The 57671-nt window shown below is 63.9% G+C and carries 53 protein-coding genes (2 of these 53 cut by a window edge); 41 read left to right on the plus strand and 12 right to left on the minus strand.

Translation table 11 applies throughout. The annotated features are described in order from the left end of the window. From hemL to KUV74_RS10260, 4 genes are all read right to left on the minus strand, one after another. Positions 1-516 carry the beginning of a glutamate-1-semialdehyde 2,1-aminomutase gene (gene hemL / locus KUV74_RS10240; protein ID WP_045992727.1) on the minus strand. Its footprint begins 777 nt before the window's first position, so only the first 516 of its 1293 coding nucleotides appear in the window; the start codon lies at positions 514-516; its stop codon lies off the left edge, out of view. A 174-nt stretch (positions 517-690) separates the two neighbouring features. Next, on the minus strand, positions 691-1503 hold the full coding sequence (locus KUV74_RS10245; protein WP_108449583.1) for a hydroxymethylpyrimidine/phosphomethylpyrimidine kinase: 813 nt from the start codon (positions 1501-1503) through the stop codon (positions 691-693). Positions 1504-1538: 35 nt separating this feature from the next. Further along, entirely contained in the window at positions 1539-1970 is a 432-nt protein-coding gene (hemJ, locus tag KUV74_RS10250) for a protoporphyrinogen oxidase HemJ (RefSeq protein WP_045992725.1), read from the minus strand. Between the two features lie 9 nt (positions 1971-1979). Continuing rightward, positions 1980-3926, minus strand: coding sequence for a chloride channel protein (locus tag KUV74_RS10260; protein ID WP_261395295.1), 1947 nt, complete (start codon positions 3924-3926; stop codon positions 1980-1982). A gap of 263 nt (positions 3927-4189) precedes the next feature. Here KUV74_RS10260 and argC point away from each other — a divergent pair, with 263 nt between their 5' ends. The 27 genes from argC to KUV74_RS10395 all read left to right on the plus strand — a co-directional run bounded on the left by argC (position 4190) and on the right by KUV74_RS10395 (position 34899). Then, the gene (argC, locus tag KUV74_RS10265; protein WP_045992723.1) at positions 4190-5224 is read left to right on the plus strand and encodes an N-acetyl-gamma-glutamyl-phosphate reductase; all 1035 of its coding nucleotides are present in this window, start codon (positions 4190-4192) and stop codon (positions 5222-5224) included. Positions 5225-5393: 169 nt separating this feature from the next. Continuing rightward, positions 5394-5747: an iron-sulfur cluster insertion protein ErpA gene (gene erpA / locus KUV74_RS10270; protein ID WP_222516265.1), complete on the plus strand. Its 354-nt coding sequence runs from the start codon at positions 5394-5396 to the stop codon at positions 5745-5747. A gap of 221 nt (positions 5748-5968) precedes the next feature. Beyond that, positions 5969-6724 (plus strand): transporter substrate-binding domain-containing protein, encoded by a 756-nt coding sequence (locus tag KUV74_RS10275; RefSeq protein WP_045992721.1) that lies wholly within the window; start codon positions 5969-5971, stop codon positions 6722-6724. Positions 6725-6888: 164 nt separating this feature from the next. Continuing rightward, positions 6889-7560: an amino acid ABC transporter permease gene (locus KUV74_RS10280; protein ID WP_045992720.1), complete on the plus strand. Its 672-nt coding sequence runs from the start codon at positions 6889-6891 to the stop codon at positions 7558-7560. 28 nt (positions 7561-7588) lie between these two features. Next, the gene (locus tag KUV74_RS10285) at positions 7589-8359 is read left to right on the plus strand and encodes an amino acid ABC transporter ATP-binding protein (RefSeq protein ID WP_045992719.1); all 771 of its coding nucleotides are present in this window, start codon (positions 7589-7591) and stop codon (positions 8357-8359) included. Between the two features lie 540 nt (positions 8360-8899). Further along, positions 8900-10795, plus strand: a complete 1896-nt coding sequence (gene mnmG / locus KUV74_RS10290; RefSeq protein ID WP_222516266.1) for a tRNA uridine-5-carboxymethylaminomethyl(34) synthesis enzyme MnmG — start codon at positions 8900-8902, stop codon at positions 10793-10795. Next, positions 10792-11460, plus strand: coding sequence for a 16S rRNA (guanine(527)-N(7))-methyltransferase RsmG (gene rsmG / locus KUV74_RS10295; RefSeq protein WP_124804534.1), 669 nt, complete (start codon positions 10792-10794; stop codon positions 11458-11460). The genes mnmG and rsmG overlap by 4 nt, the downstream gene beginning before the upstream one ends. A gap of 75 nt (positions 11461-11535) precedes the next feature. After that, complete coding sequence (locus KUV74_RS10300) at positions 11536-12306, plus strand: ParA family protein (RefSeq protein WP_045992716.1); 771 nt, start codon at positions 11536-11538, stop codon at positions 12304-12306. Between the two features lie 66 nt (positions 12307-12372). Further along, positions 12373-13296 carry a ParB/RepB/Spo0J family partition protein gene (locus KUV74_RS10305; protein WP_045992715.1) on the plus strand — a complete coding sequence of 308 codons (924 nt, stop codon included), beginning with the start codon at positions 12373-12375 and terminating at the stop codon, positions 13294-13296. Positions 13297-13574: 278 nt separating this feature from the next. Further along, on the plus strand, positions 13575-13934 hold the full coding sequence (locus KUV74_RS10310) for an ATP synthase subunit I (RefSeq protein ID WP_231498561.1): 360 nt from the start codon (positions 13575-13577) through the stop codon (positions 13932-13934). 13 nt (positions 13935-13947) lie between these two features. Further along, the gene (gene atpB / locus KUV74_RS10315; RefSeq protein WP_045992713.1) at positions 13948-14811 is read left to right on the plus strand and encodes a F0F1 ATP synthase subunit A; all 864 of its coding nucleotides are present in this window, start codon (positions 13948-13950) and stop codon (positions 14809-14811) included. Between the two features lie 79 nt (positions 14812-14890). Beyond that, positions 14891-15139 (plus strand): F0F1 ATP synthase subunit C, encoded by a 249-nt coding sequence (gene atpE / locus KUV74_RS10320; protein ID WP_045992712.1) that lies wholly within the window; start codon positions 14891-14893, stop codon positions 15137-15139. A gap of 66 nt (positions 15140-15205) precedes the next feature. After that, positions 15206-15676: a F0F1 ATP synthase subunit B gene (locus KUV74_RS10325; protein WP_045992711.1), complete on the plus strand. Its 471-nt coding sequence runs from the start codon at positions 15206-15208 to the stop codon at positions 15674-15676. Positions 15677-15687: 11 nt separating this feature from the next. After that, positions 15688-16227 (plus strand): F0F1 ATP synthase subunit delta, encoded by a 540-nt coding sequence (locus tag KUV74_RS10330; protein ID WP_045992710.1) that lies wholly within the window; start codon positions 15688-15690, stop codon positions 16225-16227. A 16-nt stretch (positions 16228-16243) separates the two neighbouring features. After that, on the plus strand, positions 16244-17788 hold the full coding sequence (gene atpA / locus KUV74_RS10335) for a F0F1 ATP synthase subunit alpha (RefSeq protein WP_045992709.1): 1545 nt from the start codon (positions 16244-16246) through the stop codon (positions 17786-17788). A gap of 77 nt (positions 17789-17865) precedes the next feature. Further along, a complete protein-coding gene (gene atpG, locus KUV74_RS10340; RefSeq protein ID WP_045992708.1) occupies positions 17866-18747 on the plus strand; it encodes a F0F1 ATP synthase subunit gamma in 882 nt (293 codons plus the stop codon). 41 nt (positions 18748-18788) lie between these two features. Continuing rightward, on the plus strand, positions 18789-20165 hold the full coding sequence (atpD, locus tag KUV74_RS10345) for a F0F1 ATP synthase subunit beta (protein WP_045992707.1): 1377 nt from the start codon (positions 18789-18791) through the stop codon (positions 20163-20165). Positions 20166-20189: 24 nt separating this feature from the next. Next, a complete protein-coding gene (locus KUV74_RS10350; protein ID WP_045992706.1) occupies positions 20190-20615 on the plus strand; it encodes a F0F1 ATP synthase subunit epsilon in 426 nt (141 codons plus the stop codon). 233 nt (positions 20616-20848) lie between these two features. Then, positions 20849-22222 (plus strand): magnesium transporter, encoded by a 1374-nt coding sequence (mgtE, locus tag KUV74_RS10355; protein ID WP_108131960.1) that lies wholly within the window; start codon positions 20849-20851, stop codon positions 22220-22222. A gap of 110 nt (positions 22223-22332) precedes the next feature. Next, positions 22333-23130 carry an undecaprenyl-diphosphate phosphatase gene (locus KUV74_RS10360; RefSeq protein WP_222516267.1) on the plus strand — a complete coding sequence of 266 codons (798 nt, stop codon included), beginning with the start codon at positions 22333-22335 and terminating at the stop codon, positions 23128-23130. Between the two features lie 20 nt (positions 23131-23150). Next, positions 23151-24260: an FAD:protein FMN transferase gene (locus KUV74_RS10365; protein ID WP_222516268.1), complete on the plus strand. Its 1110-nt coding sequence runs from the start codon at positions 23151-23153 to the stop codon at positions 24258-24260. 97 nt (positions 24261-24357) lie between these two features. Continuing rightward, positions 24358-25722, plus strand: coding sequence for a bifunctional UDP-N-acetylglucosamine diphosphorylase/glucosamine-1-phosphate N-acetyltransferase GlmU (gene glmU / locus KUV74_RS10370; protein ID WP_222516269.1), 1365 nt, complete (start codon positions 24358-24360; stop codon positions 25720-25722). Positions 25723-25812: 90 nt separating this feature from the next. Further along, entirely contained in the window at positions 25813-27651 is a 1839-nt protein-coding gene (glmS, locus tag KUV74_RS10375) for a glutamine--fructose-6-phosphate transaminase (isomerizing) (RefSeq protein WP_222516270.1), read from the plus strand. 555 nt (positions 27652-28206) lie between these two features. Continuing rightward, complete coding sequence (locus KUV74_RS10380; RefSeq protein ID WP_108131965.1) at positions 28207-29856, plus strand: BCCT family transporter; 1650 nt, start codon at positions 28207-28209, stop codon at positions 29854-29856. A 1048-nt stretch (positions 29857-30904) separates the two neighbouring features. Further along, complete coding sequence (locus KUV74_RS10385; protein ID WP_222516271.1) at positions 30905-32209, plus strand: DcaP family trimeric outer membrane transporter; 1305 nt, start codon at positions 30905-30907, stop codon at positions 32207-32209. 194 nt (positions 32210-32403) lie between these two features. Next, positions 32404-33252 carry a DUF72 domain-containing protein gene (locus tag KUV74_RS10390; RefSeq protein ID WP_108131967.1) on the plus strand — a complete coding sequence of 283 codons (849 nt, stop codon included), beginning with the start codon at positions 32404-32406 and terminating at the stop codon, positions 33250-33252. A 306-nt stretch (positions 33253-33558) separates the two neighbouring features. Then, on the plus strand, positions 33559-34899 hold the full coding sequence (locus KUV74_RS10395; protein WP_124804538.1) for a sodium-dependent transporter: 1341 nt from the start codon (positions 33559-33561) through the stop codon (positions 34897-34899). A gap of 446 nt (positions 34900-35345) precedes the next feature. Here KUV74_RS10395 and KUV74_RS10400 read toward each other — a convergent pair whose 3' ends face one another. Beyond that, positions 35346-35558 (minus strand): PA3496 family putative envelope integrity protein, encoded by a 213-nt coding sequence (locus tag KUV74_RS10400; protein WP_045994480.1) that lies wholly within the window; start codon positions 35556-35558, stop codon positions 35346-35348. 298 nt (positions 35559-35856) lie between these two features. Between KUV74_RS10400 and hexR the strand changes: the two genes are divergently transcribed. The 4 genes from hexR to KUV74_RS10420 all read left to right on the plus strand — a co-directional run bounded on the left by hexR (position 35857) and on the right by KUV74_RS10420 (position 40552). Then, on the plus strand, positions 35857-36717 hold the full coding sequence (hexR, locus tag KUV74_RS10405) for a transcriptional regulator HexR (protein ID WP_045994481.1): 861 nt from the start codon (positions 35857-35859) through the stop codon (positions 36715-36717). Between the two features lie 84 nt (positions 36718-36801). Continuing rightward, positions 36802-39006 carry a DNA helicase II gene (uvrD, locus tag KUV74_RS10410; protein WP_124804539.1) on the plus strand — a complete coding sequence of 735 codons (2205 nt, stop codon included), beginning with the start codon at positions 36802-36804 and terminating at the stop codon, positions 39004-39006. Positions 39007-39045: 39 nt separating this feature from the next. After that, positions 39046-39261: an aquaporin gene (locus KUV74_RS10415; protein WP_261395299.1), complete on the plus strand. Its 216-nt coding sequence runs from the start codon at positions 39046-39048 to the stop codon at positions 39259-39261. A 190-nt stretch (positions 39262-39451) separates the two neighbouring features. Further along, positions 39452-40552: a TRAP transporter substrate-binding protein gene (locus KUV74_RS10420; RefSeq protein WP_045994484.1), complete on the plus strand. Its 1101-nt coding sequence runs from the start codon at positions 39452-39454 to the stop codon at positions 40550-40552. Between the two features lie 208 nt (positions 40553-40760). Here KUV74_RS10420 and KUV74_RS10425 read toward each other — a convergent pair whose 3' ends face one another. Continuing rightward, entirely contained in the window at positions 40761-41168 is a 408-nt protein-coding gene (locus KUV74_RS10425; protein ID WP_124804648.1) for an acyl-CoA thioesterase, read from the minus strand. Between the two features lie 184 nt (positions 41169-41352). On the opposite strand from KUV74_RS10425, the gene KUV74_RS10430 reads away from it, so the two are divergent. From KUV74_RS10430 to KUV74_RS10460, 7 genes are all read left to right on the plus strand, one after another. Beyond that, positions 41353-42306 (plus strand): PstS family phosphate ABC transporter substrate-binding protein, encoded by a 954-nt coding sequence (locus tag KUV74_RS10430; protein WP_260425358.1) that lies wholly within the window; start codon positions 41353-41355, stop codon positions 42304-42306. Between the two features lie 84 nt (positions 42307-42390). Beyond that, on the plus strand, positions 42391-43599 hold the full coding sequence (locus KUV74_RS10435) for an ABC transporter permease subunit (RefSeq protein ID WP_222516272.1): 1209 nt from the start codon (positions 42391-42393) through the stop codon (positions 43597-43599). A 26-nt stretch (positions 43600-43625) separates the two neighbouring features. After that, entirely contained in the window at positions 43626-45161 is a 1536-nt protein-coding gene (gene pstA, locus KUV74_RS10440; RefSeq protein WP_222516420.1) for a phosphate ABC transporter permease PstA, read from the plus strand. Positions 45162-45247: 86 nt separating this feature from the next. Continuing rightward, positions 45248-46021, plus strand: a complete 774-nt coding sequence (gene pstB, locus KUV74_RS10445; RefSeq protein ID WP_045994491.1) for a phosphate ABC transporter ATP-binding protein PstB — start codon at positions 45248-45250, stop codon at positions 46019-46021. 32 nt (positions 46022-46053) lie between these two features. After that, on the plus strand, positions 46054-46788 hold the full coding sequence (gene phoU, locus KUV74_RS10450) for a phosphate signaling complex protein PhoU (RefSeq protein WP_045994487.1): 735 nt from the start codon (positions 46054-46056) through the stop codon (positions 46786-46788). A 139-nt stretch (positions 46789-46927) separates the two neighbouring features. Continuing rightward, positions 46928-47656: a sulfate transporter CysZ gene (gene cysZ / locus KUV74_RS10455; RefSeq protein WP_108449564.1), complete on the plus strand. Its 729-nt coding sequence runs from the start codon at positions 46928-46930 to the stop codon at positions 47654-47656. A gap of 73 nt (positions 47657-47729) precedes the next feature. Further along, positions 47730-48065, plus strand: a complete 336-nt coding sequence (locus KUV74_RS10460) for a YnfA family protein (protein ID WP_205254714.1) — start codon at positions 47730-47732, stop codon at positions 48063-48065. Between the two features lie 174 nt (positions 48066-48239). On the opposite strand, the gene phoR is transcribed toward KUV74_RS10460, so the two are convergent. From phoR to KUV74_RS10480, 4 genes are all read right to left on the minus strand, one after another. Beyond that, positions 48240-49568 (minus strand): phosphate regulon sensor histidine kinase PhoR, encoded by a 1329-nt coding sequence (phoR, locus tag KUV74_RS10465; RefSeq protein ID WP_222516273.1) that lies wholly within the window; start codon positions 49566-49568, stop codon positions 48240-48242. Positions 49569-49628: 60 nt separating this feature from the next. Then, the gene (gene phoB / locus KUV74_RS10470) at positions 49629-50318 is read right to left on the minus strand and encodes a phosphate regulon transcriptional regulator PhoB (RefSeq protein ID WP_045991649.1); all 690 of its coding nucleotides are present in this window, start codon (positions 50316-50318) and stop codon (positions 49629-49631) included. 114 nt (positions 50319-50432) lie between these two features. Beyond that, positions 50433-51326 (minus strand): 4-hydroxybenzoate octaprenyltransferase, encoded by an 894-nt coding sequence (gene ubiA, locus KUV74_RS10475; protein WP_108131975.1) that lies wholly within the window; start codon positions 51324-51326, stop codon positions 50433-50435. A 263-nt stretch (positions 51327-51589) separates the two neighbouring features. Then, the gene (locus KUV74_RS10480) at positions 51590-52228 is read right to left on the minus strand and encodes a chorismate--pyruvate lyase family protein (protein ID WP_222516274.1); all 639 of its coding nucleotides are present in this window, start codon (positions 52226-52228) and stop codon (positions 51590-51592) included. A 160-nt stretch (positions 52229-52388) separates the two neighbouring features. Here KUV74_RS10480 and KUV74_RS10485 point away from each other — a divergent pair, with 160 nt between their 5' ends. From KUV74_RS10485 to KUV74_RS10495, 3 genes are all read left to right on the plus strand, one after another. Then, complete coding sequence (locus KUV74_RS10485) at positions 52389-53549, plus strand: FAD-dependent oxidoreductase (RefSeq protein WP_222516275.1); 1161 nt, start codon at positions 52389-52391, stop codon at positions 53547-53549. 342 nt (positions 53550-53891) lie between these two features. Beyond that, entirely contained in the window at positions 53892-54167 is a 276-nt protein-coding gene (locus tag KUV74_RS10490) for an HU family DNA-binding protein (RefSeq protein WP_045991652.1), read from the plus strand. A 91-nt stretch (positions 54168-54258) separates the two neighbouring features. After that, positions 54259-54615 (plus strand): hypothetical protein, encoded by a 357-nt coding sequence (locus KUV74_RS10495; protein ID WP_045991653.1) that lies wholly within the window; start codon positions 54259-54261, stop codon positions 54613-54615. 67 nt (positions 54616-54682) lie between these two features. Here the strand turns inward: KUV74_RS10495 and recG are convergent, their stop codons facing one another. Together recG and KUV74_RS10505 are read right to left on the minus strand one after the other, a co-directional pair. Continuing rightward, positions 54683-56764, minus strand: a complete 2082-nt coding sequence (gene recG, locus KUV74_RS10500; RefSeq protein WP_222516276.1) for an ATP-dependent DNA helicase RecG — start codon at positions 56762-56764, stop codon at positions 54683-54685. Beyond that, positions 56761-57671 carry the 3' portion of a hydrogen peroxide-inducible genes activator gene (locus KUV74_RS10505; RefSeq protein WP_108132191.1) on the minus strand. Its footprint extends 7 nt past the window's final position, so the window shows 911 of its 918 coding nt (coding positions 8-918); its start codon lies beyond the right edge, outside the window — the gene reads right to left on this strand; the stop codon is at positions 56761-56763. Before KUV74_RS10505 ends, recG begins: the two co-directional genes overlap by 4 nt.

The raw sequence follows: 57671 nt of genomic DNA on the forward strand, positions 1-57671 counted from the left end.
CAGAGCGGCAGGCACCCCGGGAGAACTGGGCTCACCGTGAGTCAGCGCGCCGGACCCCGCCTTGACCAGCAGCGAATCGCTGTGACCATGGTAGTTGCCCTCGAACTTGACGATCTTGTCCCGCCCGGTGAAGCCACGGGCCAGGCGAATCGCCGACATGGTCGCCTCGGTGCCCGAGTTGGTCATGCGCACCATCTCGATGCTCGGGATGATCTCGCAGATCAGCTCCGCCATGGTGGTCTCGACCGCGGTCGGGGTACCGAAGGACAGGCCCTTGTCGAGGCGCTCGCGCACCGCGCCCAGCACGTCGGGATCGGCATGGCCGGTGATCATCGGTCCCCAGGAGCCCACGTAGTCGACGTAGCGCTTGCCTTCGACATCGAAAAGGTAGGCGCCCTTTGCGCTCTCCATGAACACCGGCGGACGATGCAGCCCCTTGAACGCGCGCACCGGTGAGTTGACGCCACCGGGAATGTGCCGACAGGCCTGTTCGAAGAGCTCAGCGGATGTGGTCATGGCAACCTCTTTGCCCAAAAGTGAAATTCAATCATCGATGCCACAGACATCGATTCAGCGCGACACCGCCTGTGGATAACCCTGTGGAGGGCATGGGATAACCCGGTGAATTGGGCGCCAATACCTTCCAACAGGGGCTGATCGGGGTCTCTCATGCCGACTGCCGTGTCGCCATCATACCTTGACCTCGTCCGGCGAAAAGCGCGGCGTCGGCATTTTCCACAGCCGGCGAGGCAACGACTGCCCCTGGCCGGGCGTCCAGCCATGGGCCAGCGCCTGCCAGGCAAACACCTGAGCCTGCTCACAAGCCTGCACCAGACTTTCTCCCGCCGCCAGTCGCGTAGCCACGGCAGCGGCCAGGGTACAGCCGGAACCATGAAAGGTCGCCGGCAAGCGGGGCCAGGTCCACTGACGATCGCTGTCCGGAGTATGCAGGGTATGGGCGACACGCCCCTTGGCCGTCTGGCCCTGGGGATCATCGGTGCCGGTCACCAGCACCGCCTGGCAGCCCTGGTGCATCAGACTGACACAGCGCTCGGTATCATCCTGGTAGTCGAGCCCGGCCAGGCGTGCCAGTTCGTCGCGATTGGGGGTCAGGATATCTACCCTCGGCAGCAGACGCTCGAAGTAGGCGTCGATCAGCTCCTGGGTCGCAAGCGGTGATCCGCCCCCCGCCTTGAGCACCGGATCGGCAACCACCGGCACACCGGGCCGGCGGCGCACCACATCGACCACCGCGTCCAGCGCCTCGAGGTCGGCGATCAAACCGATCTTGATCGCCGCGATCGGCAGGCTCTCCAGCGCTGCGGCCGCCTGGCGAATGGTCGAGGCCGGCACCGGGTGAACCGCCTGGACGTCGACGAGGTCCTGTACCGTCAGTGCGGTAGGCACGGTCAGCGCCCAGCCTCCGCAGGCGGCCACGCTCTCGGCGTCGGCCACCAGGCCGGCACCGCCGGTCGGGTCATGCCCGGCCAGCACCAGCACCATCGGCAGGTGGGGCGAAGTCGAAGGACTCAGGCTATTCAAAAGGGTTTCACCACAGCCAGGATCACGATAGCCACCAGTGCCAGCACCGGCAGTTCATTGAACACACGAAAGAAGGTGGCACTGCGACGGCAACGATCCTCGGCCAGCTGCTTCAGGTAGATCAGGCAGACATGGTGATAGGCCACCAGCGCCACCACCAGCGCCAGCTTGGCGTGCAGCCAGCCCTGGCTCATCAGGGCCGGGTTCAACCACACCAGCAGGGCCCCCAGCAGCAATACCGCCACCATCGAAGGTGTCATGATGCCGCGATAGAGCTTGCGTTCCATCACCATGAAGGTATCCATGCTGGCGTACTCGCCCTTGTCCCGGGCCATGGCGTGGTACACGTAGAGCCGTGGCAGATAGAACATGGCGGCGAACCAGGTCACGATCGACATCAGGTGAAAGGCTTTTATCCACAGATACATGGCGACTCCTCAGGCTGTGGATGGATCAGACAGGCGGTAGTACCGCTCAATGGCATCCCGGGTGATGATACCGGAAATTCGCTTCTGCTTCGGTCGATAGCCGTGTTCCACGTAGAGTCCATCCACCTTGCTTTCGTTCAGCACGTTCAGCGCCTCGGTCAGGGTCGCCTGCAGGTGGATGGCCACCAGGTCCAGTCGCTGGCCGGGGATTTCCAGCAGGTCCAGCAACGCCTCCTTGTCTTCATCAGGGCTGGCCGCCGCTGGTGACACCGGCGGTGGCGAGCGATCGACGTTCTTGCCCGCGATGACATCCGCCTGGCCACCGGGGGCGCCCCCCTTGTCCACCAACACGTCCATGGCGGCGTTGTCGTCGCTGGCTTCGCGTTGACCTTCCGGCGCCGCCTTGTGTTCCTGTTTCTCCCGCTGTCCCTGCTGCTGCTCCTGCTGCTCGAGCAGATAACGCGCCAGGTCGGCCGCCTTCAGCGCCAGGGTCGGCTTGTCGTCGGTGGAACGTTCGATGATGATCCACACCGGTTTGGCCTCGAGCAATGCCCGAGCCTGGGTCTCCGAGATCCGTCGCCTGGTGCGCACCAGGCTGCGCTCCATCACCGCCGGCACCGACACCCGCGACAACGCCTGCATCAGCGGTTGCTGGAGGGGGTGCAGACCATGACGCTTGACGCTGATAAAGAAGCCGTCACAGCGACACAGCTGGCGCGCGGTCAGGCAGGACACCACCACCGCCAGCATGCCCGGCAACAGAATATGGGGCATATGGGTCAGTTCGAGCAGGGCCATCAGCGCCGCCAGCGGCGCCTGCAGCACCGCCCCCATCATCGCCGCCATGCCGATCATCGCGAATAGCCCAGGGTCTGCGGCCTTGTCCGGCCACATCCAGCCCCCGGCAATGCCGAACAGCGCCCCGGCGGCCGCGCCGACCACCAGCACCGGGCCGATGATGCTCACCGGCACCCCGCAGCCTACCGCGAAGGCAGTCAGCAGCAGTTTGCCCAGCACCAGCGCCATCAGAATATCCAGCGTCAGGCGATTGAACAGCGCATCGGACAGGCTGTCGTAGCCGATGCCCTGGACCTGGGGGTAGCACCAGGCCAGCAGCGCCGCCAGGGCACCGACCAGTGCCAGGCGCCACCACAGCGGCAGGCTGGCGATGCGCTCCGAGCGCGATACATGGATGAACAGACCCGCCAGCAGGCCGATACCGAAGGCCATGGCGGCGATCCAGTAGATATTGAACAGCGAGCCCATGGACAGATCGGGAACCGCGAAGGCAGGGTCGGCGCCATAGACCAACTGGGAGACCAGGGCTCCCATGCAGGCCGCCAGGATGACCGGCATGAAGCCAACGATGGTGTATTCCATCATCACCACCTCCATGGCGAAGATCACCCCGGCGATGGGCGTATTGAAGGAGGCGGCGATGCCTGCCGCGGTGCCGCAGGCCACCAGCACCCGCAGGCTGTTGTGGGGCAGGCGCAGCAGTTGGCCGAGGCCACTGGAGGCGGCGGCGCCCAGGTGGATCGCCGGGCCTTCGCGCCCGGCGGACAGCCCCCCGACCACCGACACCACCCCCACCCACCACTGGTTCAACCAGTTGCGCAGCGGAAAGCGGCCCTGGTGATAGGTCAGGCGTTCGATCACATGGCTGACGCCGATCTTGCGGGCGGCCAGTGGCTGACGCCACAGCAGCACACCAATCACCGTCACCGCGATGATCGGCAGCACCATGCGCAGGCCGGTAGACAACTGCTCGAAGGCTTCGGGATCGTCGTAGGGCATCACCAGCATGGCGCCGACCATCAACGCCAGCCGGAAGACCACCATCAGACTGCCGGTGATCAGCCCCGTCACCACCCCCAGCACGCACAGTTGCGGCAGGGCGTCGACGCTCGCCAGCTGGCGACGGAAGGCATCAAGACTGAGATCGGGCAGGCGCATGGAGGTGTGGGTCGCTTCCTTGAGAGCGAAGGGTCGAGTCCCTGACGCAAGATGAAAGGCAGGCTTACCTTAGGTGACTATCTCTTGTGTATCATAGAACGTGACTTGGCACCCAGGCCGCCGTCATCGTCGTCTCTCGGAACCCCCATCGCCTGGCCCGAGAATCTCCAGGCAGGCCTGTGGCCAGGCCATTCGGCTCGCCTTGCGGGCGGCCACATTTCCATGGCAATGCGCTGAAACAGCAAAGTGCAAAGGAGCGTTACGTGATCAAGGTTGGAATCGTCGGCGGCACCGGTTACACCGGCGTCGAACTGCTCAGGCTGCTGGCGCGCCACCCCGAGGTGGAGGTGGACGCGATCACCTCACGAAGCGAAGCCGGCCTCGGCGTGGCCGAACTCTATCCCAACCTGCGAGGTCACTACGACGAGCTGCGCTTTTCCGAGCCTGACCCGGAGCGCCTGGCGCGCTGCGATGCGGTGTTCTTCGCCACTCCCCACGGCGTCGCCCACGCGCTGGCCGGCGACCTGCTGGAGCGAGGCACCCGGGTGATCGATCTGTCAGCCGACTTCCGGCTGCGCGACGCCGGCGTCTGGGCCGACTGGTACGGCCAGCCTCACGGCGCCCCGGGTCTGCTCGAGGAAGCCGTCTACGGCCTGCCCGAGGTCAGCCGCGATCAGATTCGCCAGGCCCGCCTGATCGCCGTCCCCGGCTGCTATCCCACCGCGGTGCAGCTTGGCTTTCTGCCGCTGCTGGAAGCCGGGCTGATCGACGCCGACCACCTGATCGCCGACTGCAAGTCTGGCGTCACCGGTGCCGGCCGTGGCGCCAAGGTGCCCTCGCTGCTGGCCGAGGCCAGTGAATCGATGAAGGCCTACGGCGCCTCCGGCCATCGCCACCTGCCGGAAATTCGCCAAGGGCTCGGCGACGCCGCCGGGGGTGAGGTCGGGCTGACCTTCGTGCCCCACCTGACGCCGATGATCCGCGGCATCCATGCCACCCTGTACGGGCGCCTGACCGGCGACCCCGGTGATCTCCAGCGCCTGTTCGAAGACCGCTTCGCCAACGAGCCCTTCGTCGACGTGATGCCCGCCGGCAGCCACCCCGAGACCCGTAGCGTCAAGGGCGCCAACCTTTGCCGCATCGCCGTACATCGCCCCGGCAACAGCGACACCGTGGTGGTGCTGGCCGTCATCGACAACCTGGTCAAGGGCGCCTCCGGCCAGGCCATCCACGCCCTCAATCTGATGTTCGACTTCGACGAGACCGCCGGTCTCGACGCCCCGGCGATGATGCCCTGAGGCCCATCCCCCCGCTTGCTGCGGGGGGATGTCGACGTAACAGGCGCCTTACCTCCGAGGAAAAGTTGACCCTTTTACTCTGGCTTGGGGATAATGACCGATGCGGTCGACGTCGGCTGATCGGCGACATCGACCGCTTTGACCCTGTTTCTCGACCCCGGGAGCTCTCATGAGCGGTGCCGAATCCTTTGTCCCCACCCCGCTACTGCTGTCCGACAACGCCCAGCGCCGACTCAAGGCACTGATGGCCGAAGACGGCGCCAGCAACATCGCCCTGCGCGTCTATGTCACGGGAGGCGGCTGCTCGGGATTTCAGTACGGCTTCGACGTGGCCGACGGCGTCAACGACGACGACACCGAGATTCCCTTCGGCGATGTCTCGCTGGTGGTCGACCCGCTGTCCTACCAGTACCTGGTCGGCTCCACCATCGACTATGAGGAAGGCCTGGCCGGCGCACGCTTTCTGGTACAGAACCCCAACGCCACCACCACCTGTGGTTGCGGCGCCTCCTTTATGGTGTAGCGACCTTGCTGCGCGTCAGCCGACGCGACAGCAACACGCCTCTCCAGACAGCACTTGATGCAGCCCTTGATGTCACCCTCGACGCAGCCTCCCGGCTGCGTCTTGCGTTGTGTTGTAGCGCCGCCAGCGTTGGCCCAGCGGATTCTCCCCCAACTTGACCCCTTCCCCGCAACTCGCCATGGTAGTTGAGGATTTCACAATAACGTCAACTGGGGAAAATCATGAAAACCGCCCTTACTTCTGCCGCTCTTACCTCCGCCCTGCTCACCTTCGGTGTCATCGGCAGTGCCCAGGCCGAGACCCTGAACGTGGCCACCGACCCGAGCTTCGTGCCGTTCGAGATGATGGACCAGGAATCCGGCGAAATGGTCGGCTTCGACATGGACATCATTGCCGAGCTGGCCGAGCGTGCCGGTTTCGAATACGAACTGCGCACCATGGACTTCAACGGCATCATTCCCGCCGTCCAGACCGGTAACGTCGACATCGCCATCGCCGGTATCACCATCACCGACGAACGTGCCGAGATCGTCGACTTCTCCGACCCCTACTACGACAGCGGTCTGAAGATCCTGGTCAACGCCGACGAAGAAGGCGTCAGCGAGATCGATGACCTGTCCGGTATGCGTATCGGCACCAAGATCGGCTCCACCAGCTATGACTTCCTCCAGGAAAACCTGGGCGAGGACGCCGAGATCACCCCCTATCCGGGCACCAGCGACATGTACATGGCCCTGCTCGGTGGCAGCGTCGATGCCGCCTTCTACGACGCCCCCAACGTCGGCTACTTCTCCCAGACCCGTGGCGAAGGCAAGGTCAAGGTCGTTGGTCCGCTGTACGAAGGCCAGCAGTACGGCATCGTCTTCGTCAAGGGCAGCGAGTGGGTAGAGCCGGTCAACGAGGCCCTGGCGGCGATGAAGGAAGACGGCACCTACGACGAGATCCACGCCAAGTGGTTTGGTTCCACCAGCGAGTGATCGCAGTCCATAGCGACCTGGGCAACCGACCTGGGATTCATGGGGGCCGGTACACGACCGGCCCCCTTGGTGTTACCCGGACGTCACCCCGAGGCACTGTCTCGACCCCGGCATCAAGGCCTCTCGCCTTGTCCTGATTTCACGTGCATGACGGAGACCCACTCGTGGACGTCAACTTCCAATTCGACTGGTCGGCGGCGCTGTCCTCCATCCCCCAGCTGCTGACCGGCATCCCCTATACCCTGCTGATTTCCTTCGGCGGTCTGGCCATCGGCTTTGTCATCGGCATCATCTTCGGCCTGTTGCGCATTTCCCCGAGCGCCTGGCTGCGTGTTCCCGCCGTGGCCTACATCGAAATCTTCCGCGGCACCCCGGTACTGGTACAGGTGCTGTTCATCTTCTATGGCCTGCCGAGCATCCTTGGTGGCCCCATCGATGCGGTCACCGCAGGTATCGCTGCCATCGCCGTCAACTCCGGCGCCTACATCTCGGAGATCGTGCGCGGTGGTGTGCAGTCCATCGAGCGCGGCCAGCGCGAGGCCGGCCTGTCGCTGGGCCTGTCCCGACGCCAGACCTTCCGCTACATCATCTGGCCCCAGTCCTTCCGCCGCATGATCCCGGCGCTGGGCAACCAGGCCATCATCAGCATCAAGGACACCTCGCTGTTCGCCGTCATCGGCGTGGGCGAGCTGGTGCGCCAGGGCCAGATCTACATCGCCACCACCTTCACCGCCCTGGAGGTCTATCTGATGGTGGCGCTGCTCTATCTTGCCATCACCCTTTCCTTGTCCTTCGCCCTGCGCATGCTCGAGCGCAAGGGCCTGGTGGGCCAATGAGGTGCAACATCCCATGGAAAATTCCGACATGAACCCAGCCTCTCACGCCCAGGGCGAGCCCATCGTCCGCATCGATAAACTCAACAAGCACTTCGGCTCGCTCCACGTGCTCAAGAACATCGACCTTGAGGTGGCCCAGGGCGAAGTGGTGGTCGTCATCGGCGCCAGTGGCTCCGGCAAGTCGACCCTGATCCGTTGCGTCAATGGCCTGGAAGAATTCCAGCAGGGCGCCCTCAGGGTCGACGGCAACGACCTCAAGCCCGACGGCAAGGCCAGCCAGGCACTGCAGACCATCCGCACCGAGGTCGGCATGGTGTTCCAGCAGTTCAACCTGTTCCCTCACCTCAGCGTACGTGACAACGTCACCCTGGCCCCGATGAAGGTGCGCGGCGAAAGCCGTGACAAGGCCGAGGCCACCGCGGAACGGCTGCTCGATCGGGTCGGCATCAAGGACCAGGCCGACAAGTACCCGACCCAGCTCTCCGGCGGTCAGCAGCAACGCGTGGCGCTGGCCCGTGCACTGGCCATGGAGCCCCGTCTGATGCTGTTCGACGAGCCCACCTCGGCGCTGGACCCGGAGATGATCGGTGAGGTGCTCGACGCCATGCGTGAGCTCGCCAGAGAAGGCATGACGATGATGATCGTGACCCACGAGATGGGCTTCGCCCGGGAGGTCGCCGACCGCGTGATCTACATCCACAAGGGCGAGATCGTCGAGCAGGGCAAGCCCGAAGAAGTCTTCGACAATCCGCAGAATGAACGTACCCAGAGCTTCCTGGCGCGAGTGCTCAAGCACTAAAAAAACCGCCCGTTCGAGCCTCTGAAACGCCCTGTCGAGTGATCGACAGAGCGTTTTTTTGGCTTTTTGGGGCTGTGGACAAGATTTTTCACATTTGGCTGCGAAGCCCACTGCCACGGGGGCTGTGGGCAAGTCGGCGAGTTGTTCACCGTCACGGTGACAACCGCCCCCGAGCTCGGTGGATAACTGGTGGAAGCCGAGCCCTGTGGGCAAGTCGTGATTGTGTCCACAGGCAGATAACACGCCATCAAACGCTGGTACGCCCCTTGTCCAACAAAGGATCAACATTGTATCTATTTGTTTTTTGTAGGTTTAAATGGTTTTTCCACAGAAAGTGTCCACACCAGTAGTTACAACCACTACAGAACTTCCTTTCTTATTCTTTTATTTTTTTATAGGTAGGTAAGTGAAGGTCCTGCCTGACAGACGGGGTGTGGAAAACCCTGACGTTTACCCACAGGAGGGTTTATACTGACCGGCTATTTTTCGTACGAACCCAATATCCAGACCGCTGGCGCGCTGCGCCGAACGAGGTGAACCTTGGAGTATCCCGACCGCTTTGACGTCATCGTCATCGGCGGTGGCCATGCTGGAACGGAAGCTGCCCTGGCCTCTGCCCGCATGGGTTGCCAGACCCTGCTGTTGACCCACAACATCGAGACCCTGGGCCAGATGTCCTGCAATCCCGCCATCGGCGGGATCGGCAAGAGTCATCTGGTCAAGGAAATCGACGCCCTCGGCGGCGCCATGGGATTGGCGACGGACCTGGGCGGGATCCAGTTTCGCGTGCTCAACGCCCGCAAGGGCCCCGCGGTACGGGCGACCCGTGCCCAGGCCGATCGTGTGCGCTACAAGGCCGCGATTCGTGGCATGCTGGAAAACCAGCCGAACCTGACGCTGTTCCAGCAGGCCGCCGGCGACCTGATCGTCGACCAGGGCACCGTGCGCGGCGTGGTCACCGAGACCGGACTGCGATTCCTGGCCGAAACCGTGGTGCTGTGCACCGGCACCTTCCTCGGCGGGGTGATCCACATCGGGCTGGACAACAGCCGTGGTGGTCGTGCCGGGGATCCGCCCTCCAACGCCCTGGCCGAGCGTCTGCGCGCCTTGCCGTTTCGGGTCGATCGCCTGAAGACCGGCACCCCGCCGCGCATCGATGCCAAGAGCGTCGACTTCTCGCGCCTCGAGGAGCAGCCGGGCGACAGTCCGACTCCGGTGATGTCCTACCTGGGATCGCGGGACATGCATCCGCGCCAGGTCAGCTGCCATATCGCCCATACCAACGAGCGTACCCACGAGATCATCTTCGACAATCTCGATCGCTCGCCGATGTTCTCCGGAGTGATCGAAGGGGTCGGACCGCGCTACTGCCCGTCCATCGAAGACAAGGTCCACCGCTTCGCCGACAAGACCAGCCACCAGGTGTTCGTCGAGCCGGAGGGTCTGGATACCCATGAGCTATACCCAAATGGTATTTCGACCTCCTTGCCCTTCGACGTGCAGCTCAAGGTGGTGCGCTCCATCGAAGGTCTCGAGCGGGCCCATATCACCCGTCCGGGCTACGCCATCGAGTACGACTTCTTCGATCCGCGGGACCTGAAGCACTCGCTGGAAACCAAATTTATCCACAACCTGTTTTTCGCCGGCCAGATCAACGGCACCACCGGCTACGAGGAAGCGGGGGCCCAAGGCCTGCTCGCCGGGCTCAACGCCGCGCGTCGCGCCAAGGCGCTCGACGCCTGGTGTCCGCGCCGCGACGAGGCCTACCTCGGGGTGCTGGTGGATGACCTGATCACCCAGGGCACCAAGGAGCCCTACCGGATGTTCACCTCCCGCGCCGAGTACCGGCTGTTGCTGCGTGAGGACAACGCCGACATGCGCCTGACCGAACACGGTCGCGCACTGGGGCTGGTGGACGATGAGCGCTGGGCACGGTTCAGCGACAAGCGTGAAGCGGTGGAGCGCGAGAGCGCCCGGCTCAAGGCGACCTGGGTGCAGCCCGGGACCGATGCCGCCGCCACCATCGAGCAAATTACCGGCAAGCCGCTGGCCCGCGAGTACAGCCTGATGGATCTGCTCAAGCGCCCGGAACTCGGCTATGCCGACGTGGCTGCGGCCAAGGGTGAGCCGGTGAGTGACGAGACGGTCGCCGAACAGGTCCAGATCCAGGCCAAGTACCAGGGCTACATCGATCGTCAGCAGGACGAGATCGACAAGCTCAAGCGTCACGAGTCCATGGCCCTGCCGACCGATCTCGACTACAGCCGAGTCGAGGGGCTGTCCCACGAGATTCGCCAGAAGCTCGCCGAGGCGCGCCCCGAGACCCTGGCCCAGGCCGGGCGGATCAGCGGGGTGACCCCGGCGGCAGTATCGATCCTGCTGATTCACCTCAAGAAACGCCGGTTGCTCGATGATCGCGAGGTGGCCAGCGGATGAGTCAGGCGATGTCCCCGGCCCTGCAGCAGCGACTGCACGAGCGCTTGAGCGAGGGCCTTGCCGCCCTCGAGATCACGGCCACCGCCGCCCAGCTTGACCAGCTTCTGGCCCTGGTGGGTCTGTTGCACAAGTGGAATCGGGCCTATAACCTCACGGCGGTACGCGATCCGCTGGACATGGTCTCTCGCCACGTGCTCGACAGCGCCGCGGTGCTGCCCTGGGTCAAGGGCCCACGGGTGCTCGACGTGGGTGCGGGGCCTGGCCTGCCCGGCCTGGTGCTGGCGATCCTCAACCCCGAGCTAGACGTCAGTCTGCTCGACAGCAACGGCAAGAAGGTACGCTTTCAGCGTCAGGCGGTGATGGAGCTTGGGCTTGCCCGGGTGACCCCTATCCAGGCGCGAGTGGAAGCCTATACCCCGGCCGACGGCGGGTTCGATCAACTGATCTCGCGGGCCTTTGCCAGCCTCGAGGACTTCGTCGAGCTGACTCGGCCGCTGCTGGCGCCCCACGGCCAGTGGCTGGCGATGAAGGGGCCGGCGGTGGACGGCGAGCTCGAACGCCTGGAGGACGACGTGCGCTGTGTCTCGCGCCATGCGTTGAGGGTGCCGTACGAGTCAGCGGGTCGAGAACTGGTTATGCTGGAACCCGAGGCCGGGGGCCGCTAGGCTCGGGCTTGGGGTTCGGTTTTCACGATTTTGCCGCCACCAGCCACCCGAGAATTTCCACGCAAGGATGACGTCGTGACCAAAATCATCGCCTTGACCAACCAGAAGGGTGGGGTCGGCAAGACCACCTCTGCCGTCAACCTGGCCGCCAGTCTGGCGTCGCTGGATCGCCGCGTACTGCTGGTCGATCTCGATCCCCAGGGCCACGCCACCATGGGCAGTGGTGTCGACAAGCACAGCCTCGAGGGCAGCGTGCTCGACGTCATCCTGGGCGACAAGCGCCCGGTGGAGGTCATCCTCGACTGCCCCGAGGCGGGCTACGCCCTGCTGCCCGGCAATGGCGACCTGACCGCCGCCGAGGTCGAGCTGCTCGATCGTGGTGAAGGCCGCGAGCGGGCGCTGGCCAAGGCGCTGGACGAAGTCGCCGGCGAGTACGACGTGGTGATGATCGACTGCCCACCGTCGCTGAACATGCTCACCGTCAATGCGTTGACCGCCGCCGATGGGGTGCTGATACCGCTGCAGTGCGAGTTCTATGCCCTGGAAGGCCTGTCGGCGCTGCTCGACACCGTCGAGCAGATCAAGGACAGCGTGAATCCGGGCCTCGAGATCTTCGGGATCCTGCGCACCATGTTCGACGCCCGCAACAGCCTGACCCGGGACGTCAGCAAGCAGCTGCGGGACTACTTCGGCGATGCCCTGCTCAAGACCACCATTCCACGCAACGTGCGGGTTGCCGAGGCGCCGAGTCACGGCCTGCCGGTCACCAAGTACGCACGCTTCTCGCGGGGCAGCCAGGCCCACCGGGTGCTGGCCAAGGAACTAATTCGTCGGCTGTCGCTGTAGCCCCGGCCAGGGTGGCAAGGGCCAGCAGTGTCGAATTTTTGAGCGTGCTGTGATGAGGATGAATCGATGACGCGCAAACGCGCCCTGGGACGAGGACTGGATGCGCTGATCGGGGCCGGTGCCCGCCGCCGCGAGAGCCTCGATCTGCCCGAGGTGGATGCCGAGCTGACCACCGACGGCGACGAAGACGCCACGGTGGTGCCGCCTCCCGCGCCGGAGGAACGTCTGGAGCGCCTGCCGCTGGGCCAGCTCAGCCGTGGACGCTACCAGCCAAGGCGCGATATCCAGCCCGAAGCGCTGGAGGAGCTGGCCGACTCGATCCGCGCCCAGGGCGTGATGCAGCCCATCGTGGTGCGTCCGATCGGTCCCGACCGCTATGAGATCATCGCCGGTGAACGCCGCTGGCGGGCCTCCCAGCTGGCCGAGCTGGACGTCATCCCGGCGGTGATCCGCGAGGTGACCGACGAGGTGGCCCTGGCGCTGGCACTGATCGAGAACATCCAGCGTGAGAACCTCAACCCGGTGGAGGAGGCGCTGGCGCTCAAGCGTCTGCTCGACGAATTCGAACTGACCCAGCAGCAGGTCGCCGACGCCGTGGGCCGTTCGCGTACCCAGGTGACCAACCTGCTGCGCCTGCTGGCGTTGGACCCCGAGGTGCAGACGCTGCTCGAACGCGGTGACCTGGACATGGGCCATGCCCGCGCCCTGTTGACCCTGCCGGCGGCCAAGCAGCGCAAGGCGGCCCATGAGGTGGTCAACAAGGACCTGACCGTGCGCGCCACCGAGGCACTGGTCAAGCAACTGGCCAATGGCAAGCCAAAGGCCGCCAAGACTGCGCCGAATCAGGACGTGGCCCGGCTGGAGACCCGTCTGGCAGATCTGCTCGGCGCCCCGGTCAAGATCAGCCACGGCAAGGCCGGCAAGGGCAAGGTCACCATCCAGTACTCGAGCCTCGATGAGCTCGACGGCATCCTGGGCCACATCCGCTGAGTGGCGACGACCAGAGACAGCGACCGGGTTGCGCGTATCAGCGCAGTAAACCACTTAGGTCGCTAATCACTTTAGCGGCCTTTTCTCCGCATTTGGTCGTAAGCCAGCGCGAAGTGACGACAAATCGTCACGTCTTTGGTTGAAGCCGTTAGGGGGCTTCCCTATAATCGCGCCGGAGTCTGCCGGTGGTCTGTCGCCGGCGATCACGATGGATGACGAGTTCGCGCCAAGAGGCGCGTCGGGAGAGACACTTGGCGGCCAGGATCCAACGACCCCAGGTGCAGCGCCTGCTGATGGCACAGCTCGCTGTGCTGGCGCTGACCAGCGTTGCGGCGGCTGGCATCGACGGTATCTCCGGCGCTTCCTCGGCGGCCCTGGGCGGGCTGGTGGCCTTTTTGCCCAATGTGTTCTTTGCCTGGTGTGTGTTCCGGGCGCAGGGCGCGCGCTACTCCAAGGCCATCGTCAACAATTTCTATCGTGCGGAAGCCGGCAAGTTCGGTTTGACGGCGGCGCTGTTCACCCTGGTGTTCATCGCAGTGCCTCCCTCAAACCCGACTTTTTTCTTTGGCGCTTATGTGGTGACGCTGTTCGTTCATTGGCTGGGGCCCTGGCTGGTGAAACGACCGTCGCACACCTGACAACGAGGCAGACATGGCAGGCACGAATCCGACTCCGACGGAATATATCCAGCACCACCTGCAGAACCTGACCTTCGGGCTGCACCCGGACAATGGCTGGTCGATCGCCCATTCCGCCCAGGAAGCTTCCGACATGGGCTTCTGGGCCGTTCACCTCGATACCCTCGGCTGGTCCGTCGGTCTCGGTCTGATCTTCCTGTGGCTGTTCAAGAAGGCGGCCAACACCGCTACCACCGGCGTGCCTGGTGCGCTGCAGAACTTTGTCGAGCTGATGGTCGAGTTCGTCGACAACTCGGTCAAGGACACCTTCCACGGCAAGAGCAAGCTGATCGCGCCGCTGGCTTTGACCATCTTCTGCTGGGTCTTCCTGATGAACCTGATGGACCTGGTGCCGGTGGACTTCCTGCCGCTGCTGGCGGCCAAGATCGGCGCCCTGTTCGGCGCGGACCCGGCCCACGTCTACTTCAAGGTGGTACCGACCACCGACGTCAATGCCACCCTCGGCATGGCGCTGTCCGTGTTCGGCCTGATCATCTTCTACACCATTCGTGCCAAGGGCTTCTCCGGCTTCATCGGTGAGCTGACCCTGCACCCGTTCAACTCACCCAACAAGCTGGTCCAGGCGCTGTTCATCCCGGTCAACTTCCTGCTCGAGACCGTGACCCTGATCGCCAAGCCGATCTCCCTGGCCCTGCGACTGTTCGGCAACCTCTACGCCGGTGAGCTGATCTTCATCCTGATCGCGATGATCGGCCTGTGGCAGCTGCCGCTGCACTTCACCTGGGCGGTGTTCCATATCCTGGTCATCACCCTGCAGGCCTTCATCTTCATGATGCTGACCATCGTCTACATGAGCATGGCGGTGGAGAAGCACTGACGGTTTCGCTTCAACCCTAAACCCTTAACCCTAACCCACTGATAAACCTTAGTTTCAACTAAAAACTGGAGAGACCACCATGGAAGCACAAGTTCTGGGTATGACCGCCATCGCCGTGTCCCTGCTGATCGGCCTGGGTGCACTCGGCACCGCCATCGGCTTCGGTATCCTCGGCGGCAAGTTCCTGGAAGGCGCTGCACGTCAGCCGGAAATGGTTCCGATGCTGCAGGTCAAGATGTTCATCGTCGCCGGCCTGCTGGACGCCGTGACCATGATCGGTGTTGGTATCGCGCTGTTCTTCACCTTCGCTAACCCGTTTGTCGGTTAATGTCCGACCGCTCGTCCCGAGCCGTCGATCCGTTAACCCCAAACCCGTAACGCGAGAGGTGCTGGCGTGAACCTGAACCTTACCCTAGTCGGCCAGGCTATCGCCTTTGCGTTCTTCGTCTGGTTCTGCATGAAGTTTATATGGCCGCCGGTCATGCAAGCTCTGCAGGAACGCCAGAAGAAGATCGCCGATGGTCTGGATGCTGCCAGCCGTGCGGCGCGTGATCTCGAGGTGGCCGAGAAAGAGGCCGACGAGACCCTGCGCAAGAGCAAGCAAGAGGCGGCCGAGATCCTGGAACAGGCCCAGAAACAGGCCAACCAGAAGCTCGAGCAGGCACGCGAAGACGCCCGCCTTGAAGGCGAGCGCATGATTGCCAAGGCCAAGTCCGAGATCGAGCAGGAAGTGGCACGCGCGAAGGAAGACCTGCGCGCACAGGTGTCCCGTCTGGCGGTCCTGGGCGCTGAGCGAATCCTGGAGTCCTCCATCGACGAGAAGCAGCACGCTGCCATCGTCGACAAACTCGCCAAAGAGCTCTGAGGAGGTGCCCCATGGCGGAAACGTCAACTATCGCTCGCCCGTACGCCAAGGCTGCCTTTGAGCACGCCGTGGCCAAGGACGCGCTCGACGAATGGTCCGGCATGCTGGCCAGGGTCGCGCAGGTCGTCGGCGACGACGACATGCGCGCCCGGGTGCTCGGCAATCCCAAGCTGTCCAGCGCACAGAAGGCTGATGTTGTCGTCGACGTCTGTGGTGACGCCGTCAATGACGACCTCAAGAACTTCGTTCGCCTGGTCGGCCAGAAGGGTCGCCTGGCGGCGCTCGGCGCCATCGCCGAGCAGTTCGAGGTGCTCAAGGCCCAGCAGGAAAAGCGGGTAGAGGTGGAAATTGTTTCCGCCTTCCCGCTGGCCGAAGCCCAGGAACAATCGCTCGCGAGTGCACTGGCCAAGCGTCTGAACCGCGAAATCTCCATTACCACTCAGGTGGACAAGACGCTCCTGGGCGGCGTGATCCTGCGTGCCGGCGACACCGTCATCGACGGTTCGGTACGTGGTCGATTGAACCGCCTCCAGGAAGCCCTTTCCGCCTGAGTCTGAGGGACATGGCATGCAGCAACTGAATCCTTCCGAGATCAGCGACATCATCAAGCAGCGTATCGAGAAGCTTGACGTCGCATCCGAAGCCCGTAATCAGGGCACGATCGTCAGCGTATCTGACGGTATCGTGCAGATTCACGGCCTCGCCGACGCAATGTTCGGTGAGATGATCGAATTCCCCGGCGGCATCTTCGGGATGACCCTGAACCTCGAGCGCGACAACGTCGGTGCCGTGGTTCTGGGTGATTACCTGCAGCTGGAAGAGGGCATGACTGCCCAGTGTACCGGTCGCATCCTCGAGGTGCCGGTGGGTCCCGAACTGCGCGGCCGTGTGGTCGACGCCCTCGGTAACCCCATCGACGGCAAGGGCGACCTGGGCACCAAGGAAACCGACGCGGTCGAGAAGGTCGCACCTGGCGTCATCACTCGTCAGTCCGTCGACGAGCCGATCCAGACCGGTTTCAAGTCCATCGATGCCATGGTGCCGATCGGCCGCGGTCAGCGTGAGCTGATCATCGGCGACCGTCAGATCGGTAAGTCGGCGATCGCCATCGATGCGATCATCAACCAGAAAGGCACCGGCGTCACCTGTGTCTACGTGGCCATCGGTCAGAAGCAGTCGACCATCGCCAACGTGGTGCGCAAGCTCGAAGAGCACGGCGCCATGGAGCACACCATCGTGGTCGCCGCCGGCGCCGCCGATCCGGCCCCGATGCAGTTCCTCGCCGCCTACTCCGGCTGCACCATGGGCGAGTACTTCCGCGACCGCGGTGAAGACGCGCTGATCGTCTATGACGATCTGTCCAAGCAGGCCGTGGCCTACCGCCAGGTGTCCCTGCTGCTGCGTCGTCCGCCGGGCCGTGAAGCCTTCCCTGGCGACGTCTTCTACCTCCACTCCCGTCTGCTCGAGCGTGCCGCGCGTGTCAACGCCGACTACGTCGAGAAGTTCACCAACGGTGAAGTGAAGGGCAAGACCGGCTCGCTGACCGCACTGCCGATCATCGAGACCCAGGCCGGCGACGTGTCTGCCTTCGTTCCGACCAACGTGATCTCGATCACCGACGGTCAGATCTTCCTCGAGACCGACCTGTTCAACTCAGGCATCCGCCCGGCCATCAACGCCGGTCTGTCGGTGTCTCGTGTGGGTGGCTCGGCACAGACCAAGATCATCAAGAAGCTCGGCGGCAGCGTGCGTCTGGCTCTGGCCCAGTACCGCGAGCTCGCGGCCTTCTCCCAGTTCGCCTCCGACCTGGACGAAGCCACCCGCAAGCAGCTCGAGCACGGTCAGCGCGTCACCGAGCTGATGAAGCAGAAGCAGTACTCGCCGATGTCGGTTGCCGAGATGGCGATCTCCCTGTTTGCCGCCAACGAAGGCTTCCTGGACGACGTCGACGTCAACAAGGTGCTGGACTTCGAACATGCACTCCACGAGTACATGAAGTCCGAGCACGGCGAGTTGCTCGACAAGATCAACGAGTCTGGCGACTACAACGACGAGATCAAGGACGGCCTGAAGCAGGGTCTCGAGAAGTTCAAGTCCTCTCAGAGCTGGTAAGCGTCCACTGGCCCGCCGCAAGGCGGGCCAGGTGGTCGAACAGGATTCTGAGGGTCACCGAACAAGGGTAGATCGCCATGGCAGTCGGAAAAGAGATTCGCACGCAGATTGCGAGCATCAAGAACACGCAGAAGATCACCAATGCGATGCAGATGGTGGCGGCGTCGAAGATGCGCAAGACCCAGGAACGGATGTCGGCGAGCAAGCCTTACGCCGAACAGATCCGTCACGTGGTGGGTCATCTCGCCCAGGCCAACCCGGAATACAAGCATCCGTGGATGGAAGAGCGTGAGGCCAAGCGCGTCGGTTACATCGTCGTCTCCAGCGATCGTGGTCTCTGTGGCGGCTTGAACGTCAACCTGTTCAAGGCGACGGTCAAGGACGCTCAGGCGTGGCACGAGAAGGGCGCCGAGCTCGACTTCTGTGCCCTCGGCAGCAAGGCCAGCAGCTTCTTCCGCAAGTATGGGGGAAGCCTGGTCGCCGCCAAGAGTGGCCTGGGGGAAACGCCGAGTCTTGATGATCTGATCGGCAGCGTGAAGGTGATGCTGGATGCCTACGATGAAGGCAAGCTGGATCGTCTTTACGTGGTGCACAACGAATTCGTCAATACCATGACCCAGAAGCCGGTCGTCCGTCAGCTGCTACCGCTGACCGAGGACACCGCAAAGGTCGAGGAAGACGACGAGAACAAGCGTCCCAGCAGCTGGGACTACCTGTATGAGCCGGATGCCAAGGCGCTGCTCGACAGCCTGCTCGTGCGCTACGTTGAAGCGCAGGTGTATCAGGCGGTGGTCGAGAACACAGCGTGCGAGCAGGCGGCACGCATGGTTGCCATGAAGAGCGCGACCGACAACGCGGGCAATCTGATCGACGATCTGGAGCTGGTGTACAACAAGGCCCGTCAGGCGGCCATTACCCAGGAAATCTCCGAGATCGTTGGCGGTGCCGCCGCTGTTTAAGGCATGCAGGTTTCATTTGCAGGTATTAGAGAGGAACCAAGATGAGCGGACGTATCGTACAAATCATCGGCGCGGTGATTGACGTAGAGTTTCCGCGGGACGATGTTCCCAAGGTCTACGACGCGCTGAAGGTCACCGAAAAGGAGACCATCCTCGAAGTCCAGCAGCAGCTGGGCGACGGCGTGGTGCGCTGCATCGCCATGGGCTCGACCGAAGGGCTCAAGCGCGGCATGAACACCGATAACACCGGCGCGGCCATCTCCGTCCCGGTCGGCCAGGAAACCCTGGGCCGCATCATGAACGTGCTCGGCGAGCCGATCGATGAGGCCGGTGAAATCGGCGAGCAGGAGCGCATGCCGATCCACCGCGAGGCTCCGGGCTACGCGGACCAGGCGGCCACCAACGAGCTGCTCGAGACCGGCATCAAGGTCATCGACCTGGTGTGCCCGTTCGCCAAGGGCGGCAAGGTCGGTCTGTTCGGCGGTGCCGGTGTCGGCAAGACCGTCAACATGATGGAGCTGATCCGTAACATCGCCACCGAGCACAGCGGTTACTCCGTGTTCGCCGGTGTCGGTGAGCGTACTCGTGAAGGTAACGACTTCTACCACGAGATGCAGGAGTCCAACGTTCTCGACAAGGTGGCACTGGTCTACGGCCAGATGAACGAGCCGCCCGGGAACCGCCTGCGTGTGGCCCTGACCGGTCTGACCATCGCCGAGAAGTTCCGTGACGAAGGTCGTGACGTACTGTTGTTCGTCGACAACATCTACCGTTACACCCTGGCCGGTACCGAGGTGTCCGCACTGCTGGGCCGTATGCCGTCCGCGGTGGGTTACCAGCCGACCCTGGCCGAGGAGATGGGCGTTCTGCAGGAGCGTATCACCTCCACCAAGACCGGCTCGATCACCTCCGTGCAGGCCGTCTACGTGCCCGCGGATGACTTGACCGACCCGTCTCCGGCGACCACCTTCTCGCACCTGGACGCCACCGTGGTACTGGCGCGTTCCATCGCCGAGCTGGGTATCTATCCGGCCATCGACCCGCTGGACTCCACCTCTCGCCAGCTTGATCCGCTGGTGGTGGGCGACGAGCACTACAACGTCGCGCGCGGTGTTCAGGGCGTGCTCCAGCGCTACAAGGAGCTCAAGGACATCATCGCCATCCTGGGTATGGACGAGCTGTCCGACGAAGACAAGCAGATCGTGGCACGTGCGCGTAAGATCCAGCGCTTCCTGTCACAGCCGTTCTTCGTTGCCGAGGTGTTCACCGGCTCTCCCGGCAAGTACGTGTCGCTGAAGGAGACCATCCGTGGTTTCCAGGGCATCCTGGACGGCGAGTACGACGAGCTGCCCGAGCAGGCCTTCTACATGGTCGGCACCATCGACGAGGCCGTCGAGAAAGCCAACCAGATGAAGTAATCCCTCTAACCGGGAGACGTCATCATGACGAAAACCATCCAATGCGAGATCGTCAGTGCCGAAGCCTCGGTCTACTCCGGTAGTGCCGAGCAGGTGGTGGCGGCTGGCATCCTGGGGGATCTTGGCATCCTGGCCGGCCACACGCCGCTGCTGACCGAGCTGGCTCCGGGCCCTGTGCGGGTGCTCAACGAAGGCAGCGAGGAGCACTTCTACGTCTCCGGCGGCTTTATCGAAGTGCAGCCCGAGAAGGTGATCGTGCTGGCCGACACGGCGGTTCGCGCATCCGATCTGGATGAAGCGGCCGCCGAAGAGGCCCGCAAGCAGGCCATCAAGGCCATGGAGGACAAGTCGGCGGAGCTGGATTACACCCGCGCCGCGGCGGAACTCTCCGAGGCCCTGGCCCAGCTGCGTACCATCCAGCAGCTGCGCAGGAAGGCCGGCAAGGGCTAAGTTCCCTGGCGCCGATGCCCCACGCCCCCCGAATGGCTGACATTCGGGGGGCGTTTTCGTTGGTGATGACGGCAGCGAACCGCGACTGACGCTTCTTCGATGCTTGCCTTGTGTCTAATGTTCATCCAGACATGGCATCATGTCGCCTTTTCGAGCAGCCCCGATAGGTCGTCTCTTGGGGACACTGCGCCTCAGCGATTTGCGGCAAGGACGCCAGCCATGAGGAGACGCCCATGAATCTGACCCCCAGCCTGGATGCGCACAAGCAGGTGTTGCTGCGTGCCCTAGATCCCCGCGACAGCAAGACGCTGGAAGCCCGCCTGCCCGAGATTCGCTCGGCGGATCTGGCCGAGATCCTCGAGCGACTGATCGAGGATGAAGACCGCCTGGACAGCGCCGTGGCGCTGTTGGCCTGCCTGCCGGTGGGGCGCCAGGCCAGCGTGTTTGGTCATCTGCCATTCGAGGCCCAGGATGCCATGGCGTCGCGCATCGAGGACGCCTGGCTGTCGCGAATCCTCGACAAGATGGGCTCGGACGAACGTGCCGACCTGTTCAAGGTGCTGGGGGATGATCGCAAGGAGGCGCTGTTACGGCGCATGGCGCGGCGCGAGCGCGAGGCGCTCAAGCGCCTGGCGAGCTACGAAGAGGGCACCGCCGGCGCCCTGATGACCGCCGACTATGTGGCGATCCCGATGGGGCTCACCGTGTCCCGGGCGATGATGCGGGTGCGCCAGACCGCTCCCGACGCCGAGACCGTCTACCAGCTGTACGTGGTGGACGAGCACGGCCGCCTGGCCGGCACCATGTCACTGAGACAGCTGATGGTGGCACGGCCCCAGGCGATCATCGACGAGCTGATGATCCACGACGTCATCAGCATCGGTGTGGACGCCGAGCAGGAAGAGGTCGCCCGGGTGGTGGCGCGCTACGACCTGCTGGCGTTGCCGGTGACGGACACCGACGAGCGACTGGTCGGCATCGTCACCCACGATGACGCCATGGACGTGGTCGAATCCGAGGCCACCGAGGACATCCACAAGGGCATGTCGATCGGCCAGCTGGAAGGCGGCGTGTCCCGGGTGCCGCTGTGGAGCCTGTATCGCAAGCGAGTGATCTGGCTGGTATTGCTGGTGTTCGGCAACCTCTTCTCGGGAGCCGGCATCGCCCACTTCGAGGACACCATCGCCGCCCAGGTGACCCTGGTGTTCTTTCTGCCGCTGTTGATCGGCAGCGGTGGCAACGCCGGCGCCCAGGCCGCCACCCTGATGGTGCGAGGCATGGCCACCGGCGACGTCGGCATCAAGGACTGGAGCAAGCTGCTCGGCCGAGAACTGCTGGTGGCAGGCTCGCTGGGACTGACCATGGCCCTGGCGGTGGCCCCCATCGGGGTCATTAGAGGTGGTGAGGCGGTGGCCTTGGTGGTGGCCATCAGCATGATCTGCATCGTCTTGTTCGGCAGCCTGCTCGGCATGTGCCTGCCGTTCGTGCTCGATCGGCTGGGCTGGGATCCGGCCACCGCCTCGGCACCGCTGGTCACCACCCTGATCGACGCCTCCGGGGTGGTCATCTACTTTTCCATCGCCACGCTGGTACTGATGGGAACTTGATCGACCGCAGCGGGGGCGGCCAGGGGCCCCCTGACAGCGGACAAGAACGCCCGTGGAGTGTATGCTCTTGCGGGCGTTTTGCCTGTTACCCCTCGCTTACGGGTCACTCCATGGATTGGCTACAGATTGTCGTTCTCTCCCTGATTCAGGGAATCACCGAATTTCTTCCGGTATCGAGCTCCGCCCACCTGATACTGGTCCCCGTGTTCAGCGACTGGCCGGACCAGGGACTGGCCTTCGACGTGGCCCTGCACCTGGGGAGTCTTGGCGCGGTGGTCATCTATTTCCGCGACGAGATCCTGCGCATGCTGTCGAGCTGGTGTGCCAGCGTCGCCGGTCGCGGCACCGATCAGGACGCTCGGCTGGCCTGGTGGGTGATCCTCGCCACCGTTCCGGTGGGGCTGGCCGGACTGCTGTTCAAGGACGTCATCGAGCAGTATGCCCGCTCGCCCATGGTGCTGGCGTTCGGTCTGATCTTCTTCGGCCTGCTGCTGGGGCTGGCCGACTGGCGCTTCAGGGGCTCGCGCAGCGAGTATCAGCTGCGCTGGAGCGATGCCCTATGGATCGGCATTGGCCAGGCGCTGGCGCTGATCCCAGGCACTTCGCGCTCCGGCATCACCATCACCGTGGCACTGATGCTGGGCATGGGGCGCGAAGCCGCGGCCCGCTTCTCGTTTCTGCTGTCGATTCCGGTGATCGTGCTGGCGGGAGGGCTCGAAGCCTGCGAGCTGATTCAGACGGGTGTCGATGTGCACTGGGGTGACATGGCGCTCGGCACGCTGCTGTCCGGCGTCAGCGCCTACCTGTGCATCCATTTCTTCCTGTCGTTCATCAAGCGCATCGGCATGCAGCCCTTCGTCGTCTATCGCCTGCTGCTTGGTATCGCCCTGATCTGGCTGTTTGGCTGATATATCTGAAGAGACCCCTCATGACTGGATTCAAGACCGCTCGGCGTGGATGGCTGACAACCTGGCTGGCGCCCCTCCTGATGGCACTGCTGGTGTCCGGTTGCAGCGAAGAGACCACTACCCGTTCGCCGATCACCCTGGAAGGCGACATCTTCGGCACCTTCTACCAGATCACCCTGGCCGACCCGCTGACACGCGAGCAGGTCGAGGAGATCGAGCAGGGCGTACTCGACGAGATGCACGCGGTCGACGCCTCCATGTCGACCTGGCGCGAGGATTCGGAGCTGTCCGCCTTCAATCAGTCACCGCTGGGGCAATGGCAGCCGATCTCCGACGAATTCATGGAGGTGCTGGCCATCAGCCAGTCGGTCAACCAGCAAAGTCACGGCGCCTTCGACGTCACCGTCGGTAGCCTGGTCAATCTGTGGAGCTTTGGCCCCGAGGCCCGGCCCCGGGAAATCCCCGAGGAAAACGTACTCGAGCAGCGCTTGTCTCAGGTCGGCATGGACGCGCTCGAGATCGACACCGCCGAGGCCCAGGCCCGTCGCCTGCGTGACGTCTACGTTGACCTGTCCGGGGTGGCCAAGGGTTTCGCCACCGACGAGGTGGCGGCCTATCTGGATCGCCAGGGTATCGCCAACTACCTGGTCAACCTTGGCGGAGAGGTCAAGGTCAAGGGACGGCGTGACGGCGGCAAGGGGCTGTGGCGCATCGGTATCGAGGTGCCCGAGAACGGTGCGCCCAAGGCTCAGCACGTGGTCGGCCTCGATGACGTCTCGGTGGCGACTTCCGGTGACTACCGTCACTACTTCGAGGCCGATGGCAAGCGCTACTCCCATACCATCGACCCCCGCACAGGGCGCCCCATCACCCATCGACTGGCCTCGGTGACGGTGGTGCATCCGTCCAATGCCTGGGCCGACGCCTGGGCCACCGCGCTGAGCGTGATGGGCGAAGAGGAAGGCATGCAGGCCGCCATCGACCAGGAGTTGCCGGTGGTGATGCTGGTGCGTCAGGGTGAGGGCTGGGAAAGTCGGGTCAGCCCCGCCTTTGTGACGCGCTTTGGGCAGGAGATGGTCGATACCCTGGGGCTGACGGTGGTGACGGATGTCGACACCCCGCTAGAATAGTAGCGCTGGCCTCTCACGACGGATCACTGAAACCGTTGGTCGGTTCGCTACTGTTGCGATATTTGCTTCGATCTTTTGTTTTAGACAAGGAGTCACGATGAGCCTCGATGTGGTGATTCTCGCCGCCGGACAGGGCACCCGCATGCGCTCGAGCCTGCCCAAGGTGCTGCATACCCTGGCGGGCAAGCCGATGGTCCGTCATGTGGTCGATACCGCCCGGGGTCTCGATGCGGATCGCACCCACGTGGTCATCGGGCACGGTGGCGAGCGGGTTCGCGATGCCCTGGCCGACAGCGAGGTTCGCTTTGCCCATCAGGCCGAGCAGAAGGGTACCGGTCACGCCGTCGCCCAGGCGCTGGGCCAGCTCGGCGATGGCAAGGTGCTGGTGCTCTACGGTGACGTGCCGCTGATCCGTCGGCAAACGCTGGCGGCCTTGCTGGAGCAGGTAGACGAGCGCCACATGGGACTTCTGACCGTGACCCTGGACGACCCGGCGGGATACGGCCGCATCGTGCGTGACGACCAAGGCAAGGTGGTGGCCATCGTCGAGCAGAAGGATGCCTCTGAAAGCGAGCTTGCGATCACCGAGTGCAACACCGGCATCATGGCCATGACCAGCGCCCAGTTGAAGCGCTGGTTGCCTGAGCTGTCGTCGGACAACGCCCAGGGCGAGTACTACCTGACCGATGTGATCGCCATGGCCGCCGCCGAGGGCATTGAGGTGGCCACTGCCCAGCCGGCACGGCCGATGGAGGTCGAAGGCGTCAACAATCGCGCCCAGATGGCGCGTCTCGAGCGAGCATACCAGCGCGACATCGCCGAGGCGCTGATGGAAAAGGGCGTGGCTCTGGCCGACCCAGACCGTCTCGACGTGCGTGGCAAGCTGAGCTGCGGGCACGACGTCTTCATCGACGTGGGTTGTGTGTTCGAAGGCGAGGTGGAGCTCGGCGAAGGCGTGCGCATCGGCCCCTACTCGGTGGTACGCAACAGCCATGTTGGCGCCGAAAGCGTCATCGAGGCCCACAGCATCGTCGACGGTGCAGTATTGGCCGGGCTGAACCAGATCGGTCCCTTCGCCCGGCTGCGTCCTGGCTCGCGCCTGGCGGTCAAGGCCAAGGTTGGTAACTTCGTCGAAACCAAGAACGCCGAGGTGGGCGAGGGCAGCAAGATCAACCACCTGAGCTACGTGGGTGACGCCCGCCTGGGACGTGAGGTCAATATCGGCGCCGGCACTATCACCTGCAACTATGACGGCGCCAACAAGCACCGTACCGAGATCGGTGACGCCGCCTTCATCGGCTCCAATTCGGCGCTGGTAGCCCCGGTCAGTGTCGGCGAGGGCGCCACCGTCGGTGCCGGCTCCACCATCAGCCGCGACGTCGCCGATCATAGCCTGGCGGTGACAAGGTCTCGTCAGATCGCCAAGGCCAACTGGCCGAGGCCGACCAAGGACGAGGATTGACGGACGCTTCCGCCCGTTTCTGCCGTTGCGGCCCCCTCTCGATTGCTGGTCAGCGGTAGCCAATAACGAATCTCTCAAGGAGTGACCCCTATGTGTGGCATCGTCGCCGCGGTGGCCCAGCGCAACGTACAGAACATTCTGCTCGAAGGCCTCAAGCGTCTCGAGTACCGCGGCTATGACAGTGCCGGTATGGCGGTGCGCAGCCCCGAGGGAGAACTGGTGCGCCAGCGCGCGGTGGGCAAGGTGGCCGCGCTCGAGGCGCGACTGGAGGATTCGGCGCTGCCGGGGCTCAGCGGTATTGCTCACACCCGCTGGGCGACCCACGGTCGCCCCAGCGAGCCCAACGCCCATCCCCACCAGTCGCGTGATCGCCTGGCGGTGGTACATAACGGCATCATCGAGAATCATGAGCAGCTGCGTCGGGAACTCACCGATCAGGGCTATGTGTTCGAGTCCGAGACAGATACCGAGGTGATCGCCCACCTGCTGGAGCGTGAGTCTCGCCGCGACGGTGATCTGCTCAGCGCCTTCCAGCGGGTCGTCGCCGGCCTCGATGGCGCCTACGCCCTGGGGGTCATGGCGGTGGACGAGCCCGATGTGGTGGTCGGCGCGCGCAAGGGCAGCCCGCTGGTGGTCGGCGTCGGCATCGGTGAGGCCTTCCTGGCGTCTGACCCGCTGGCGCTGTTGCCGGTGACCGATCGCTTCATCTATCTGCGTGAAGGCGACGTGGTGCGGCTGTCTGCCAATGGTCGCATCGAGATCTTCGATGCCGAGGGGACCGCCGTCGAGCGTGAGGTCCAGACCTTCGAGCATGGTGACGGCGCCGCCAGCAAGGGCGAGTACCGCCACTTCATGCTCAAGGAAATCCACGAACAGCCGGCGGTGATCGCCGCGGCGCTGGAAGGCCGCCTGGGCGACCGCTCGGTGCTGGTGGAAAGCTTCGGCCCCGATGCCGAGCGACTGTTCCAGCAGGTCCGCCAGATCCATATCGTGGCCTGCGGCACCAGCTATCACGCCGGCATGGTGGCGCGCTACTGGCTCGAGCGCTACACCGGCATCCCGGTGCAGGTGGAGGTCGCCTCCGAGTATCGCTACCGCCAGGTGGTGGTGCCCCAGGGTACCCTGTTCGTGACCCTGTCCCAGTCCGGCGAGACCGCCGACACCCTGGCCGCGCTGCGGTTTGCCATGGAGCAGGACAACTACCTGGGCAGCCTGGGTATCTGCAACGTACCGGGCAGCTCGCTGGTGCGCGAGGCCGACCTGAGCCTGATGACCCAGGCCGGCCCCGAGATCGGCGTGGCCTCCACCAAGGCCTTTACCACCCAGTTGACCGCGCTGATGCTGTTCGCCCTGGCGCTTGGCCGGGTGCGGGGCATGGACGAGGACGAGCAGGCCGAGATCGTCGCCGCTCTGCGGACCCTGCCGGCGCTGTGCAGCCAGGTGCTGGGCCTGGACGAGGCCATCGAGCGGCTGTCCATGGCCTTCGCCGAGAAGCACCACGCGCTGTTCCTGGGACGTGGCGCCCACTTCCCCATCGCCCAGGAAGGCGCCTTGAAGCTCAAGGAGATTTCCTACATTCACGCCGAGGCCTACCCGGCGGGCGAGCTCAAGCACGGCCCCCTGGCGCTGGTGGACAGCGAGATGCCGGTGATCTCGGTGGCACCCAACGACGAATTGCTCGACAAGCTCAAGTCCAACCTGCAGGAGGTCAGGGCTCGAGGCGGCGAGCTGTACGTGTTCGCCGACGAGAATGTCGGCCTGAACGCCAGCGAGGGTATCCAGGTGCTGCATCTGCCCCACGTCCACGAGGCGCTGGCGCCGATCCTCTACACCCTGCCGCTGCAACTATTGTCGTACCACGTGGCGGTGCTCAAGGGGACCGATGTCGATCAGCCGCGCAATCTGGCCAAGTCGGTGACGGTGGAGTAGACATACCGTCGGGCGATAGTATGGCAGCGGTCGCAGACTCGGCGTGACGGAAGGGAAATCTTCCCATCAACTCCAGAGAAGGTGTTGATGCAGTCCGTTCTTGTTCTTGGAGGCTAAAGAGAGTGCGGTGACACCCCGGTGTCCCGCGCTCTTTTCGCCTGGGAATGGGGTCCACTTCAGTTCAAGGATGGAGAGCAAGTCACCGATCAATCAGTCAGGACTGCCGCCAAATAGCCCGGCACCGGATTTGACGATATCTCGTTGCGTTCTCGGTGGTGATGATTCTGATGTGCTATACAGTCATCAAGGCGCTGAACGGAAAGCGGCGTCGCTTTCGTTGATATTTCCACGCGTTATTTGCGGTCCCCCCTGTTGTGCTGACCTGCACGGGGTAGAGGGTTTCAGGGGAGGGCTGCTGTTTCCGGTGCACATATTGACGCCGAGAGCTCAATCTTTGCGCTACTGGTAAGGGAGCCTCAGCTCTCATCGCTTGTCCTGTCACACGCAACAGCGACTCACTCGGCCAGTGTGTTTCCATCCACAGGAGCATCATTCATGAGTACTCAAAGCGAGCAGGCTCCAACCCCGGTTTCGGACGACATGCAGACGGACTATACCGTCGGGCAGGACAACTTCGAGGGCAGCCTGGGGCCTATCGGCTTCGATATACATAACCGGGTCTTCGCCATCTCGGCGCTGGCCTCGATTGTCTTCATCGTGCTGACGCTGCTGTTCCCCGAGCGAGCCGGTAATCTCTTTCAGTCCATTGTCAGCTTCTCCACCGGCACCCTCGACAGCTACTTCATGATCGTGGTGGACGGCTTCATCCTGTTCTGTCTGGCACTGGTCGTGCTGCCATACGGCAAGGTCCGTTTGGGCGGCCCCGACGCCACGCCGGAGTATGGCTACCTGTCGTGGTTTGCGATGCTGTTCGCGGCCGGCATTGGCATCGGCCTGCTGTTCTTCGGCGTGCTGGAACCGGTCTATCACGCCAACGTCTCCTCGCCGCTAGGCACGCCCTCGCCCTTCGGCAGCGACGGGGAACTGAACGCTGAGGCCATCGCAGACGCCACCGCCATGGGGCTGGCCGGCACCTATCTGCACTGGGGCATCCACGGCTGGGCCGTCTACGTGGTGATGGCGCTGGCGCTGTCCATCTTTACCTACAACAAGGGCCTGCCCTTCTCCATCCGTTCGGCGTTCTTCCCGCTGCTGGGTGACCGCGTCTGGGGCTGGTGGGGCCACGTCATCGACATCCTGGCGGTATTCTCGACCCTGTTTGGCCTGGCCACCTCGCTCGGCCTCGGCGCTCAGCAGGCCAACGCCGGCATGAACTTCGTCTTCGGCCTGGACGTCAGCATCACCACTCAGGTGGTCGTGATCGCAGCCGTCACCGCAGTGGCGCTGGTCTCGGTGTGGCGCGGTCTGGAAGGTGGCGTGAAGCGGCTTTCCGAGATCAACATGGGAATGGCCGTGCTGTTCTTCTTCTTCGTGCTGTTCGCCGGCCCGACCCTGGCGGCGCTCGCCGGCTTCTGGGCCGGCCTTGAGACCTACGTGACGAAGTTCATCCCGCTGTCGGCCCCCTTCGGCCGTGAGGACGACGCCTATCGCCAATCCTGGACCATCTTCTACTGGGCCTGGTGGATCAGCTGGGCGCCTTTCGTCGGCATGTTTATCGCCCGCGTCTCCCGGGGGCGCACGGTGCGTGAGTTCGTGATCTGTGTGCTGGTGATCCCGAGTCTGTTCATCTTCATCTGGATGGGTGTGTTCGGCGCCACCGCCCTCGACCAGCTATATGCCAATCCGGCCGGCAGCCTGGTCAAGGAGTACGTGATCGACAGCTACAGTCCCGAGCTGTCGCTGTTCGCCATGCTCAACGAGCTGCCGCTGTCGGGCCTGATGTCGACCCTAGGCATCATCCTGGCGCTGATCTTCTTCGTCACCTCGTCGGATTCCGGCTCGCTGGTGATCGATACCATCACCGCCGGTGGCAAGATCGATGCACCGCGCCCTCAGCGCATGTTCTGGGCCACGGTGGAAGGTTTGATTGCCATCGTACTGCTGATCGGCGGCGGGCTCTCGGCGCTCCAGGCCGGAGTCACGGCCACCGCGATCCCCTTCTCGGTGGTGATGATTGTGATGTGCTACACCATCATCAAGGCGCTGAACGGCGAGCTTCGTCAGTTACGCCGCCGGGGTGGCTGAGTCCTCTCATCATGCGAAATCTGTCGGCTTTCTTTGGTTGTAGATGCTCTATCTGCTGGCACAACAACGTCGACTGACCCCGTTTTGCTGCATCCAACTTTGCCCGGCCTCACGAGGTCGGGCTTGTTCCCTTCCTGTTGTGTAGTTCTGAGGGAAGCGTAGGCTCAAGTGTCGCCGCAGATCCAGGAGGTGCGGTCGAGGACAACGCGATATTCCGTCTACCGGGGTATGGCTCCCCTTAGCTCGATAGATCAATGTTCAAGTCATTGATGGTAATTAACACAGTTTTTCTAGATAGGCGCTAGAAGCGTGACGCGCTCGGTGCCGGCAGCCCAAATCCACATGAAGTGACGAAGAGCTCTTTCCAGAGTGACGTCGTCCGCGAGGTATCGCCGACGGCGCGACGAGTCAGCGTCATAGCTGCGAGGCCAAAGGTATCCTGGCGCAGCGCCGGGAGGTCTTGAGGCGACAAAGCAGCTTTATCCGGAGTGTTGGTCCTGGGACATCGGAAACCTCGGCCTGCCAGAGGTAGCGCACCTGAATCCCGAGAGGAATGCGGCGCCCCTGGCGGCAGGGTGTTAAAGAGTCAGAATCATTTCATGTGTCATCTGTGTTGACAGGCTCCGCTCTGCCGGTCCGAGAACCAGATCACAAAAACAGCACGTTGATGCAGTGGTATTTTCTTGAGGTCGGCCAGGCGCCGCTTCTACTGCCTATCGATATATGCTGTACCGGTACTTGATAAAGAAGAAAGCTCGGAATTTTCCATATTTTCCGGTTCTAGCATTATGAATTTGTAAGATATATTTCTATTGTTTTGCTAATTCGGACGCTTCTTTTTCGTGCTTCATTGGGCACAATATCAAACACCGTTCTCTAACCTTCGTTTCTATAGTCGTTAGTTAAGCGCTTGGTTATACGTGGTCGCCATTCCTGCGAGTGGTTTGCCGGTCATGCTTGGGTCTCCGAGCGTGTAGGCGTCGGTGATTCAGTTCAGCGACAGCCGCCATGACGACCGCCACGACAACGATAATGAAGGGGGACGGCGATGAGCGGATTGCGATCCACAAGCGCCTTGCTGACGGGAACGGGCCTTTGTCTGCTGATGCCGATCGCGGCCGAGGCGCAGACGTCGATGCAGGAACTCAATGACCTGAAGGCCCAGATCGAACAGCTCAAGGCCCAACAGCAGGCGGCCATGCAACTGGTTGAACAGCAGCAGGCCCAGATCGATAACCTGATCAACCAGCAGGCCAGCATGCAACAGGACGTCGCCGACGTCAGCGAGAACGTGGTAAAGCGCACCGACAGTGGCGACTTCCTGGTGGGAGATACCACGGTGTCCTTTGGCGGCTACATCAAGGCTCAGGCGGCGTTCTCCGACAATGGACTCAGCGACGGCAAGGCCAACGAGACGGTGACGGCGGGGCTGTTGCGCGCCACCGACGATGACGCCGACAACCGCGTCAGTTTCAGTGCGCGGGAAACGCGTCTGAGCTTCGGTACCAGTACACCGCTGGGTGGCGATACCATGAAGACCTATATCGAGACGGACTTCTATGGCGCCGACGACGAAGCCAACGAATTTGTTTCCCACTCCTACGCGCCGCGGCTGCGCCACGCCTACCTGAGCTGGGGCAACTGGCTGGCCGGGCAGTACTGGTCAACCTTCATGGATCTCAAGGGGCTTGGCGAGATCGACGCCTTCAGTACCCATACCGGCTCGATCTTCGTGCGCCAGCCACAGCTTCGCTATACCTATCCGCTGGATTGGGGCAGCCTGCAGTTCGCGGTGGAGAACCCCGAGGACGGCGACGACGACCAGGACACCCCGGACATGGTGGCCCGGGTCAATGTGGACCAGGAGTGGGGGCATGTTTCAGCGGCCACCGTGGTCAGGCGGTTCAGCCTGGATGACGCCGAGGACGACGACAGTCGCTGGGGGGCGGGTTACAGCCTGACCGGACGATTCCCGGTGTTCGAAAAAGACGACCTCATGCTGCAGGCCAACTATGGCAACCTGGGACGCTACATGGCGCTGGGCGCCTACCCCAACGCCAAGGTGGAGGACGGCCAGATCAAGATGGTGGAGTCCTGGGGCGCCTCGGCCATCTATCGTCACTACTGGACCGACACGCTGCGCTCGAGCATCGCCTACTCGGCGACTGAACTCGACAGCAACGGTACCGGCGACGACACCGACGGCTACGACAGCTTCTTTCTCAACCTGATGTGGTCGCCCTTTGCCAACACCACGCTGTCGGCGGAGTACCAGCGCTACGACCTGGATGAGGTGGACGGCGATACCTTCGACCTGGACAGGGTTCAGTTCTCCGCCAAGTACGACTTCTAGGAGGCTGAAAATCCCCTGTGTCCGTCGGCTTTTCGGACAGAGTCCCGGCTGAGGGCAACAAGCTCCGGCGCTCGGCGCCGCTTGAAGCTTGTCAGCATCTCCCCGTTCGGCAACACCGGGCGGGGCGATGCTATGCTGGCGCCCCTGAAACCGTCGAGTCTGCCTTCTTGAACGATCGATCAGCGCAACCGCCCATGTACATTGGTCTGCCGATGTGGGCCAATCCCGACTGGCGTGGTGGTCTCTACCCACCCCACGCCGGGCGCGAGGGTTGGCTCGACGACTACGCCGCCGTATTCAACGCCGTCGAGGGAAATACCACCTTCTACAGCGGGGCGCCCAGGCCACGGACGGTGGAAGGTTGGTCCCGCCAGGCGCCACCGGGCTTTCGCTTCTGCTTCAAGCTGCCCCAGGCGCTGACACATGCAAAACGATTGCGCCAGGTCGAGACCGATGTGGGCGACTTCGTCGAGGCCCTGTGGCCACTGAAGGACCGCCTCGGGCCGGTCATGATTCAGCTCCCCAGGGACTTTGGTCCTGAGGAGGTGCCTGCTCTGGAGAAGGTTCTAAGAGATTGGCCACAAGACGTACCCTGCGCAGTAGAACTGCGCCACAGTGAATTTTTCCACAAGGGGAGCGCCGAGAGAGATATCAACGCCCTGTTGATAAGTCATGGCGCCGATCGCGTGATGCTGGATGTCAGGCCGTTGTTTTCCGGACCGCCCGAGGCCCATTCGGGATTGATCCAGGCTCGTGCGGAAAAGCCAAGACGCCCACTACACGTGATCTCTACAGCAAAATTTCCTGTGATACGTTTCATTGGCCATCTTGACAGCGCCATCAACGAGCACTATTTCACCCCCTGGATAGACCAGCTCGCCTTGTGGATAAAACAGGGGAAAACCCCTTTTCTTTTTGTGCATACGGCGGATAATCGCGAGGCTCCGGAACTGGCCAGAAACCTGTACGCCAGAGTCGCCGATAGAATGGGGTGGCAGGCATTGCCCGGGTTTCCGGGAGATCGACAGAATCAGCTGCTTTGACCATTGTTGGCTGGCGTTTGTTATTGTCATACGCTAGTTTTGTCGGCTGTTCGTCACTTGCCACGGGCCAGAGACGGTCGCCTCCTTATCCTTGGATGGTGACTCGCCTGGACCCACCGGTCTCGACCAGCGCGAACCCTGCGCTGGGGAAGAGTGGTGTGCCGGCAGTGATCCTGCTGACATCCGTCAGACCCCTTGTACATCGGTGGATCCGTGACCCGGACCATCGAGGACGTGGCGACTACAAACACAACGCCGTCATTGCATCCGATCGATCGATGACGACACGTATCCGAAGGGTGATTTATGTCCAAAACGACACACGCGCAGTGGTCATCGCGCTTTTCCTTTATCCTCGCCGCCACCGGTTCCGCTGTCGGGCTTGGTAATATTTGGAAGTTTCCCTACATGGTGGGCGAGAGCGGTGGTGCCGCCTTCGTGCTCGTCTACCTGCTGTGCATCGGCCTGATCGGCCTGCCGATCCTGGTCACCGAGTGGATGATCGGTCGGCGTGGGCAAAGCAACCCGGTCAATGCCATGGCCAGCGTCGCGGCCAAGGCCGGTCAGCCCAAGGTCTGGGCCCTGGTCGGCGTCGCCGGGGTCATCGGTGCCTTCCTGATCCTGTCGTTCTACAGCGTGATCGGTGGCTGGTCGCTGTACTACACCCTCGGCAGCGTGACCGGTGACTTCAGCGGCCAGGACGCCGACGGTATCGGCGCCTTGTTCAGCGGCATGCTGGCAAGCCCCGGTCTGCTGCTGCTGTGGCACTCCATCTTCATGCTGCTGGTCATCGGTATCGTTGCTCGCGGCGTGACCAAGGGCCTGGAAGGCGCGGTCAACGTGTTGATGCCGGCCCTGGCGCTGCTGCTGGTGGTGCTGGTGGGCTACGGCATGACCACCGGCCACTTCGGTGAGGCGTTGAACTATCTGTTCAACCCGGACTGGTCCGCACTCAATGGTGAGGTGGTACTGGCAGCGCTGGGACACGCCTTCTTCACCCTGTCACTGGGTATGGGCATCATGATCGCCTACGGTTCCTACCTCGGCGAGAAGGTCGACCTGATCAAGACCGCACGCACCGTGGTGATCATGGATACCGTGATCGCACTCGGCGCGGGCCTGGCGATCTTCCCGATCGTGTTTGCCAATCAGCTCGACCTGGCCTCCGGCCCGAGCCTGATCTTCGTCACCCTGCCGCTGGCCTTCGGCAATATGGGCGGTGGCCTGATCCTGGGTCTGATGTTCTTCCTGCTGCTGACCTTCGCCGCCCTGACCTCGGCCATTTCGCTGCTCGAGCCGGTGGTCGAGTTTGTCGAAGAGCGCACGCCGTTGTCGCGTTCCGCGTCGGCGGTGGTCTCCGGCATCGGCGCCTGGGCGCTGGGTATCGCCGCTCTGCTGTCCTTCAACGTGTGGAGTGACCCGGTACTGTTTGGCCTCGGGGTGTTCGACCTGCTGGACAAGCTGACCAGCAAGTTCATGCTGCCGTTGACCGGCCTGGGTGCCATCCTGTTCGCGGGCTGGTTCCTCAACCGCGAAGGCGTGGCCGAAGACCTCGGTCTGTCCGGTGGCAAGGAAGCCCTGTGGGTCGCCTTGACCCGCTTCGTGGCGCCCATCGGTGTGGCGGTGGTGTTCATCTCCAGCCTGTAACAGGCGTCATTGCTGCATGCCAGACCAGAGACCCGGCCTTGTGCCGGGTCTCTGCGTTGACAGGCAATGCCAGACGATCCATCGGAACCGGGCGGCAGGGCAAGACTGCCCGTACAGAGTGACCAAAGGGGGACGTCAACGAGGTGGCAGTGGGGCCTCAGCGGGAGCCCAACGAGACGTCAGTGCTTGTTCATTGATGCCTGCAGCCAAAGACATGCATTTGGGAGAGCATGCCAGGAGGGACGCTTGGCGGTGCCTTTGACGCGCCTGGGGCTTTCAGGCGACAGACACCTGATGGCGAGTCTCGTCGGTGCGATTCTCGCAAGGGATGGGCCGGCCGTCGCTCGAGCCAGCGGCCAGGCCCCGAATTATGGTACAGACCCGCGTTGTTGGCGGTCTGGCGCACGTCGGGCCGGCGGCCACGCGTGCTGGTTCAGTCTACCGGGTCAGTGCATTTCGTCGTCGTTGCCGTCTTCCGGCAGTTCGGCGATGTCTTCGGATAGACGCTTGAATTCCCGATGAAGCTCGATGCCGCGGCGGGCTCGCAGGTTACGTTGGGCCGCGGTGCGGGAGCGCCTTTCGTGTTCGGCGACTTCCATGCTCATGAAGATGTCGAGGAGTTCACTCTTGACGGAGGATAACCTTTCGACATTACGCATGATCGATTCTCCTATGCAGTGAATGTGCCGGCATCCAGGACGCTGCGCGACACTGCCCTTTTACTATACCCCAGTTGACAAAAAGATGACGGTGTGGACGTCAATCCTGCAACGTTCTGCCAACGCTAGAAAAAAATCCATCCGGTTGCGCAGGGGCGGCCTGGGGGCTCGATGCATGACGCAGCACAGGGCGCATTTGACGCCGTCATGGGGCATACTGGAACCAGACCGGATCGATAGCGACGGGCATTGCGCCCTGCCAGCTCCGGGTCCTCCCAGCCAGTCAAAGGAGTAGAGGGTGAGTCGCGCGCTGTTTGATGAAATGCGACGTCGCATGGAGCACTTCCGTCGGTCGGAGCAGAAGGTCGCACGCTTCGTATTGCGCAACCCCGACGAAGTTATCCACATGCGTATCGTCGATCTGGCCACCGAGGCCAAGGTCAGCGAGCCCACGGTGGTACGCTTCTGCCGGGCCCTGGGCTGCAACGGCTTTCAGGACTTCAAGTTGAAGTTGGCGCAGATGCTGGCGTCGGGCAGCCAGTTCGCGCAGTTCTCGATGAATGACAGCGACTCCGTGGCCGAGTTTTCCCACAGCATCTTCGATTCCACGGTGGGGACCCTGCTGTCGATCAGGGACCGGCTCGACAACGAGGCGTTGAACAAGACCATCAACGCCCTGGCCATGGCCAATCGCGTCGAGTTCTACGGCTACGGAGCCTCCGGTGCGGTGGCCTTCGATGCTCAGCACAAGTTTTTCAGGCTACAGATTTCCACCGCCGCCTACGCCGATCCGCACATGCAGAACATGTCGGCGGTGACCCTCAAGGAAGGCGATGTGGTGGTGGCGATCTCGCAGACCGGCCGCACCCGGGCACTGGTGGCCAGCGTCAAGCTGGCACGGGAGGCGGGCGCCACCGTGGTCGGTCTCTGTCCCAGCGGCTCCCCCCTGGCGGACGAGGTCGACCTGCCGCTGTACATCGATGTGCCCGAAGACACCGAGATCTACACGCCCATGAGTTCCCGTATCGCCCATCTGGTACTGGTCGACGTGCTGGCAGTGGGAGTGGCGAAGACCCGGGGCCCCAAGCTCGCCGAGCAGCTCAAGGCGGTAAAGCGCAGCCTCAACCCGCTGCGCTATCCGGAGTCTGATCCTTCCTGACCGAGGGCGCCCTGCCTGTCCATTTATCCAGCATCGCTGTGGTAGACTGGGCGCCCATTTTCGATCTCGAGCGGTGCCTTCTCCATGGACGACGTCACGGCGATCATCGACGGCCTCAATGCGGCGCAGCATGAGGCGGTCTGCGCTCCCCAGGGCAATATGCTGGTGCTCGCCGGCGCCGGTTCCGGCAAGACCCGCGTGCTGGTCCATCGCATCGCCTGGCTGATGCAGGCGGAAGGTCTCTCGCCCTACGCGGTGCTGGCGGTGACCTTCACCAACAAGGCCGCCAGGGAGATGCGCACTCGCCTGGAGGCGTTGCTGGGGATCTCGTTGCGCCATGTCTGGGTGGGTACCTTTCACTCCATCGCCCACCGCCTGCTGCGTACCCACTGGCAGGATGCTCGTCTGCCCCAGCACTTCCAGATCATCGACTCCGATGATCAGCTACGTCTGATCAAGCGCCTGTTGAAGGACAACAAGATCGACGACGAGCGTTTTCCGCCCCGTCAGGTGCAGTCGTTTATCAGCGGCTGCAAAGAGGAGGGATTGCGTCCTCACCAGGTCCGGATCAACGGTGACGCCTACGTGGAGCAGATGGTGGCGCTGTATGACGTCTACCAGCTGACCTGCGAACGTGGTGGCCTGGTCGACTTTGGCGAGCTGCTGCTCAGAAGCCTCGAGCTGTTGCGCGACAATCCTGCTCTGCTGGCCCACTATCAGGAGCGCTTCGCCCACGTACTGGTCGACGAGTTTCAGGATACCAACACCCTGCAGTATGCCTGGCTGAAGCTGTTGACCGGACAGCGCACGCCGATGACGGTGGTCGGCGATGACGACCAGTCGATCTACGGCTGGCGCGGGGCGCGGGTGGAAAACATTCGTCGCTTCGAGCAGGAGTTCAGCGACACCAAAACGGTGCGCCTGGAGCAGAACTATCGCTCCACCAGCGCCATCCTCGACGCCGCCAACGCCCTGATCAAGCAGAACTCGGATCGCATGGGCAAGGAGCTGTGGACCGCCGGCAGTCGTGGCGAACCGATTTCTGTCTACGCCGGTTTCAACGACATGGAGGAGGCGCGCTTCATCGTCGACACCATCAAGGAAAAGGTCGACGAGGGGTTCAAGCGCCAGGAGGTGGCCATCCTCTATCGCTCCAACGCCCAGTCCCGCGTCATCGAGGAGACCCTGATCCGCCAGGGCATGCCCTACCGCATCTACGGGGGCCAGCGCTTCTACGAGCGCCTCGAGATCAAGAACGCCCTGGCCTACCTGCGGCTGCTGCTCAACCGCGACGACGATGCCTCGCTGGAGCGGGTGATCAATGTCCCTGCCCGCGGTATCGGTACCCGCACCGTGGAGGGGCTGCGCGATCGCGCCCGTCGTACCGAAGTGTCGCTGTGGCAGGCGATCCACGACACCCTGACTGACGGCTCGCTCAAGGGGCGTGCGGCCAACGCCGTGGGTGCCTTTGCCAATTTGATCGAAGGCCTCGACAACGACACCTCGGGGATGGCGCTTCACGAGATCATCGCCCACGTGAATCAACGCAGTGGTCTGATCGACCATCATCTGAGCGAGAAGGGGGAAAAGGGGCAGGCCCGGGTCGAGAACCTGGAAGAGCTGATCAACGCCGCCCGTGCCTTCACCCAGGGCGAGACGCTGGACAACGTCGAAGCCGGGGAGGGCATGGCCGCGCTGGAAGCCTTTCTGGCCGAAGCTGCCCTCAACGCCGGCGAGCACGAGGCCGACGAATTCGAGGACAGCGTCCAGTTGATGACGCTGCACTCGGCCAAGGGACTCGAATTTCCCATCGTGTTCGTGGCCGGGGTCGAGGAAGGCCTGTTTCCCCACCGCATGTCGCTGGAAGAACCCGGGCGCCTGGAGGAGGAGCGCAGGCTCTGCTACGTAGGGGTCACGCGCGCCATGCAGAAGCTCTACCTCACCCACGCCGAGATCCGTCGCATGCACGGCAAGGAGACCTTTCAGCGCCCGTCGCGCTTTCTGCGTGAATTGCCGGAGTCGCTGCTCGAGGAAGTGCGTCTGCGTGGCCAGGTGTCACGTCCGGTCAGCGCCCGGCCAACGCCGTCGCGCTTCGCCCAGACGACCGTGGAGGCCAGCGGCGATCTACCTGCCTTGTCGCTGGGCCAGCGGGTACGCCATCCGGTATTCGGGGAGGGGGTCATCCTCAACGCCGAAGGAGAGGGCGAGCGGGCCCGTGTCCAGGTCAGCTTCGAAGGCCACGGCGACAAGTGGCTGGTGCTGGGCTTCGCCAAGCTGGAGGCGCTGTAGCGGGGTCTCAGTCTAGTCATCAAGGCGCCGGTGACCGCCATGGGCCTGCTGACACTGATCCATCTGATCAGCATCCCGGTGACCAACACCTCGGTCAATCCGGCGCGTAGCACGGCGGTGGCGGTGTTCGTGGGTGACTGGGCGCTGGCGCAGCTGTGGTTATTCTGGGTGGCGCCGCTGATCGGTGGTGTGCTGGGTGCGCTTGTCTACCGCCTGATCGGATGCGCTCGACCGGTGGGCGAGCAGGCGACCTGAGGTGACTTGAGCAAGACGCAGGAAACCGGCCCGGCCATCTCCGGGCCGACCTGCGTGGTGGTGGCTTGCAGGCGAATTTCGCTTTGCCGCATACTGCTTGGCGGACACCACGCCGAGCGCGGGGAATGGCGCTTCAGCGCGGCTCCCTGCGCTCCCGGCGTCGACACTACAAGCTTCAGGAGCTCGCCCCATGGAACGTCGTTCCTTCCTCAGGACAGCCGGCCTCGGCGCCGCCGGCGTGGCCGCCGCCCCCTTCGTCAATACTGCCAGCGCACAGGAAACCATCACCTGGAACATGGTGACCTCCTGGCCCAAGAACTTTCCGGCCCTCGGCACCGGAGCCAACGATCTGGCAGCGCGTATCGAGCGGATGTCCGGCGGACGCATGAAGGTCAGGGTCCATGGTGCCGGCGAGATGGTACCGCCGATGGAGGTCTTTGACGCCGTGTCCCAGGGAACCGCCGAGATGGGCCACTCCGCTTCCTACTACTGGCGGGGCAAGGTCGCGGCTTCTCAGTTCTTTACCGCCGTGCCCTTCGGCATGACCACCACCGAGACCAACGCCTGGCTGTACTACGGCGGCGGCCAGGAGCTGTGGGACGAGCTCTACGCCGACCACAACCTCAAGCCTTTCGCGGTGGGTAACACCGGCACCCAGATGGCTGGCTGGTTCAAGAAGGAAATCAACTCGCTCGAGGATATGCAGGGCCTCAAGCTGCGTCTGCCAGGGCTCGCCGGCGAGGCGATGGCCGGGATCGGCGTGACCACACTGACCATACCGGGTAGCGAGATCTTCACCTCCCTGCAGACCGGCGTGCTCGATGCCGCCGACTGGGTGGGGCCCTACAATGATCTGGCCTTTGGTCTGCATCAGGTGGCGGACTACTACTACACCTCGGCCTGGAATGAACCCAGCGCGGTGCTGGAAGGCACGGTCAACCTGGATGCCTGGAATGCGCTGCCCGATGACCTCAAGGCGGTGGTCAACGAAGCCGCCAAGGCCTCCAACCTGGCCATGATCAGCGAATTTGCCTTCCGCAACGCCGAGGCCCTGGACGCCCTGGTCAATGAGCATGGCGTCAAGCTGCGCTCGTTTCCGGAGGAAGTACTGGCGGCCCTGCATGACTCCTCGCAGCAGGTGCTGCAGAAGCAGGTCGACAACGACGAGGCGTCGGCGCGGATCTACGAGTCCTATCGCAATTTCCAGAGCCAGGTACGCAAGTTCTCTGACGTCGGTGAGTTCGCCTACCTGAAGGCCCGCGATAGCGTGCTTGGCCAAGGCGAGTCCTGACGCCAGACGAGGCTCAAAAGTGGTGGCACAGACCCGGCGGTGACGGGCCTGGCGAGGTGATGAAGGCTAGCGACGGAAAACCAGGCGCGCCACGGGCGCGCCTCTCTTGAAGGGCTATCTTGCAGGTCTAGTTCGCAGGACTAGCTTGCAGGTCTAGCTCGCACCTCTCTCTCGCCGGTCGCGTTCCCAGCTCTTGCTGAGGTATCGCTCAGGTATCGGATCGGACGCCGCGTATGCGACCGTTGTCATCCAGTGCCACCATCACATGGCGTGCCTCGGTGACCTTGTGCAGGTCGGCGTCTTCGGCGTCCTGGAGGGACCGGATCCAGACCTCCACGTCGATCTTGATGGAACTGTGGCCGATATCGCGCACCTCGGTGTAGACGCAGACCAGCGAGCCGACACGCACCGGGCACAGAAAGTCCATGCCTTCGATGGCGACGGTGGCGGTACGTCCCATCGCCTCGCGGCTGGCGGTCCATTCCGCGGCCTGATCCATCAGGCCCACCAGCCAACCTGCCGGGATATCGCCGTGGGCATTGGTATGCTGTCGTGTCGCGGCCAGCTGGAGCGTCAGCTGTCCCTTTGGCACGGGAACGTCATCGAGTTCTGTCATCATGGTGGGCGGCGCCTGGTCGTGGATGTTGTTGTGTCGTCATGGTACCCACCCGGGTCAGTCTTTCTCTACCGTTGGTGTCATGAAACGCCCAGGGGAGCGCATGTCTAGGTTGTCGCGTTGCATAGGTGCGCTCAAGCGCACGCTGTTGTCTTCAAGCTCGGGACCAGGAGCGGTGTCGAACGTGGCATCGAGAGCGGCCTCGAGCCTGATATCGGGTCTGGTGTTGGCCGCCATGCTGGTGTCGGCGAAGGTTGCCGCCCATGACGTGGCCGGCTCTCTCGATGCGATAGGCTCGGATACCATGGCGGAGTTGATGCTGCGATGGGGCGAGCAGTTCGAAGAACAGCGACCGGGGGTCAGGCTGCAGCTTCAGGTGGCTGGTTCGGCCAGTGCACCGCCTGCCCTGATCGCCGGCACCACCCTGCTGGGCCCCATGTCCAGACCCATGCAGGAGGACGAGTCCGCGGCCTTCATCGAGCGCCATGGCTACGCGCCAACGCCGGTGGTGGTCGGCAAGGATGCCCTGGTGGTGGTGGTCAATCGCCACAACCCCTTGTCTCGACTGTCTCGAGCAGAGCTCGATGCGATCTTTTCCGACACCCTCGCGTGCGGTGCCAGCGAGAGCATCGAGCGCTGGCAGCAGCTGGGGCTCGAGCGTCCGGGGGGCACCATCCACCTGTATGGGCGCAACGCGGTCTCCGGCACCCATGGATTGTTTCGTCGCCGCGCCCTGTGTGACGGCGAATTCAAGGTATCGGTCATGGTGTCGGCGGGCTCTGCCGCCGTGGTGGCCGCCGTGGGTGACGATCCCGCAGGCATCGGTTACGCCGGCCTGAATCACTTGAATGCGGACGTCAAGGCGGTAGCGATCGGCAACGCCGAAGACGGGATTCTTCCGCGCCGACAATCGCTGCGAAGCGGCGGCTATCCGTTGTCACGGGACCTGTTGATCTACGTCAATCGCCCCCCCGAGGGCGAGCTTCCCGACGTCGAACGGGCCTTTCTCGACATGGTGCTGTCACCCTCGGGCCAGCGGGTGGTCAAGGAGCTGGGTTTCGTGGCGCTACCGCCGTCTGTGCTGGCCGCTCAGCGACATGCCCTGGGGCTGGCTGAACTGCCACGGGACGGGCCTTGAGAGATGCCAGGCCCCGGTCGGGTTGTCATCTGGGTGTCATGAAGTTGTCGTAATCTTTCGCTATATACCGATGGCCCAAGATCAATGTCTGACCCTTCTCCGATAACCTCACTGCACCAGACGAGACAGCGACGTGACCGCCTGGCGACCATGCTGATCACGGCCGGAGGGGTTGGCGTGCTGTTGGCGGTGGTCGCCATTGCGGTATTTCTGCTGGTCGAGGTGCTGCCGCTGTTCTGGCCGGATGGCGCAAGCTTTCCGCTGGAGGCGCTGTGGTCATCGCCAGACGTGAGCGGCGAGCCCGAGTATCGCTGGCTGCCCCATCGGCTGGATGACGCCGCGGTGCCCCAGGCGAGCCTGGCCCCGCTGTTGTGGGGCACCCTGGAAGCGGCCGCCTGGGCGTTGGTGGTGGCGATTCCCCTGGCGCTGGGTGCTGCGGCGCACTCCAGCCTGTACATGTCTCCCGGCCTGCGCGCACGGCTCAAGCCGACGCTGGAGCTGATGGAGGCGATGCCCAGCGTGGTGCTGGGGTTTATCGCCGGTCTGGCGCTGGGGCCCTGGGTCGAACGTCACCTGGCGCAGTCGCTGTCGATTGTGGTGGTGCTGCCCGCGGCGGTGGTGCTGCTGGCGTTGGGCTACCGGTGGTTGCCCGATCGGCTTAAGGCTGCCCTGACGTTACGCTGGGCGGCCCTGTGGTTGATCCCCTGCCTGTTGCTGCTGGTGTGGCTGGCGATGAGCGTGGCGCCGATGTGGGAAGGATGGTGGTTCGATGGCGACTTGCGCCTGTGGGTCGAGGATTCCTGGGGACTCGACGTGCAGGCACGCAACGCCTTGATCGTCGGGCTGGCCATGGGCTTTGCGGTGATTCCCGGCATCTACGCGCTTGCCGAGGATGCGCTGAGCGATGTGCCTCGGGAGTTGGCCGAAGGCGCCCAGGCCATGGGCGCGACCCGCTGGCAGACGCTCACCCGGGTGATGCTGCCGGTGGCGCTGCCCGGTGTCTTTTCGGCGATCATGATCGGCGCCGGGCGCGCCGTGGGCGAGACCATGATCGTGCTGATGGCCAGCGGCAACAGCGCGCTGATGACGGCGAGCCCGCTGGATGGCTTGAGGTCGCTGGCCTCGAGCATCGCCATCGAACTGCCGGAAGCCGCACCCGGGGGCAGTCACTATCGGCTGCTGCTGCTGGCGGCCCTGGCCCTGTTTGCCTTCACCTTTCTGGTCAACACCCTGGCCGAGGTGGTGCGTGCCCGTCTGAAGCGTCGTTTTACCCGGCGTAAGGGGGACGCGTGAAGATTCCCGGTCACACCGCGGTGGGCATGCCCGGCAAGCGGCGCACCCGAGAGGGCCCCTGGGCCTGGTTGGCAGCGGCCTCGGTGGCGCTGTCGCTGATCATGCTGGGGGCCTTGCTGGTGCTGTTGAGCGTCAAGGGCCTGGCCAATTTCTGGCCAGCGACGGTCCACCAGTTGACCCTGAAGAGCGGTGAGACGGTGATAGGGGTTCCCCTGGAGACCCGCGAGCTACCCTCCGGGCAGGGGCTGGAGCGGCGCTATCTGACCGCCAATCGTGATGACGGCGGTGGCATCTGGCGGTGGCTCGCCAATGACCAGATCACCGAAGACACCACGCCGGAGGATCTGGTGGTGCTGGAGCGGCGCCACTGGGGCACCTTCCTGGGGCGTCTGGTGGCCTTGCAGTCGGGTGATCAGCGCTTGACCGGTCCGGATGCCTGGACGGTGCTCGAGTCCCGGCTGAAGGAGATCAATGCCCTGCGCGACGAACGTCGGCGTCTGACCCACGACGAGATATTACCGCTGATCCGCAGCATGGAAGACCAGGATGGCCACCGCTCGGAGGATCGGCGTCTGGCCGACCTGCAGCGCCGGGCCAGTGAGCTTCAGCAGCGCATGCAGGGTGACCTGGTGGTGCTCGAGAATGGTCAAGGGCGCCGTCAGGAACAAGCCCTTGCCGAGATACTCGAGGCCTGGCGCCCCAACGCCATGGCCTGGCATGAAAAACTCGGCCACTGGGTGCGGGAGCTGTGGCAGTTTCTGTCCCAGGGGCCACGCGACGCCAATACCGCTGGTGGCGTCTGGCCGGCGATCTTCGGCACCATCCTGATGGTGCTGTTGATGTCGATTCTGGTCACGCCTTTCGGGGTGCTGGCGGCGGTCTATCTCAATGAGGTGGCCCACCAGGGTCGATTGACCCGACTCGTCCGGATCGGCGTGCGCAATCTGGCCGGGGTGCCGTCCATCGTCTACGGCGTGTTCGGCCTGGGGGTCTTCGTCTATGGCATCGGCGGCAGCATCGATCGCTGGTTCTTCGAATCGACGCTGCCCTCGCCGACCTTCGGCACCGGCGGGCTGCTGTGGGCCTCGCTGACCCTGGCGCTGTTGACCTTGCCGGTGGTGATCGTGGCCACCGAAGAAGGTCTTTCGCGGATCCCGCTGCACCAGCGTGAAGGCGCCCTGGCGCTTGGGGCCACGCGCTTCGAGACCCTGACGCGGGTGGTGCTGCCGATGGCCACGCCGGCGATGCTGACCGGCCTGATCCTGGCGGTGGCCCGGGCCGCCGGCGAGGTGGCGCCGCTGATGCTGGTCGGGGTCGCCAAGCTGGCGCCGCAGGTGCCGCTGGACGGGGAGTTTCCCTTCCTCCACCTTGAAAGGAAGTTCATGCACCTGGGGTATCACATCTATGACGCGGCCTTTCACTCCAGCGATGTCCAGGCGGCGATGCCGCTGGTGTATGCCACAGCGCTACTGCTGGTCACGGTGATTCTGGTGCTTAACCTGACTGCAATATTCATGCGTCACTATTTGCGTAAGCGTCATGGTGCCCCGGTGCGCCGATGATGCAGGGAGAGGCAATGTCCATCGATGGCGAGCTGCCCAAGCGTCAGCTGGCCCAGGCAAGACTGGGAAATCGACGCGGGGCGGTCATGGAGTTTTCCGCGGCCGATACCTGCCTGGATATCCAGGGTTTGACCCTGGCCTATGGCGGCAAGACGGCGCTCAAGGATCTGACCCTGCGCATTCCACGCCATCGGGTCACGGCCTTTATCGGGCCGTCGGGCTGCGGCAAGTCGACGCTGTTGCGCGCCTTGAATCGTCTGCACGACCTCAATGAGGACGTCAGTCGTCACGGCCAGATTCATCTGGACGGCCACGATATCCATGACCCCAGGGTGGCGGTGGCCGAGCTCAGGCGTCGGGTGGGCATGGTGTTTCAGGCACCGAACCCCTTCCCCATGTCGATCTACGACAACGTCGCCTTTGGCCTGCGTCTGCAGGGAGGCTTGAGCAAGCGCCGCATCGACGATGTGGTCGAATGGGCACTGAAGTCGGCGGCGCTGTGGGACGAGGTCAAGGGGCGTCTACGGGCGTCGGCCTGGTCGCTCTCGGGAGGCCAGCAGCAGCGTCTGGTCATCGCCCGGACCCTGGCGGTGGAACCCGAGGTGCTGTTGCTCGACGAGCCGGCCTCGGCCCTGGATCCGATCTCGACGCTGAAGATCGAGGAGCTGATTCGCACACTCAAGCCGCATCTGACCCTGGTGCTGGTGACCCACAACATGCAGCAGGCGGCGCGGGTGTCGGACTATACGGCGTTTTTGCACAACGGTGAGCTGGTGGAGTACGGCCCGACCGACACCCTGTTCACGCATCCGCGCCTGAGGCGCACCGAAAACTACATCACTGGACGCATGGTGGGCTAGCGTCCCGTCCCATGCTTCTTCAGGAGACCTTCATGGATATCACCAGCGATACCCACAGCCAGCACATCTCGAGGCAGTTCAATCATGAGCTCGAGGAACTCAAGACCCACCTGATGGCCATGGGTGGCCTGGTGGAAAAGCAGGTGCAGGATGCCGTCAGTTCGTTGCTCGACGCCGACTCTGCACTGGCCTCTCGTGTGGTCGACAACGACCGTGCGGTCAATGACATGCAGGTCAAGATCGACGACGAGTGTACCCGCGTGCTGGCACGCCGTCAGCCGGCGGCCTCGGACCTGCGACTGGTACTGGCGGTGATTCGTGCGGCGTCGGATCTCGAGCGTATCGGTGATGAGGCCAGCAAGATCGCGCGCAACGCCATCGAACTGGTCGACGGCAACAACGGCACCCGCGGCTTCGTCGAGGTGCGCAATATCAGCGAGCACGTGCGTCACATGATGCGTGACGCCCTGACCTCCTTCGCGCGTTTCGACACCGAACTGGCGATGCAGGTGGTGCAGGAAGACGAGCGGGTCGACAGCGAGTATCAGAGCGCCATGCGCTCGCTGATGACCTTCATGATGGAGGATGCGCGTTCGATCTCTCCGGTACTGGGCATCATGTGGATCCTGCGCGCGCTGGAGCGTGTCGGCGATCACGCCAACAACCTGGCCGAGTACGTCATCTATCTGGTCAAGGGCCTGGATATCCGTCACATCGACCCTGACGACCTCAACCAGGAACTGCTCGACGACAGCAGCACGTCTTGACCTCGACGCCCTGAGCGGCGTCAATAGGCCGGCCCCGTCAGGGTCGTTGCCTGCACTCTGAGCATCGGGCCATCGTCGAGACGATGGCCCGATGTCGTTGGGGCACTGTCATCTTCAGCCACTGCCAAGGATCGATGTCATGCTGAATGCCCTCGAGGCGGTCCGCCGCGGAACCCGCCTGGTCTATAGCCAGGGCCTGCGTCGTTATGTGTTTCTTCCCATTCTGGTCAACCTGCTGGTCTACGCCGGCATGCTCAGCTACGTGCTCGGTGAGTTCGGTGGCTGGCTCGATAGCTGGATGGCCATGGTGCCGAGCTGGCTGGAATGGCTCGACTGGCTGATCTGGCCGTTGTTTGTGGTCAGCCTCGTGCTGATCGTGTTCTTCAGCTTTACCTTGGTTACCCACCTGATCGCCGCCCCCTTCTACGGCTTCCTGGCAGCCCGGGCCGAGGTCGAGCTGACCGGCCGCGAGCCCATCGATGATCGTGGCTGGCTCAAGACCGGTCTCGACGCCCTGGGCAGGGAGCTGTTGAAGCTGGCCTATATCCTGCCGCGCATGATCGGGCTGTTTATCCTGAGCTGGATTCCGGTGGTCAACCTGATCGCGCCGCTGTTGTGGGCGGCCTTCAGCGCCTGGGTCATGGCGATCACTTACCTCGACTACCCGATGGATAACAACAAGGTCAGCTTCGCCGATATGCGCAAGCGCCTGTCGGCGCGCTGGTGGCCGAGTCTCAGCTTCGGTGGCCTGGTGACCTTGATCACCTGGATCCCGCTGGCCAACCTGTTTCTGATCCCCGGGGCCGTGGCCGGCGCGGTGCTGATGTGGGATCAGCACTATCGGCAGTTGCCGGTGGTTCGGCGTTGAGCAGCAGTTTGATCACCGCTATCGGCGCTGTCGATGGCCGTACGGCGTCAAAAGGGGATAGCAGGGAGTGGCCATGACGGCGCTGTTGCCAAGTCTTTTGCTCTATATCGCGGCGGCGCTGGCCGAGATCGCCGGTTGCTTTGCGGTGTGGCGCTGGTGGCGAGATGACGCCTCGGCATGGTGGTTGCTGCCCGCGGTGGCGAGTCTGGTGGCCTTCGCCTGGCTGCTCAGTCAGATCGATGCCGACTACGCAGGGCGTGCCTTTGCCGCTTACGGGGGCGTCTACATCGTGGCGTCGCTGGGCTGGCTGTGGTGGGTCGAGCAGCGCCTGCCGGATCGCTGGGACCTGATCGGGGGCGCGCTGTGTCTGGTGGGTGCCGCGGTCATCCTGCTGGGGCCCAGGAGCTGATGGGAGCACGCCCTGTTCGTCCTGGCGGGGCCTAGGCGCTGTCCGAAAAGTCGACGAGCGAAGGTTAGACAAGGCAAAAATCGGTGAGACAGCGCAGTTTACGGGGTGTAAATGAGCATTTTGATCCGATTTTTAACGCCGTATTACCGAGCGCAGGCACTTTTCAGACAAGCCCTAGTGCACAGCGCCGGCGCGGCCGAGCGCCACCGGGTCGGCCGCTGCCAGCCGGCTCGAGGGAAAGATGCAGCGGAAGGTTGCGCCCTCGCCGAGTCGGGAGTCGATATCCAGGCGTGCCTCGTGGCGCAGCAGCACGTGCTTGACGATGGCAAGCCCCAGGCCGGTACCACCGGTGGCGGTGCTGCGGCCCTTGTCGACCCGGTAGAAGCGTTCGGTAAGGCGTGGCAGGTGCCTCGGATCGATGCCTTCGCCGTCGTCTTCCACCTCGAGGCAGGCGCCTTCGCCGTAGGCACGCCAGCGTAGCGTGATATGGGCGCCGTCACCGGCGTAGCGCACCGCATTGAAGGCCAGGTTGGAGACCGCGCTGTGCATCTCCTTCTCGCTGCCGGTGAGACTGCGCGATTCTTCGACGACGACCTCGATCTGCTGGCGCCCGCCTGACAATGCCTCGGCGTCGCGCTTGACCGCCTGCAGCAGGGTGGTGGGGTCGAGGCGAACGTGGTCGCTGCCGCCCTGGTCGTTCTCGAGTCGTGACAGCAGCAGCAGGTCGTTGACCAGATTCTGCATGCGGCGCGTCTGGCTCTGCATCTGGGCGACCCCCTTGCCCAGGCGCTCCGGCAGCATGTCGGCCATGTCGCTGTAGGTCTCCAGGTAGCCGGTGAGCACGGTCAACGGCGTGCGCAGCTCGTGGGAGACGTTGGCGACGAAGTCGCGGCGCATCTGTTCCAGGCGATGCAGACGGGTGATATCGCGGGCCATGACCAGGCGTTCATCGTCACCGTACAGGGTGATCTGGAACTGCAGGATCATGTTCTCGTCGATGGGGGAGGGCAGGCTCAGCGGTTCGCGGTAGTCACGGGCATTGAAGTAGCCGACGAAGCGCGGGTCGCGCAGCAGGTTGGTGATGTGCTGGCCGCGGTCCAGCGCCGGCTTCAGGCCGAGCATGCGCTCGGCAGAGCTGTTCCACCACTCCAGGTCGCCGTGGCGATCGAGCATCACCACGCTGTCGCGCATCGCCTCGGACGACTCCTGGATACGCTGGAGGGTCGAGCGCAGGCGGCGCTGGGTGATCCGCTGGCCTTTCTGGTAGCGATAGAGGCGATCGAACAGCTCGCCCCACAGGCCACTGGCGGTGGGAGGTTCCTGCTGGGGACGGTGGGTTAGCCAGTCGTGCATCGCGTGCAGGTTGCGCAGGTGATAGCTGAGCCCAAGCGCCAGGCCCAGGCCGATGCCTACGCTGGACAGCGAGAAGGGCCAGCCCAGCAAGGCGCCGAGACCCACCAGCACGGCCAGGCGCCAGACTTCTCGTCTCCACAGACGACCCACGTCAGTTCTCGGCTCCGTTCACCTCATCCCTCCTGGTGCTGCGTTGCGTCGATGGCTCGCTCAGACCTTGGCCGAAAAGCGATAACCGGTACCGCGTACGGTCTGGATCAGTTGCTGATGGGGTTCCCCCAGGGCCTTGCGCAGGCGGCGGATATGCACGTCGACGGTACGTTCTTCGACGTAGACGTTGCCACCCCAGACCTGATCGAGCAACTGGCCACGGGTGTAGGCGCGCTCCTGGTGGGTCATGAAGAACTGCAGCAGGCGATATTCGGTGGGGCCCATGTCCAGCGACTTGCCGTCGACGCTGACGCGATGGCTGACCGGGTCGAGCTTGAGGCCTTCCACCTCCACCGGGTCCTCGACGCCCCGCGGAGTGGCGCGTCGCAGCACTGCCTTGAGTCGGGCTACCAGTTCTCGCGGCGAGAATGGCTTGGTGATGTAGTCGTCGGCGCCGGCTTCGAGGCCCTGGATTTTGTTGTCCTCCTCACCCTTGGCGGTGAGCAGGATGATCGGCAGCTCTGCGGTGGTTTCCTCGCGCTTGAGCCGGCGGGCCAGTTCGATGCCGCTGGTACCCGGCATCATCCAGTCCAGCAACAGCAGGTCTGGCTGGTCATCGACGATGATGGCGTGGGCGGCCTGAGCATTGTCCGCCTCGAGCACCCGGTAGTCGGCCATTTCCAGCGCCACCGCGATCATTTCACGGATCGGAGCTTCGTCATCGACGATCAGTACGGTCTTGGCGGTCATCCCGGGAGCCTCTTGGTCAGGGTCTTACACTCGACGGTGACAAATGACACCACGTCAATGTGACAATTAGATGACATTGTATCCATTGTCGTGCGACCGAGACGGGCATTTCCCTCACCCGAGGGAGGGATAGAGGCTCAGTCCGAGTCCGGCGAACAGCAATAGGCCCGACCAGTGGTTGTTGAGAAAGGCTTGGAAGCAACGGTCGCGGTCACGGCTCTTGATCAGCCGCTGCTGGTGGACAAAGGTCGCGCCCATGGCCAGCCAGCCGAGCCAGAAGAAGCCGCCCAGCGCCAGCAGGCTGCCGGCCCAGGCCAGCAGCCCCAGGGTGGCCAGCTGCAACAGCGCAATGATGCGGGTGTCCCAGCGGCCGAACAGCACCGCGGTGGACTTGATGCCGATCTTGAGGTCGTCGTCGCGGTCGACCATGGCGTATTCGGTGTCGTAGGCCACCGTCCACAGCACGTTGGCGGTAAACAGCAGCCAGGCGACCATCGGGACTTCGCCGAGCACCGCGCCGAAGGCCATCGGAATGGCCCAGGAGAAGGCCGCGCCCAGCACCACCTGGGGGAAGTGGGTGTAGCGCTTCATGAAGGGATAGCTGGCGGCCAGCACCGCTCCGATCAACGACAGCCACACGGTAAAGCCGTTGGTCAGCCAGACCAGCGCGAAGGCCGATCCCAGCAGACACACGAACAGCACCTTGGCCTCCCGCTCACTGATGCGGCCGGTAGCCAGCGGTCGGTTCTTGGTGCGTTTGACGTGGCCATCGAAGTGGCGATCGGCGTAGTCGTTGACCACGCAGCCCGCCGCTCGCATCAGGTAGACGCCGGCGACGAAGATCAGCAGGGTGTCACGGCCCGGAATGCCCTCGGAGGCCACCCACAGCGCCCACAGGGTCGGCCACATCAACAGCCAGGTACCGATGGGGCGGTCCAGACGCATCAGCGCCAGAAAGTCGGGAATTCGGTTCAGGTATCCAGGGGGACGCAGCAGCGAACGATCCATCGGTCTCTCTCATGCTCTGGCGCAGGTCAGGCGAAAATGAGGCGTAAGCCGGGCAAAAGTCGCTTCTCGGAGAAACATCGCCGAGAAGCCTTGGCGCAGCCTAGCGCGAGCCGACGGCCATGACCAGCAAGGCGAGCCCAGCCAGGCTCGACCGGCACGACAAGACCAGTAGGCCATCATCATCCGTACAGGGCTTCGGCGGGCTACCGTCAGCCCACGCCATGGTTGGCGCCTCGGTGTCCGAAGAGGGCGACAACAGGGAGTCAGCCGGTGGCCGAGGCGGCTAGCGACAACGCCCGGCCCATGGCCGGCATAAAGCTCTCCTGCACCAGCAGCACCCAGCCGCTGTGACGAAATACCGAGCGGCGTTGCCACAGCCCGGTATAGCCGTGGATCGGCCTCGAGTTACGGCCGATCTGAATGGCGCTGCGCTCGAGATCGGGCTGGCGAAACAGCCAGCTGCCGAGAGAGGTCTCGCCGAGGCCTTCGAAGGGAGCGTCGTGACGCTCGACGATCGGTGCCACGCTGCGCGCCACCACCCAGGGCTCCTCGTCCACGCACAGGGCGACCTCGCGCAGCCAGGCCTGCTCGTCGCTGGCCAGACCCAGCACGTGGGCCTCGTCCGGCCACGGCAGGCCCTTGGCCTCCGCCAGCAGGCGTACGCGAAAGTGCCCGGCGCCTGCCGCCTCGATTAGGCGTTCTGTCAGGGAGTCCCGCGAGGCCAGCCAGGCGTGCCAGTCAGCGGGCACCGCGATGCCACCGGAGGCCAGCGACACCCAGCCGGGGTCGACGATATCGGCCGCGTCGGCATTCGGCGAAGAGGCTGTGGCTGGCGCGGGATTACCCGGTCCGGACCCCGAGCGCTCCCCCAGGGAGCGGAATGTGGAAGGAAGCTGTGTCATGCGGCCTCGGCAGGGCTGTCGTCACCGGAGGCGGTGCTCCGGTCGGTCGGCGCATAGTGTACCATGTGGCCCAGCACTCACCCGCTGGTGTGGCCCCGTGCGGGCCGGCCCAGCTTCAACAGCGACCGCCCGGCGGTCGTCGGCAGAGTCGAAGGAAGCGATGCAAGGACCCTTGACCATCATCGGTACCGGCATGGCGGGCATAGGCCTGGCACGCCAGGTGCGGGCGCTGGACGCCCACCGACCGATCACCCTGATCAGCGCCGACTCAGGCGATGACTATTCCAAACCGCTGCTGTCCACCGGCTTCGCCAAGGGCCTGGCGGCGGACCGGCTGGCCGCGCGCTCGGCGCTGGAACTGGCCGATCAACTGGGCGCGGTGGTACGTCCCCACACCAGGGTCGATGCCATCGATCTGGCGTCGCGCACCCTGTGCCTGGGCCAGGAACGCCTGCCCTGGTCGGATCTGGTGATTGCCACCGGTGCCAGCCCCGTGGCGCCCTTCGAGATTCCCGATGCCCTGGCCGGACGGGTGTTCTCGATCAATGATCTCGACGACTATCGGCGTTTTTCGGCAGGCCTCGAGGCGCTGGGGCGCCCGGCTCGGGTGGCCATCGTCGGCCTCGGACTGGTCGGCTGTGAATTTGCCAACGATCTGCACGCCGGTGGTCATCGCGTCTGCCTGGTCGGCCCTGAACCCTCGTTGTTGCCCAGATTGCTGCCCCGGCGACTGGGTCAGACTCTGAGCCAGGCCTTCATCGAGGCCGGCATCGACGTCATCCATGGCCGTCTGGTGAGCAGGCTCGAAGGTGCCGGCGGTGACATCGGTGTGCACCTCGACGACGGCCATGAGCTGGAGGCGGATATGGTGCTGGTGGCCACCGGTCTGAAGCCGCGCTCTCGGCTGGCGCGAGAGGCCGGTATCGCGACAGATGGTGATGCTATCGTCGTCGATCGCTATCTTAAAAGCTCCGATCCTCGTGTTCATGCGCTGGGTGATGTGGCCTCGGTGGATGGTGTCAATGCGATGTACGTGCAGCCGCTGCAGGCTTCGGCCAAGGCGCTGGCCGCGACCCTGTGCGGTCGTCCCACCCAGGTGCGCTACGGGCCCTGGCCGGTGCTGGTCAAGACGCCGCTGCTGCCGGTGGTGGCGCTGCCGCCGATGACCGACAAGGTGCATTGGCGAATCGAGGCCGACGGCGAGGATATCAGCGCCCTGGCCGAGGATGACGAAGGGCGTCTGCAGGGCTTTGCGTTGACGGGAAAATGCGTTCGTCGGAAAGTCGAACTGGCGCGGGCGGCACCGCCGTTGCTAGGCTAGGTTCGTCAACGGCGCGGGTTGTACGCGATACAGCCGTCGTTGAAGGTGCCACCGAGGCAGGGCAATTCTATCGGGGACGACCGCCACGACGTGTGGCTGGCCGGTGTCGTATCGCCGGTTTCGTACCGATGGAAGAGGCAAGGTCCCGTCGGCGGTGGCTCTCGCTAGTCGAAAGACAGTCAGGAAGCGCTGAGCGCACCGTGATGTTCATCGTCGTGGTCAACGATCCTGTTGTCACGGCGCAGGGCCGGGGACTGCCCGTGTGGACACTCGGACAGTGTTTCCATAACAATGATGCCGGTGTCACGGCACCGGAGTATCAAGCCAAACCAGGAGGGCTGTATGCGCAAGCCAGAACTCGCCGCGGCGATTGCCGAGCGTGCCGATCTATCCAAGGACAAGGCCAGCCAGGTGTTGAACGTCATCCTCGACGAAATCACCGGTAGCGTGTCTTCCGGCCAGGACGTGTCGTTGATCGGCTTCGGCACCTTCACCGTGCGCGAGCGTGCCGCCCGCACCGGCAAGAACCCTCAGACGGGCCAGCCGCTGAAGATTCCCGCCAGCAAGACAGTCGCCTTCAAGCCCGGCAAGGGGCTCAAGGACGCAGTCGCCCGCTGAGGTGACGACTACCACCGCCTGTCCTCCAGGCGGTGGATCGATATCGCGGCCCGGTAGCGGGCCGCGCCTACCCGTCGACCGGTGAGGCAACATGACCCTGAGACTGATGCTGTGGCTGCTGGGCGTCATGCTCAAGCGGGCCTTCAAGCGCAAGGCGCGATTCCGCGAACGTCTGCAAGACCGGGGTGGGCTCGACTGGGGCATCGCCACCGAAGATCTGTCCATCGCGCGCCACTATCGCATGCGTCCCACGGGGATCGAGAGTCAGCGCGGACTGCCGGTGGATCTCGATCTGGAACTACGCTTCCAGGACAGTCAGACCGCGATCAAGGTACTCCGGCGCCCCTCCCAGCGCACCTTCCTCGATGCCATGATGGCCGGCCAGCTGCGACTGGTGGGCGACGCCCAGGATCTTGATCGGCTGCAGCGTCTGCTCAAGCACCTGTGAGGCACACCTGATTCATACCCGGCCCACACCTGGCCCACACCTGGCCCACACCTGGCCCACACCCGGTTCACACCTGGCCATAGCGGCCGGCTTCCTCGCCCAGCCAGCGCCTGATTAGTGGCCTGCTGGCCTCCGCTGCCTGCTCGAGCAGGGCATCGGCCAGTGGAGTGATGCGCGGCAACAGGTCGGCATCACGCTCCAGGTCGGCGATCTTCATCTGGGCCAGCCCCGTCTGGCGGGTGCCCAGCACCTCTCCGGGGCCACGAATCTCGAGGTCCCGCTCGGCGATGCGGAAGCCGTCGGTGGTCTCGCGCATGACCGACAGGCGCTGTTTGGAGGACTCCGACAGCGGCGGATGGTAGAGCAGCACGCAGTAGCTCTCGGTACTGCCGCGCCCGACCCGGCCACGCAGCTGATGCAGCTGCGATAGCCCCAGACGTTCGGGGTTCTCGATGATCATCAGGCTGGCGTTGGGCACGTCGACACCGACCTCGATGACCGTAGTGGCGACCAGCAGGTCCAGCTCGCCGCTCTTGAAGGCGGCCATCGTCTCGGCCTTCTCGGCCGCCTTCATGCGCCCGTGGACCAGGCCGACGGCCAGGCCCGGCAGAGCCTCGGTCAGCTCCTCGTGGGTCACCTCGGCGGCCTGGCAGGTCATCACCTCGGACTCCTCGATCAGGGTGCAGACCCAGTAGGCCTGGCGGCCCTCGTCGCAGGCCGAGCGGATGCGCTGAATCACCTCGGGCCGGCGTTCGTCCGGCACCACAGCGGTGGTCACCGGGGTACGCCCGGGCGGCAGCTCATCGATCACCGAGACGTCCAGGTCGGCGTAGGCGCTCATCGCCAGGGTGCGAGGAATCGGGGTGGCGGTCATCACCAGCTGGTGGGGCGTTAGCCCGCCCTGTTCGCCCTTCTCGCGTAGCGCCAGACGCTGATGCACGCCAAATCGGTGCTGTTCGTCGATGATCGCCAGGCCCAGACGAGAAAACACCACATCATCCTGGAAGATGGCGTGGGTGCCGACGATCATGCGCGCTCGACCGTCGGCGATGGCGGCCTTGGTGTCCAGGCGCGCCTTGCCCTTGAGCTTGCCCGACAGCCAGGCCACGTCGATGTCCAGCGGCGCAAACCAGTCGCGGAAGGCGCGGTAGTGCTGCTCGGCCAGCAGTTCGGTGGGGGCCATGATGGCGGCCTGGCAGCCGCCGGCGATGGCCGTCAGTGCCGCCATCGCCGCCACCACGGTCTTGCCCGAACCGACGTCGCCCTGGACCAGACGCAGCATTGGCGCGGGCCTGGCCAGGTCGGCTCCGATCTCGTCGAGCACGCGACGCTGGGCGCCGGTCAACGAAAACGGCAGCTGGGCCAGAAAGCGAGTCTTCAGGCTGCGACCGCTGGGCAGCTCCGGCGCGCCGTCCGACTGAATGCGCAGGCGCACCTCGCGCAGGCTCAACTGGTGAGCCAGCAGCTCTTCCATGGCCAATCGCCGGGTGGCCGGGTGATGCCCGTCGCTTAGTGCCTCGACGTCGCTGTCGGGGGGCGGATGGTGCAGGGTGGCGAGGCTATCGTGCAGCGAGGCCAGGCCGAAGCGCTGACGCAGGTTTTCCGGCAGGTAGTCCGGCAGCGCCTCGGGGGTCTCTTCGAGCAGCGTCATGGCCTGGTCGATCAGCGCCCGCAGACGTGCCTGGGCAAGCCCCTCGGTGGTGGGGTAGATCGGGGTCAGGTGGTCTTCCACCGGCGGTTCACTGCCACCGATCAGACGATATTCCGGGTGGTAGATCTCCAGACCGGTCGCGCCGGCGCGGGCCTCGCCAAAGGCGCGCACCCGCACGCCGGGGCGAAACTGCTGCTGCTGCGCCGGCGAGAAGTGGAAGAAGCGCAGGCTGAGGATGCCGCTGCCGTCACGCAGTCGTACCAGCAGGCTGCGGCGGCGACCGCGGACCACGTCGGCGGCGGATACCTCGCCCTCGACCACCGCCTCGTGTCCCCCCCGCAGGGTGGCGATGGGGGTGATCCGGGTGCGGTCCTGGTAGCGCAACGGCAGGTGAAACAGCAGGTCCTCGATTCGCTCCACCTTGAGCCGGGCCAGCTTCAGGGCTAGCGCCTCGCCGACCCCCTTGAGCGTCGTGACCGGGTCCGCCAGCCCGCTCACGGAGTCTCCGATTCGGCGGCGCGGCAGCGCGCGATGGCTTCGGTCACCGCATCGATGGCCTTGGGCCGGGGAAAGCTGGCGCGCCAGGCGATCGCCACGGTACGTCCGGGGGGATCCGTGAAGGGGCGGCTGATCAGCATGCCGCTCTCGTAGTGGCTGGTGCCGATGGCCGAGCGTGGCAGCACCGTGATGCCGAGTCCCGAGGCCACCATATGGCGGATGGTCTCGAGCGATCCGCCTTCGGCGGTGAGGGTATTGTTGGGGCTGTTGAGCTTGTGGCTGATCGCCGGGCAGGCCTCGAGGATCTGGTCGCGGAAGCAGTGGCCTTCGCCCAGCAACAGCAGGCGTTCATCGAGAAGGTCTTCCTTGGCGATGGTCTCGCGCTCGGCCCAGGGATGCTCCGCTGGCAGCAGCACCTCGAAGTCTTCCTTGTAGAGCGGCTTGGTGACGACGTCGGTCTCGGTGAACGGCAGCGCCACGATGATGGCGTCGAGCTCGCCATTTCTGAGCTTGCGGCGCAGCCCGCCGGTAAAGCCTTCCTCGATGTACAGCGGCATCTGGGGCGCGCCGCGGGTCAGCTCCGGGATCAGGTGCGGGAACAGATAGGGCCCGATGGTATAGATCGCACCGATACGCAAGGGGCTTGCCAACTGGTCCCGGCCGGCGGTGGCCAGTTCCTTGATGGCGCTGCTTTGCTCCAGTACGCGCTGGGCCTGTTCGACGATCTTTTCGCCGAGGGGTGTGACCTGTACCGTGGACTTGGAGCGCTCGAACAGGGCAACCTCCAGCTCCTCTTCCAGCTTCTTCACCGCCACCGAGAGGGTCGGCTGGGAGACGAAACAGCGCTCGGCGGCGCGGCCAAAGTGGCGCTCCTGAGCCAAGGTTACGATATAGCGGAGTTCTGTTA

The organism is Halomonas sp. DP1Y21-3, assembly GCF_019801245.1.
Classification (GTDB): domain Bacteria; phylum Pseudomonadota; class Gammaproteobacteria; order Pseudomonadales; family Halomonadaceae; genus Halomonas; species Halomonas litopenaei.

Excerpts from the sequence above, each read along its gene's own strand:
- atpG (WP_045992708.1), top strand. The coding sequence starts at position 17,866 with ATGGCAGTCGGAAAAGAGATTCGCACGCAGATTGCGAGCATCAAGAAC.
- KUV74_RS10245 (WP_108449583.1), bottom strand. The coding sequence starts at position 1,503 with ATGGTGCTGGTGCTGGCCGGGCATGACCCGACCGGCGGTGCCGGCCTG.
- KUV74_RS10275 (WP_045992721.1), top strand. The coding sequence starts at position 5,969 with ATGAAAACCGCCCTTACTTCTGCCGCTCTTACCTCCGCCCTGCTCACC.
- pstA (WP_222516420.1), top strand. The coding sequence starts at position 43,626 with ATGCCCGGCAAGCGGCGCACCCGAGAGGGCCCCTGGGCCTGGTTGGCA.
- KUV74_RS10425 (WP_124804648.1), bottom strand. The coding sequence starts at position 41,168 with ATGACAGAACTCGATGACGTTCCCGTGCCAAAGGGACAGCTGACGCTC.
- atpD (WP_045992707.1), top strand. The coding sequence starts at position 18,789 with ATGAGCGGACGTATCGTACAAATCATCGGCGCGGTGATTGACGTAGAG.
- ubiA (WP_108131975.1), bottom strand. The coding sequence starts at position 51,326 with ATGGATCGTTCGCTGCTGCGTCCCCCTGGATACCTGAACCGAATTCCC.
- atpB (WP_045992713.1), top strand. The coding sequence starts at position 13,948 with ATGGCAGGCACGAATCCGACTCCGACGGAATATATCCAGCACCACCTG.
- mgtE (WP_108131960.1), top strand. The coding sequence starts at position 20,849 with ATGAATCTGACCCCCAGCCTGGATGCGCACAAGCAGGTGTTGCTGCGT.
- KUV74_RS10285 (WP_045992719.1), top strand. The coding sequence starts at position 7,589 with ATGAACCCAGCCTCTCACGCCCAGGGCGAGCCCATCGTCCGCATCGAT.
- KUV74_RS10395 (WP_124804538.1), top strand. The coding sequence starts at position 33,559 with ATGTCCAAAACGACACACGCGCAGTGGTCATCGCGCTTTTCCTTTATC.
- glmU (WP_222516269.1), top strand. The coding sequence starts at position 24,358 with ATGAGCCTCGATGTGGTGATTCTCGCCGCCGGACAGGGCACCCGCATG.
- KUV74_RS10495 (WP_045991653.1), top strand. The coding sequence starts at position 54,259 with ATGACCCTGAGACTGATGCTGTGGCTGCTGGGCGTCATGCTCAAGCGG.
- KUV74_RS10400 (WP_045994480.1), bottom strand. The coding sequence starts at position 35,558 with ATGCGTAATGTCGAAAGGTTATCCTCCGTCAAGAGTGAACTCCTCGAC.
- KUV74_RS10435 (WP_222516272.1), top strand. The coding sequence starts at position 42,391 with ATGTCTGACCCTTCTCCGATAACCTCACTGCACCAGACGAGACAGCGA.
- atpE (WP_045992712.1), top strand. The coding sequence starts at position 14,891 with ATGGAAGCACAAGTTCTGGGTATGACCGCCATCGCCGTGTCCCTGCTG.
- KUV74_RS10360 (WP_222516267.1), top strand. The coding sequence starts at position 22,333 with ATGGATTGGCTACAGATTGTCGTTCTCTCCCTGATTCAGGGAATCACC.
- KUV74_RS10365 (WP_222516268.1), top strand. The coding sequence starts at position 23,151 with ATGACTGGATTCAAGACCGCTCGGCGTGGATGGCTGACAACCTGGCTG.
- KUV74_RS10260 (WP_261395295.1), bottom strand. The coding sequence starts at position 3,926 with ATGCGCCTGCCCGATCTCAGTCTTGATGCCTTCCGTCGCCAGCTGGCG.
- cysZ (WP_108449564.1), top strand. The coding sequence starts at position 46,928 with ATGCTGAATGCCCTCGAGGCGGTCCGCCGCGGAACCCGCCTGGTCTAT.
- KUV74_RS10480 (WP_222516274.1), bottom strand. The coding sequence starts at position 52,228 with ATGACACAGCTTCCTTCCACATTCCGCTCCCTGGGGGAGCGCTCGGGG.
- erpA (WP_222516265.1), top strand. The coding sequence starts at position 5,394 with ATGAGCGGTGCCGAATCCTTTGTCCCCACCCCGCTACTGCTGTCCGAC.
- hemJ (WP_045992725.1), bottom strand. The coding sequence starts at position 1,970 with ATGTATCTGTGGATAAAAGCCTTTCACCTGATGTCGATCGTGACCTGG.
- atpA (WP_045992709.1), top strand. The coding sequence starts at position 16,244 with ATGCAGCAACTGAATCCTTCCGAGATCAGCGACATCATCAAGCAGCGT.
- KUV74_RS10305 (WP_045992715.1), top strand. The coding sequence starts at position 12,373 with ATGACGCGCAAACGCGCCCTGGGACGAGGACTGGATGCGCTGATCGGG.
- rsmG (WP_124804534.1), top strand. The coding sequence starts at position 10,792 with ATGAGTCAGGCGATGTCCCCGGCCCTGCAGCAGCGACTGCACGAGCGC.
- phoB (WP_045991649.1), bottom strand. The coding sequence starts at position 50,318 with ATGACCGCCAAGACCGTACTGATCGTCGATGACGAAGCTCCGATCCGT.
- KUV74_RS10385 (WP_222516271.1), top strand. The coding sequence starts at position 30,905 with ATGAGCGGATTGCGATCCACAAGCGCCTTGCTGACGGGAACGGGCCTT.
- pstB (WP_045994491.1), top strand. The coding sequence starts at position 45,248 with ATGGAGTTTTCCGCGGCCGATACCTGCCTGGATATCCAGGGTTTGACC.
- KUV74_RS10390 (WP_108131967.1), top strand. The coding sequence starts at position 32,404 with ATGTACATTGGTCTGCCGATGTGGGCCAATCCCGACTGGCGTGGTGGT.
- phoU (WP_045994487.1), top strand. The coding sequence starts at position 46,054 with ATGGATATCACCAGCGATACCCACAGCCAGCACATCTCGAGGCAGTTC.
- KUV74_RS10350 (WP_045992706.1), top strand. The coding sequence starts at position 20,190 with ATGACGAAAACCATCCAATGCGAGATCGTCAGTGCCGAAGCCTCGGTC.
- KUV74_RS10460 (WP_205254714.1), top strand. The coding sequence starts at position 47,730 with ATGACGGCGCTGTTGCCAAGTCTTTTGCTCTATATCGCGGCGGCGCTG.
- KUV74_RS10330 (WP_045992710.1), top strand. The coding sequence starts at position 15,688 with ATGGCGGAAACGTCAACTATCGCTCGCCCGTACGCCAAGGCTGCCTTT.
- uvrD (WP_124804539.1), top strand. The coding sequence starts at position 36,802 with ATGGACGACGTCACGGCGATCATCGACGGCCTCAATGCGGCGCAGCAT.
- glmS (WP_222516270.1), top strand. The coding sequence starts at position 25,813 with ATGTGTGGCATCGTCGCCGCGGTGGCCCAGCGCAACGTACAGAACATT.
- KUV74_RS10420 (WP_045994484.1), top strand. The coding sequence starts at position 39,452 with ATGGAACGTCGTTCCTTCCTCAGGACAGCCGGCCTCGGCGCCGCCGGC.
- KUV74_RS10485 (WP_222516275.1), top strand. The coding sequence starts at position 52,389 with ATGCAAGGACCCTTGACCATCATCGGTACCGGCATGGCGGGCATAGGC.
- KUV74_RS10380 (WP_108131965.1), top strand. The coding sequence starts at position 28,207 with ATGAGTACTCAAAGCGAGCAGGCTCCAACCCCGGTTTCGGACGACATG.
- KUV74_RS10490 (WP_045991652.1), top strand. The coding sequence starts at position 53,892 with ATGCGCAAGCCAGAACTCGCCGCGGCGATTGCCGAGCGTGCCGATCTA.
- KUV74_RS10415 (WP_261395299.1), top strand. The coding sequence starts at position 39,046 with ATGGGCCTGCTGACACTGATCCATCTGATCAGCATCCCGGTGACCAAC.